Annotated in this window: 48 protein-coding genes; 16 read left to right on the top strand and 32 right to left on the bottom strand. The window is 67.2% G+C overall.

The genetic code is table 11. From position 1 onward, the window contains the following. Nucleotides 1-249: 249 nt before the first annotated feature. From tkt to ABZ942_RS43045, 7 genes are all read left to right on the top strand, one after another. The gene (gene tkt, locus ABZ942_RS43075; protein WP_357392053.1) at nt 250-2,391 is read left to right on the top strand and encodes a transketolase; all 2,142 of its coding nucleotides are present in this window, start codon (nt 250-252) and stop codon (nt 2,389-2,391) included. A 6-nt stretch (nt 2,392-2,397) separates the two neighbouring features. Further along, nucleotides 2,398-3,528 (top strand): transaldolase, encoded by a 1,131-nt coding sequence (tal, locus tag ABZ942_RS43070; RefSeq protein WP_357392052.1) that lies wholly within the window; start codon nt 2,398-2,400, stop codon nt 3,526-3,528. 5 nt (nt 3,529-3,533) lie between these two features. Beyond that, nucleotides 3,534-5,093: a glucose-6-phosphate dehydrogenase gene (gene zwf / locus ABZ942_RS43065; RefSeq protein ID WP_357392051.1), complete on the top strand. Its 1,560-nt coding sequence runs from the start codon at nt 3,534-3,536 to the stop codon at nt 5,091-5,093. Further along, a complete protein-coding gene (gene opcA / locus ABZ942_RS43060; protein ID WP_357392050.1) occupies nt 5,090-5,998 on the top strand; it encodes a glucose-6-phosphate dehydrogenase assembly protein OpcA in 909 nt (302 codons plus the stop codon). The genes zwf and opcA overlap by 4 nt, the downstream gene beginning before the upstream one ends. Further along, on the top strand, nt 5,991-6,740 hold the full coding sequence (gene pgl, locus ABZ942_RS43055) for a 6-phosphogluconolactonase (protein WP_357392049.1): 750 nt from the start codon (nt 5,991-5,993) through the stop codon (nt 6,738-6,740). Before opcA ends, pgl begins: the two co-directional genes overlap by 8 nt. A gap of 618 nt (nt 6,741-7,358) precedes the next feature. Continuing rightward, on the top strand, nt 7,359-9,872 hold the full coding sequence (locus ABZ942_RS43050) for a thiamine pyrophosphate-dependent enzyme (RefSeq protein ID WP_357392048.1): 2,514 nt from the start codon (nt 7,359-7,361) through the stop codon (nt 9,870-9,872). A 2-nt stretch (nt 9,873-9,874) separates the two neighbouring features. Continuing rightward, nucleotides 9,875-10,393, top strand: a complete 519-nt coding sequence (locus ABZ942_RS43045) for a hypothetical protein (RefSeq protein WP_357392047.1) — start codon at nt 9,875-9,877, stop codon at nt 10,391-10,393. 46 nt (nt 10,394-10,439) lie between these two features. Here the strand turns inward: ABZ942_RS43045 and ABZ942_RS43040 are convergent, their stop codons facing one another. From ABZ942_RS43040 to ABZ942_RS43015, 6 genes are read right to left on the bottom strand one after another with little or no spacing between them, the layout of a single operon-like run. Further along, complete coding sequence (locus ABZ942_RS43040; protein WP_357392046.1) at nt 10,440-11,660, bottom strand: cytochrome P450; 1,221 nt, start codon at nt 11,658-11,660, stop codon at nt 10,440-10,442. After that, nucleotides 11,657-12,943, bottom strand: coding sequence for a cytochrome P450 (locus tag ABZ942_RS43035; RefSeq protein ID WP_357392045.1), 1,287 nt, complete (start codon nt 12,941-12,943; stop codon nt 11,657-11,659). The genes ABZ942_RS43040 and ABZ942_RS43035 overlap by 4 nt, the downstream gene beginning before the upstream one ends. Next, complete coding sequence (locus ABZ942_RS43030) at nt 12,940-13,554, bottom strand: ATP/GTP-binding protein (protein ID WP_357392044.1); 615 nt, start codon at nt 13,552-13,554, stop codon at nt 12,940-12,942. Before ABZ942_RS43030 ends, ABZ942_RS43035 begins: the two co-directional genes overlap by 4 nt. After that, nucleotides 13,535-13,906 carry a DUF742 domain-containing protein gene (locus ABZ942_RS43025; protein ID WP_357392043.1) on the bottom strand — a complete coding sequence of 124 codons (372 nt, stop codon included), beginning with the start codon at nt 13,904-13,906 and terminating at the stop codon, nt 13,535-13,537. Before ABZ942_RS43025 ends, ABZ942_RS43030 begins: the two co-directional genes overlap by 20 nt. Next, entirely contained in the window at nt 13,903-14,319 is a 417-nt protein-coding gene (locus tag ABZ942_RS43020; RefSeq protein ID WP_150408408.1) for a roadblock/LC7 domain-containing protein, read from the bottom strand. Before ABZ942_RS43020 ends, ABZ942_RS43025 begins: the two co-directional genes overlap by 4 nt. Beyond that, a complete protein-coding gene (locus ABZ942_RS43015) occupies nt 14,316-15,683 on the bottom strand; it encodes an ATP-binding protein (RefSeq protein WP_357392042.1) in 1,368 nt (455 codons plus the stop codon). The genes ABZ942_RS43020 and ABZ942_RS43015 overlap by 4 nt, the downstream gene beginning before the upstream one ends. 432 nt (nt 15,684-16,115) lie before the next feature. Between ABZ942_RS43015 and ABZ942_RS43010 the strand changes: the two genes are divergently transcribed. Continuing rightward, a complete protein-coding gene (locus ABZ942_RS43010; protein WP_357392041.1) occupies nt 16,116-16,622 on the top strand; it encodes a hypothetical protein in 507 nt (168 codons plus the stop codon). Between the two features lie 75 nt (nt 16,623-16,697). Here the strand turns inward: ABZ942_RS43010 and ABZ942_RS43005 are convergent, their stop codons facing one another. The 3 genes from ABZ942_RS43005 to ABZ942_RS42995 form a co-directional block, all read right to left on the bottom strand. Further along, on the bottom strand, nt 16,698-17,300 hold the full coding sequence (locus tag ABZ942_RS43005) for a hypothetical protein (protein ID WP_357392040.1): 603 nt from the start codon (nt 17,298-17,300) through the stop codon (nt 16,698-16,700). Between the two features lie 62 nt (nt 17,301-17,362). Then, nucleotides 17,363-18,604, bottom strand: coding sequence for an MFS transporter (locus tag ABZ942_RS43000; protein WP_357392039.1), 1,242 nt, complete (start codon nt 18,602-18,604; stop codon nt 17,363-17,365). Nucleotides 18,605-18,777: 173 nt separating this feature from the next. Further along, nucleotides 18,778-19,767 (bottom strand): alpha/beta hydrolase, encoded by a 990-nt coding sequence (locus ABZ942_RS42995; protein WP_357392038.1) that lies wholly within the window; start codon nt 19,765-19,767, stop codon nt 18,778-18,780. A 54-nt stretch (nt 19,768-19,821) separates the two neighbouring features. Here ABZ942_RS42995 and ABZ942_RS42990 point away from each other — a divergent pair, with 54 nt between their 5' ends. After that, nucleotides 19,822-20,670, top strand: coding sequence for an SDR family NAD(P)-dependent oxidoreductase (locus tag ABZ942_RS42990; RefSeq protein ID WP_357392037.1), 849 nt, complete (start codon nt 19,822-19,824; stop codon nt 20,668-20,670). A 1,071-nt stretch (nt 20,671-21,741) separates the two neighbouring features. Here ABZ942_RS42990 and ABZ942_RS42985 read toward each other — a convergent pair. Further along, nucleotides 21,742-22,509, bottom strand: coding sequence for a LysR family transcriptional regulator (locus ABZ942_RS42985; protein ID WP_357392036.1), 768 nt, complete (start codon nt 22,507-22,509; stop codon nt 21,742-21,744). A gap of 69 nt (nt 22,510-22,578) precedes the next feature. Between ABZ942_RS42985 and ABZ942_RS42980 the strand changes: the two genes are divergently transcribed. Then, on the top strand, nt 22,579-23,712 hold the full coding sequence (locus tag ABZ942_RS42980) for a YbfB/YjiJ family MFS transporter (protein WP_357392035.1): 1,134 nt from the start codon (nt 22,579-22,581) through the stop codon (nt 23,710-23,712). On the opposite strand, the gene secG is transcribed toward ABZ942_RS42980, so the two are convergent. From secG to ABZ942_RS42955, 5 genes are all read right to left on the bottom strand, one after another. After that, nucleotides 23,699-23,932 carry a preprotein translocase subunit SecG gene (secG, locus tag ABZ942_RS42975; RefSeq protein ID WP_357392034.1) on the bottom strand — a complete coding sequence of 78 codons (234 nt, stop codon included), beginning with the start codon at nt 23,930-23,932 and terminating at the stop codon, nt 23,699-23,701. The genes ABZ942_RS42980 and secG overlap by 14 nt on opposite strands. A 60-nt stretch (nt 23,933-23,992) precedes the next feature. Then, on the bottom strand, nt 23,993-25,585 hold the full coding sequence (locus ABZ942_RS42970; RefSeq protein ID WP_357392071.1) for an MFS transporter: 1,593 nt from the start codon (nt 25,583-25,585) through the stop codon (nt 23,993-23,995). Nucleotides 25,586-25,983: 398 nt separating this feature from the next. After that, entirely contained in the window at nt 25,984-26,904 is a 921-nt protein-coding gene (locus tag ABZ942_RS42965; protein WP_357392033.1) for a DMT family transporter, read from the bottom strand. An 868-nt stretch (nt 26,905-27,772) separates the two neighbouring features. Further along, nucleotides 27,773-28,303, bottom strand: coding sequence for a hypothetical protein (locus ABZ942_RS42960; RefSeq protein WP_357392032.1), 531 nt, complete (start codon nt 28,301-28,303; stop codon nt 27,773-27,775). 9 nt (nt 28,304-28,312) lie between these two features. After that, the gene (locus ABZ942_RS42955) at nt 28,313-28,942 is read right to left on the bottom strand and encodes a TetR/AcrR family transcriptional regulator (protein WP_357392031.1); all 630 of its coding nucleotides are present in this window, start codon (nt 28,940-28,942) and stop codon (nt 28,313-28,315) included. A gap of 168 nt (nt 28,943-29,110) precedes the next feature. Here ABZ942_RS42955 and ABZ942_RS42950 point away from each other — a divergent pair, with 168 nt between their 5' ends. After that, nucleotides 29,111-30,529, top strand: coding sequence for a lipase family protein (locus ABZ942_RS42950; protein ID WP_357392030.1), 1,419 nt, complete (start codon nt 29,111-29,113; stop codon nt 30,527-30,529). A gap of 48 nt (nt 30,530-30,577) precedes the next feature. Continuing rightward, nucleotides 30,578-31,360 carry an META domain-containing protein gene (locus ABZ942_RS42945; RefSeq protein WP_357392029.1) on the top strand — a complete coding sequence of 261 codons (783 nt, stop codon included), beginning with the start codon at nt 30,578-30,580 and terminating at the stop codon, nt 31,358-31,360. Here ABZ942_RS42945 and ABZ942_RS42940 read toward each other — a convergent pair whose 3' ends face one another. From ABZ942_RS42940 to ABZ942_RS42895, 10 genes are all read right to left on the bottom strand, one after another. Then, complete coding sequence (locus tag ABZ942_RS42940) at nt 31,361-31,843, bottom strand: NUDIX hydrolase (RefSeq protein ID WP_357392028.1); 483 nt, start codon at nt 31,841-31,843, stop codon at nt 31,361-31,363. A gap of 80 nt (nt 31,844-31,923) precedes the next feature. Beyond that, nucleotides 31,924-32,709: a triose-phosphate isomerase gene (gene tpiA / locus ABZ942_RS42935; RefSeq protein ID WP_357392070.1), complete on the bottom strand. Its 786-nt coding sequence runs from the start codon at nt 32,707-32,709 to the stop codon at nt 31,924-31,926. 26 nt (nt 32,710-32,735) lie between these two features. Then, a complete protein-coding gene (locus ABZ942_RS42930; RefSeq protein ID WP_357392027.1) occupies nt 32,736-33,950 on the bottom strand; it encodes a phosphoglycerate kinase in 1,215 nt (404 codons plus the stop codon). 4 nt (nt 33,951-33,954) lie between these two features. After that, a complete protein-coding gene (gene gap, locus ABZ942_RS42925; protein WP_357392026.1) occupies nt 33,955-34,974 on the bottom strand; it encodes a type I glyceraldehyde-3-phosphate dehydrogenase in 1,020 nt (339 codons plus the stop codon). 409 nt (nt 34,975-35,383) lie between these two features. Further along, on the bottom strand, nt 35,384-36,367 hold the full coding sequence (gene whiA / locus ABZ942_RS42920) for a DNA-binding protein WhiA (protein ID WP_040736336.1): 984 nt from the start codon (nt 36,365-36,367) through the stop codon (nt 35,384-35,386). Next, a complete protein-coding gene (gene yvcK, locus ABZ942_RS42915; protein ID WP_357392025.1) occupies nt 36,358-37,404 on the bottom strand; it encodes a uridine diphosphate-N-acetylglucosamine-binding protein YvcK in 1,047 nt (348 codons plus the stop codon). The genes whiA and yvcK overlap by 10 nt, the downstream gene beginning before the upstream one ends. Next, the gene (gene rapZ / locus ABZ942_RS42910; RefSeq protein WP_357392024.1) at nt 37,401-38,381 is read right to left on the bottom strand and encodes an RNase adapter RapZ; all 981 of its coding nucleotides are present in this window, start codon (nt 38,379-38,381) and stop codon (nt 37,401-37,403) included. The genes yvcK and rapZ overlap by 4 nt, the downstream gene beginning before the upstream one ends. Nucleotides 38,382-38,660: 279 nt before the next feature. Next, nucleotides 38,661-40,667 carry an excinuclease ABC subunit UvrC gene (uvrC, locus tag ABZ942_RS42905; RefSeq protein ID WP_357392023.1) on the bottom strand — a complete coding sequence of 669 codons (2,007 nt, stop codon included), beginning with the start codon at nt 40,665-40,667 and terminating at the stop codon, nt 38,661-38,663. 129 nt (nt 40,668-40,796) lie between these two features. Further along, the gene (locus ABZ942_RS42900; protein ID WP_357392022.1) at nt 40,797-41,228 is read right to left on the bottom strand and encodes a hypothetical protein; all 432 of its coding nucleotides are present in this window, start codon (nt 41,226-41,228) and stop codon (nt 40,797-40,799) included. A 154-nt stretch (nt 41,229-41,382) separates the two neighbouring features. Further along, a complete protein-coding gene (locus ABZ942_RS42895; RefSeq protein WP_357392021.1) occupies nt 41,383-42,072 on the bottom strand; it encodes an HAD-IA family hydrolase in 690 nt (229 codons plus the stop codon). 235 nt (nt 42,073-42,307) lie between these two features. On the opposite strand from ABZ942_RS42895, the gene ABZ942_RS42890 reads away from it, so the two are divergent. Further along, nucleotides 42,308-44,272 (top strand): gamma-glutamyltransferase family protein, encoded by a 1,965-nt coding sequence (locus ABZ942_RS42890; protein WP_357392020.1) that lies wholly within the window; start codon nt 42,308-42,310, stop codon nt 44,270-44,272. 8 nt (nt 44,273-44,280) lie between these two features. Here ABZ942_RS42890 and ABZ942_RS42885 read toward each other — a convergent pair whose 3' ends face one another. From ABZ942_RS42885 to ABZ942_RS42865, 5 genes are all read right to left on the bottom strand, one after another. Next, entirely contained in the window at nt 44,281-44,820 is a 540-nt protein-coding gene (locus ABZ942_RS42885) for a GNAT family N-acetyltransferase (protein WP_357392019.1), read from the bottom strand. A gap of 77 nt (nt 44,821-44,897) precedes the next feature. Further along, on the bottom strand, nt 44,898-45,401 hold the full coding sequence (locus ABZ942_RS42880) for a PH domain-containing protein (RefSeq protein WP_357392018.1): 504 nt from the start codon (nt 45,399-45,401) through the stop codon (nt 44,898-44,900). A 127-nt stretch (nt 45,402-45,528) separates the two neighbouring features. Beyond that, entirely contained in the window at nt 45,529-46,008 is a 480-nt protein-coding gene (gene ribH / locus ABZ942_RS42875) for a 6,7-dimethyl-8-ribityllumazine synthase (RefSeq protein WP_357392017.1), read from the bottom strand. Nucleotides 46,009-46,029: 21 nt separating this feature from the next. Next, a complete protein-coding gene (locus ABZ942_RS42870) occupies nt 46,030-47,274 on the bottom strand; it encodes a bifunctional 3,4-dihydroxy-2-butanone-4-phosphate synthase/GTP cyclohydrolase II (RefSeq protein WP_357392016.1) in 1,245 nt (414 codons plus the stop codon). 76 nt (nt 47,275-47,350) lie between these two features. After that, a complete protein-coding gene (locus tag ABZ942_RS42865) occupies nt 47,351-47,974 on the bottom strand; it encodes a riboflavin synthase (RefSeq protein WP_357392015.1) in 624 nt (207 codons plus the stop codon). 589 nt (nt 47,975-48,563) lie between these two features. On the opposite strand from ABZ942_RS42865, the gene ABZ942_RS42860 reads away from it, so the two are divergent. Continuing rightward, nucleotides 48,564-49,034 carry a hypothetical protein gene (locus ABZ942_RS42860; protein ID WP_357392014.1) on the top strand — a complete coding sequence of 157 codons (471 nt, stop codon included), beginning with the start codon at nt 48,564-48,566 and terminating at the stop codon, nt 49,032-49,034. 13 nt (nt 49,035-49,047) lie between these two features. Here ABZ942_RS42860 and rpe read toward each other — a convergent pair whose 3' ends face one another. Further along, entirely contained in the window at nt 49,048-49,704 is a 657-nt protein-coding gene (rpe, locus tag ABZ942_RS42855) for a ribulose-phosphate 3-epimerase (RefSeq protein ID WP_357392069.1), read from the bottom strand. Between the two features lie 96 nt (nt 49,705-49,800). On the opposite strand from rpe, the gene ABZ942_RS42850 reads away from it, so the two are divergent. Then, the gene (locus ABZ942_RS42850; protein ID WP_357392013.1) at nt 49,801-50,223 is read left to right on the top strand and encodes an anti-sigma factor; all 423 of its coding nucleotides are present in this window, start codon (nt 49,801-49,803) and stop codon (nt 50,221-50,223) included. Then, nucleotides 50,223-51,128 (top strand): RNA polymerase sigma factor SigF, encoded by a 906-nt coding sequence (locus tag ABZ942_RS42845; protein WP_357392012.1) that lies wholly within the window; start codon nt 50,223-50,225, stop codon nt 51,126-51,128. Before ABZ942_RS42850 ends, ABZ942_RS42845 begins: the two co-directional genes overlap by 1 nt. A gap of 5 nt (nt 51,129-51,133) precedes the next feature. On the opposite strand, the gene ABZ942_RS42840 is transcribed toward ABZ942_RS42845, so the two are convergent. After that, nucleotides 51,134-51,484, bottom strand: coding sequence for an MmcQ/YjbR family DNA-binding protein (locus ABZ942_RS42840; RefSeq protein WP_357392011.1), 351 nt, complete (start codon nt 51,482-51,484; stop codon nt 51,134-51,136). Between the last annotated feature and the right edge of the window lie 453 nt (nt 51,485-51,937).

Here is a 51,937-nt window from a genome sequence, read left to right as displayed (position 1 = left end):
GTCGGCTCAGGGCGCTCGTCCCGGCCGGCCGCGGCGGCCGCCCCCCCCGACCGCTCGGACGCGCGACACCCAGGGGCCGCGAACACGCCGCGCCCGCGCGGCAAATAAACACAGGGTTCCCCTCGTGCCGCTCATCGGGCACATCTAGGGTGGTTGGGTACACACCCGGTATGCACGCGCCGCTGCCGTGCGTTCATCGCCGCCAGTATTGCCGCCGTCGACGAAACCAATGTCAGGAGAACCTCGGTCGTGTCAGTCACAGACGACATCCGCGCCCTCACTCAGCCGAATCACCCGGACGACTGGACGGATCTGGACACCAAGGCCGTCGACACCATCCGAGTGCTCGCCGCGGACGCGGTGCAGAACGCCGGAAACGGGCACCCTGGCACCGCGATGAGCCTGGCGCCGCTGGCGTACTCCCTGTATCAGCGCACCATGCGGATCGACCCGAGCGACCCGAGCTGGGTCGGCCGGGACCGCTTCGTGCTGTCCTGCGGTCACTCCAGCATCACTCAGTACATCCAGCTGTACCTGGCCGGTTTCGGCCTGGAACTGGATGATCTGAAGAACCTGCGCAAGTGGGGCTCGCTCACCCCGGGCCACCCCGAGTTCCGGCACACCGACGGCGTCGAGATCACCACCGGCCCGCTGGGTCAGGGCCTGGCCTCCGCGGTCGGCATGGCGATGGCGGCCCGCCGCGAGCGCGGCCTGTTCGATCCGAACGCCGCGGCAGGCGCCAGCCCGTTCGACCACTTCATCTACGTGATCGCCTCCGACGGTGACATGGAGGAGGGCGTCACCTCCGAGGCGTCCTCGCTCGCGGGCACCCAGCAGCTCGGCAACCTCGTGCTGATCTACGACGACAACAAGATCTCCATCGAGGACGACACCACCATCGCGTTCACCGAGGATGTCGCCAAGCGCTACGAGGCGTACGGCTGGCACGTCCAGGTGGTCGAGGGTGGCGAAGATGTCGTCGCCATCGAGTCGGCGCTGGCCGCGGCCAAGGCGGAGACCGGCAAGCCGTCGATCATCGTGCTGCGCACCATCATCGGCTACCCGGCGCCCACCAAGATGAACACCGGCGCTGCGCACGGCGCCGCACTGGGTGCCGACGAGGTGGCCGCCACCAAGAAGGTCCTCGGCTTCGATCCGGAGCAGAGCTTCGAGGTCGACGCCGCGGTCATCGAGCACACCCGCAAGGCCGTCGAGCGCGGCAAGCAGGCGCACGCCGCCTGGCAGCAGCAGTTCGACGCGTGGGCGCAGGCCAACCCGGACAACAAGGCCCTCTTCGACCGGCTCGCCAAGCGCGACCTGCCCAAGGGCTGGGCCGAGAGCCTGCCGACCTACGACCCGGATCCGAAGGGTGTCGCCACCCGCAAGGCCTCCGGCAAGGTGCTCGCCGCGCTTGCCCCGGTGCTGCCGGAACTGTGGGGCGGCTCGGCCGACCTCGCGGAGTCCAACAACACCACCATGTCCGGCGAGAGCAGCTTTGGCCCCGAGTCGATCTCCACCGGCATGTGGAAGGCCAACCCGTACGGCCGCACCCTGCACTTCGGGGTGCGTGAGCACGCCATGGGCGCGATCCTCAACGGCATCGCGCTGCACGGCCCGACCCGCCCGTACGGCGGCACCTTCCTGGTGTTCAGCGACTACATGCGTCCCGCGGTGCGCCTGGCCGCGCTGATGCGCGTGCCCGCCATCTACGTGTGGACGCACGACTCCATCGGCCTCGGCGAGGACGGCCCGACGCACCAGCCGATCGAGCACCTCGCCGCGCTGCGCGCCATCCCCGGCCTCAACGTCGTCCGCCCGGGCGACGCCAACGAGACCACCTACGCGTGGCGCACCATCCTGGAGCGCGACAGCAGCGAGCACACCTCGCACTTCTCGGTCTCCGAACTGCCGCACCAGGACGGCCCGTCCGCGCTCGCGCTGACCCGCCAGGATCTGCCGATCCAGGAGGGCACCAGCTACGAGGGTGTCGCCAAGGGCGGCTACATCCTCGCCGAATCATCCACCGGCACTGCGCAGGTGATCCTCATCGCTACCGGTTCGGAGCTGCAGCTCGCCGTCGATGCCCGGACTACGCTGGAGGCGCAGGGCATCGGTACCCGAGTGGTTTCGATGCCGTGTGTGGAGTGGTTCGACGCGCAGGACAAGGCGTACCGGGACGAGGTGCTCCCGCCCGCGATCCGCGCTCGGGTCGCCGTCGAGGCAGGTATCTCGATGCCATGGCACCGGTTCGTCGGTGACGCGGGCGAGACCGTCTCGATCGAGCACTTCGGTGCTTCCGCCGATCACAAGACCCTGTTCCGCGAGTTCGGATTCACCGCCGACAACGTCGTTGCCGCTGCGCAGCGCACACTCGAGAACGTGAAGGGATAAGCGCTCATGGCACAGAACGCGAACACCGCCGCCCTCTCCGCGGCAGGCGTATCCGTATGGCTCGACGACCTGTCCAGGGATCGGATCCAGTCCGGCAACCTGGCCGAGCTGATCGAGACCCGCAGCGTCGTCGGGGTCACCACCAACCCGACGATCTTCCAGGGTGCACTGAGCAAGGGCCACGCCTACGACGGACAGCTGAAAGAGCTTGCCGCCCAGGGCGCGGACGCCGATGCCGCGATCCGCACCATCACCACCGACGACGTGCGCTCGGCCTGTGACGTCTTCGCCGGCGCGTTCGAGGCGTCCAACGGCGTCGACGGCCGCGTCTCCATCGAGGTCGATCCCCGCCTGGCGTTCGACGCGGACAAGACCGTCGCGCAGGCCATCGACCTGTGGAAGACGGTCGACCGGCCGAACCTGTTCATCAAGATCCCGGCCACCGAGGCGGGCCTGCCCGCGATCACCCGGGTGATCGCCGAGGGCATCAGCGTGAACGTCACGCTGATCTTCTCCGTCAAGCGCTACCGCGCGGTGATGGGCGCCTACCTCGACGGGCTGCGCGGCGCCAAGACCGCGGGCCACGACCTCGGCAAGATCCATTCGGTCGCTTCGTTCTTCGTGTCCCGGGTGGACACCGAGATCGACAAGCGGCTCGAGGCGATCGGTTCCGACGAGGCGCTCGCGCTGCGCGGGCTGGCCGGAATCGCCAACGCGCGCTTGGCTTATGCCGAGTACCAGGACGTGTTCGACGGTGGCGCGCACACCTCGACCTACAACCACCTCGCTGCCGCGGGCGCGAATCGGCAACGGCCGCTGTGGGCTTCGACCGGTGTGAAGAACCCGGAGTACTCCGACGTCATGTATGTCACCGAGCTGGTCGGCCCGAACACGGTGAACACGCTGCCGGAGAAGACTTTGGAGGCGGTCGCCGACCACGCCGAGATCCGCGGCGACACGCTCAGCGGTACCGGCACGGCCTCACAGGAGGTATTCGACAAGCTCGCCGCCGTCGGCATCGACCTCGACGACGTGTTCGAGGTGCTGGAGCGCGAAGGCGTGGACAAGTTCGAAAAGTCTTGGGCGGAACTGCTTTCCGCCACAACCGAAGAGCTGTCCGCAGCAGGGAAAAACTGACGACGATGGCCGGCCCCAAAACCCCGACCTGGCAGAACCCGCTGCGCGACGAGCGGGACAAGCGGGTACCGCGCATCGCGGGCCCGTGCAGCGTGGTGATCTTCGGTGTCACCGGTGACCTGTCCCGGAAGAAATTGATGCCGGCCATCTACGACCTCGCGAACCGGGGGCTGCTGCCCCCGGGTTTCGCGCTGGTCGGCTTCGCCCGACGTGATTACGCGGACGAGGACTTCGCCAAGGTAGTGCTCGACTCGGTGAAGACGCACGCCCGCACCCCCTTCCGCCAGGAGGTCTGGGACCACCTGGCCGAGGGCATCCGCTTCGTGCAGGGCAGTTTCGACGACGACACGGCCTTCGCCAGCCTCGCCGACACCTTGGCGAAGCTGGACAAGGACCGCGGCACCGGCGGCAATCACGCGTTCTACCTGTCGATTCCGCCGAACATGTTCCCGGTGGTGCTCAACCAGCTCTCCGAGCACGGACTCGCCCAGCCGACCGCCACCGACGCCGCGGGCCGTAAGCCGTGGCGGCGGGTGGTGATCGAGAAGCCGTTCGGGCACGATCTGGAAAGCGCCCAGGAGCTCAACGCGCTGGTCAACGGCGTGTTCCCGGAGGAGACGGTCTTCCGCATCGACCACTACCTCGGCAAAGAGACGGTGCAGAACATCCTGGCGCTGCGTTTCGCCAACCAGCTCTACGACCCGATCTGGAACGCCAACTACGTCGACCATGTGCAGATCACCATGGCCGAGGACATCGGATTGGGCGGGCGCGCAGGCTATTACGACGGCATCGGCGCGGCCCGCGACGTGATCCAGAACCACCTGCTGCAGCTGCTCGCGCTCACCGCGATGGAGGAGCCGATCAGCTTCCAGCCCAAGCAGCTGCAGGCCGAGAAGATCAAGGTGCTTTCGGCCACGAAACTCGTTGAGCCGCTGGACGAGACGACCGCACGCGGGCAGTACGCGGATGGCTGGCAGGGCGGCGAGCAAGTGGTCGGCCTGCTGAACGAAGAGGGCTTCGACCCGGAATCGCGCACCGAGACCTACGCCGCGATCACCCTCGAGGTCGACACGCGCCGCTGGGCCGGCGTGCCGTTCTACCTGCGCACCGGAAAACGGTTGGGGCGCAGGGTCACCGAGATCGCGGTGATCTTCAAGCGGGCGCCGCATCTGCCGTTCGACCAGACGATGACCGAGGACCTCGGCCAGAACGCGCTGGTGATCCGGGTGCAGCCGGACGAGGGCATCACCACCCGGTTCGGCTCGAAGGTGCCGGGGTCGAGCATGGAAGTGCGCGACGTCAACATGGATTTCAGCTACGGCGAGGCGTTCACCGAGTCCTCCCCCGAGGCCTACGAACGGCTCATCCTCGACGTGCTGCTCGGAGTTCCGTCGCTGTTCCCGGTGAACGCGGAGGTCGAATTGTCCTGGGGCATCCTGGATCCGGTGCTGGAGCGCTGGGCCGAAGAAGGTAAACCCGAACCGTACGAGGCGGGCACCTGGGGTCCGTCGTCGGCCGACGAGATGCTCGCCCGCACCGGGCGCGAATGGCGGCGGCCGTGATCATCGACATTCCCAACACCACCACCGGCGAGGTCACCAAGCGGATCGTGCAGCTGCGCGAGAGCAACGGCGTGATCACCATGATGCGGGTGCTCACCCTGGTGGTGTGCACGCTGGACAGCTCCGAGGCCGAGGACGCCATCGACGCCGCCAACGACGCCAGCCGCGAACACCCTTGCCGGGTGGTCGTTTTGGCGCGCGGCGATCGAGACGCCGAGACCCGGCTGGACGCCCAGATCCGGGTCGGCGGTGATGCGGGCGCGGCCGAGGTGATCGTGCTGCGGCTGCAGGGTGAGCTGATCAATCACGAAAGCAGCGTCGTCATCCCGTTCCTGCTGCCGGACACCCCCGTGGTGGCCTGGTGGCCGCGGGGCGCCCCGGAGTTCCCGTCCAAGGATTCGGTGGGGCGCTTGGCGACTCGGCGCATCACCGACGCCACCTTCGCCGCCGACCCGCAGGCCGCGATCAAGAAGCGGCTCGCCTCCTACGCGACCGGCGACACCGATCTGGCCTGGAGCCGAATCACCTACTGGCGCGCGCTGCTGGCCGCCGCGCTGGACGAACCGCCGTTCGAGCCGGTGGACTCGGTGCTGGTGTCCGGGCTGCGCGACGAACCGGCGCTGGACACCCTGGCCGGTTGGCTCGCCATCCGCCTCGGCTGCCCGGTGATCCGCCGTTCCGGCGCGCTGCGGGTGGAGATCCACCGCCCGTCGGTGTCGGTCACCATCGAACGCCCGCAGACCGGGCGCACTGCGACACTGACCCGCACCGGCGATCCGGATCAACGAATCGCCCTGGCGCGCCGGGAAACTCGCGACTGCCTGGCCGAGGAACTGCGCAGGCTGGACGCCGATGAGATCTACGCCGAGGCGCTCGCCGGAATCGAGAAGGTGACCTATGAGTGAGTCCGCCAGCGACACCGTCGAAGTCCACATCGATACCGAATCGCTGGTCGCTGCCGCGGCGGCCCGGTTCGTCGAAGTTGTCGTCGCCGCCCAAGCCGCGCGCGGCACCGCCTCGGTCGTGCTGACCGGCGGCGGCACCGGCATCGGACTGCTCGAACTGGTCCGCAAGTCCCCCGGCGACATCGACTGGTCCAACGTCGACTTCTTCTGGGGCGACGAACGTTTCGTGCCCGCCGGTGATGCGGAACGCAACGACCTCCAGGCCCGCCAGGCCCTGCTCGACCACGTCCCGGTGGACCCGGCCCGGGTACACCCGGTCGCGGCCTCCGATGGCGAATATCCCGACCCGATCGAGGCCGCCGCCGAATACTCCACGGCCGTACACGCCTACCTCGCCGAACACGGCTCCTTCGACCTGCACCTGCTCGGCATGGGCGGCGAAGGCCACATCAACTCGCTGTTCCCGCACACCGACGCGGTCCGCGAGGAACACGAACTCGTTGTCGCCGTAACCAATTCCCCCAAGCCCCCACCGGTCCGCGTCACCCTCACCATCCCCGCCATCCGCCGCACCCGCCACGTAGTGCTGGTCGTCGGCGGCGCGGCCAAGGCCGACGCGGTCGCCGAAGCCATCTCCGGCGCAGACCCCGTCGACATCCCCTCCGCGGGCGCAGTCGGCCTCGAATCCACCACCTGGCTGCTCGACCAAGACGCCGCGTCAGCCCTGCAACTCCCGGACTGACCGCCGGTTCGGGCAGGCGCTCGCGCCCATCGCATAGGGACGATCCGCCTCTCCTCGAGACCGGCACTCAGCCGAAAGTCACTACCGGCACCCACAACTGGTGCGGGTCGCAACTGAGTGCGGCTGTTGCCAACTGCGGCGGGCATCCGTGCAGGGGCCGCCGCGTCCCGCTCGACGCAACCCTCCAGGTTGCCGCCCACCGAACGGGACGCGGCGGCGGAAAATATCAAGTCAGCCTGCCTCCACATCCCACTCGACACACCAACCCCAGGCTGCCGCCCACCGAACGGGACACGGTGGCGGAAAACATCGAGTGGGCCCACCACTATGTCCCATTCGGTGCACCAGCCTCGGGTTGCCGGTCGCCGAACGGGACATGGCGGTGGACATCGAGTGGTGCTGTCACCATGTCCCATTCGGCGACTGCCTGAGTTACCGTCCGGCGGACTGGTCACAGCGGAGACCGACATTGTGGCCGGGTCTGGTGCCTCCAGCGGCTGCCGCCAACACCGCGAAGCTGTTCGGCATTCAGCCCTGCGCGCCGACCATTCGCATGCGATGAGCTCGTTACACGGGAATTAGTCCGGCGAGACCGTCGATGACGCGCAAAATCATCGGATGACCGATAAGCTGGCGCGAATGAGCGAGCGGGACGCGAACCCCGGATCCAGCCCGGGCAAGGTTCTTGATGATCGATTTCGGGCGGCGGTCGGTGCGCTGACGCCGGGGCGTGCGGCAGTGGACGACATAGCACCCGGGATCACCGGCGAGGTCTTGCTGGAGTTGTTCGAGTCGCAGGCGACGAGCAGGCAGCTGGATCTGGCGGCTCGGCAGTTGGGGGCGAGTAAGCGCGGGTATTACAGCATCGGGTCGTCGGGGCACGAGGGGAATGCGGCGCTCGGGCTGGCGCTGCGGGTGACCGATCCGGCGCTGCTGCACTACCGGTCCGGCGCGTTCTTCGTGCAGCGCACCCGGCAGGTGCCGGGCCTCGACCCGATCCGCGACGTGCTGCTCGGCATCGTCGCCGCGGCGGCGGATCCGATCTCCGGTGGGCGGCACAAGGTGTTCGGCAGCAAGCCCGCCGCCATCATCCCGCAGACCTCGACCATCGCCTCCCACCTCCCCCGCGCGGTCGGTCTGGCGTTCGCGATCGATCGTGCCGCGCGACTGGGCATTTCGAGTGAGTGGCCGTCGGATGCGGTGGTGCTGTGCAGTTTCGGCGACGCCTCGGCCAACCACTCCACCGCGGCGGGCGCGATCAACGCGGCGATTCACACTGCCCGCCAAGGCGTTCCGCTGCCCATCCTGTTCCTCTGCGAGGACAACGGCATCGGCATCAGTGTCCCCACCCCGACGGACTGGATTCAACAGGCCTACGGCTCCCGCGCGGGCTTGGAGTATTTCGGTGCCGACGGCTGCGATCCAGTTGACGCACTGACCACTTCGACCGCGGCCGCCGCCTGGGTCCGCGAACACCGCAAACCCGCGTTCCTGCACCTGCGCACAGTCCGCCTGATGGGCCACGCCGGTTCCGACGTCGAAGCCGCCTACCGCCGCCCCGCCGACATCGCCGCCGACCTCCTCCGCGACCCGGTCACCGCCACCGCCCGCCTGCTCGTCGCCACCGGCACAGCCACCCCCACCGAGGTCCTCGCCCGCTACGACGACATCGCCCACCGCGTCACCACTATGGCCGAAACCGTCTGGCGCGAACCGAAATTGACGTCCTCAGCCGCGGTGCTGGCACCACTCGCTCCCTCCCACCCTGCGCTGATACGCGCGGACGTGCTTCGAGGCGACACAAAACTGGGCGACTCGGCGGCGCCCACGGCCGGACGGCCTACGGTCGAAGCCCTGTCCAACACCGCGGCACCCACGACCGGACGCCCTCCGGTCGAAGCGCTGTCAGGCACGGCTGTGTCACCGCATAGGTCGACAACCGGCGCGACCGGCACCGCAATTGCACAGAATGCCACGCAACCGGGCAGCCTCGGAGCGTCGACTGACCCGTCAGAAAGTACTGCGCCCCAGGCGGATGCATTGCACACCGATGCCGCACGCGACACCCCCGTGCCGCAGACTATGGAACAACGCGCCATGAATCATGGTGTGGCGACGCCGGATCCGATGACGCTCGGCCAGGCGATCAACCGCACCCTGGCAACCCTGCTGACCCGCGACCCCGACGTGCTCGTTTTCGGTGAGGACGTCGGCCGCAAGGGCGGCGTGTACGGCGTAACCAAGGGTCTGCAGAAGCAGTTCGGCAAGCGTCGCGTGTTCGACACCCTGCTCGATGAGCAGAGCGTGCTCGGGACCGCGCTCGGCACAGCACTCGCCGGTTTCATTCCGATCCCCGAAATCCAGTACCTGGCCTACGTACACAACGCCGCCGACCAGCTGCGCGGCGAGGCCGCCACCTTGTCCTTCTTTTCCGCTGGGCAGTACCACAATCCGATGGTGGTCCGCATCGCCGGCTACGCCTACCAAAAGGGTTTCGGCGGCCACTTCCACAATGACAACTCCATCGCCGCCCTCCGCGACATCCCCGGCGTCATCGTCGCGTCTCCCGCCCGCGCCGACGACGCCGCCGCGCTTCTGCGCACCTGCGTCTCCGCCGCCCGAGTAGACGGCCGCGTCTGCGTCTATCTAGAGCCCATCGCCCTCTACCACACCCGCGACCTGCACGAACCAGGCGACAACGCCTGGCTCGCAGCACCTTCCGACACCACCCACGCCGAAATCGGCCGCGCCCGCGTCTACGGCGACGGTACCGACCTCACCATCGTCACCTTCGCCAACGGCGTCCCCATGAGCCTGCGGGTTGCCCGCCGCCTGGCCGACCGAGGCGTCCGAACCCGAGTCCTCGACCTCCGCTGGCTCTCCCCCCTCCCCTTGGACGACCTCCTCCAACACGCCCGAGCCACCGGCCGAGTCCTGATCGCCGACGAAACCCGCCACAGCGGCGGCGTCTCCGAATCAGTCTGCGCTGCCCTCATCGACGCAGGTTTCGAAGGCCGCATCTCCCGAGTAACCAGCGAAGACACCTTCATCCCGCTGGGCCCCGCCGCCGACACCGTCCTCCTCGACGAAGCAAAGATCGAAACCGCCGCCGGAAAACTGCTGGCGGAGTGAACATGTCAGGCCACCACGAGGACACTGTCCCTGAAGAACACCTGCGATACCGGCAATACCAGCAAGCCTTGGCTGCCGTAACCGACGCGGACGAACCGGAACTCGTGGCCACCGTCCTACGCGACCCCGATCAGGCCATGGCCCAGTCAGCCGTGTCGGAGCACCTGAATACCCGTGCGGCGCAACTAATTCAACTCGGCGCCCGCCAATTCGATCAATGGGCTGTCGATATCACCGACCAGGTCGCCGACCACGACTTCCTGATCCGCCGCCTAAAGGAATGGACCCTCCTGAAGTCGATCACCCTGAACCACCCCTGGACCCCCGAGGACCTCCTCGCCACCACCAACTGGTTCCAACGCAAGGCCGCCGACACCGTAACCTCCCGCGCCGCCCTCACCCTCCTAGCCGCCCAAGCCCGAACCCAACGAGTCCGCACCACCGCCAACCTCCGACTACACCCTCGCACGCCTCGCAATCCGCACCCTGACTCGGGATCTGCACTCGGAATAGGGCCCTAATCTCAGTGCGGATCCCGAGTCAGAGTGCGGATCCTGTGCGCGTTCGTCAGCCCAGGTGGACGGGGAAGGCGGCCAAGTCGTTTTGGGTGAGGACTGGGAGGTTGCGGATTTCCTCGTCGGGCACCGCGAGGCGGAGGGTGGGGAAGCGTTCGAACAGGGCTGGTAGGGCGATGCCGGCTTCCAGGCGGGACAGGGCGGCGCCGGGGCAGATGTGCGGGCCGTGGCCGAAGGTCAAGTGGCGGTTGGCGGTTGAGCGGGTGATGTCGAAGTCGTCGGAGTTCTCGCCGTGTACCGCAGTGTCGCGGCCGATGGCGCGGTAGGACATGACAACGCCCTCGCCCTTTTCGATCACGGTGTCGCCGATGGTGATGTCCTCGGTGGCGAAGCGCATCAGGAGGTGGCTGACGGGGCTGTCCCAGCGCAGCGTTTCCTCGACGACCTGCTTCCACTCGATATCGCCGGAACGGACCTTGTCCAGCTGTTCGGGCCGGGCCAGCAGGGCGCGCACGGCGTTGAGGATGAGGCCGACGGTGGTCTCGTGACCGGCGGCGACCAGCGCCTTCAGGTTGCCGACCACTTCCTCTTCGGTCAGCGGCTCACCGCCGTCGGCGGCCAGGATGAGGGCGCTGGTGAGGTCGTCGGTGGGGTTGGCGGTCTTCTTACGCACCAAATCGGTGTAGTAGACATCCATTTCATCGATCACCCGCAACCGCTCGTCCTGCGGTGTGACCAGCGAGAAGAAGGCTTTGTACCAGGTGAGCAGCATCGGATGATCGGCGCGATCCACACCCATCAGCTCACCGACGACACGCATCGGCAGCGGGTACGCGAAGACCTCTTTGAGATCAACGACCGCATCGCCGCTGCTCGAGGCGCTGAGATCGTCCAGCAGCTCGGCGGTCAGCCGCTCGACGACGGGCCGGATATCCGCTAGTCGGCGCGGCGACAACGCCTGCGTCGTCTTGATCCGCAGCCGCCGATGCTCGGCACCGTCCACGGTGAACATGGACCGACCGGCGTCGATCATGCCGATCAGCGGCCACTGCCGCGTCACCACACCGGAGTTCCACAGCGACCAGCCGCTGATGTCCTTGATCAGCCGAGGATCGACGAGCAGCTGCCTGGCCACGGCATGCTCGGTGATCGTCCAGGCCGGCACGCCGAGCAGTTCGATCCGCGCGACCGGACCATTCGCGCGCAGATAGCTGGTCTCGCCAGCGAGGTCACCGACCATCGGATCGATGGCGAATGGACATGTTTGGGTCACTGGGTACCTCCGACTGCACGAACTGGGGTGAAACGAACCGGCAAAGACGTCATGCCGCGCAGGAACGCCGACGGGCGGCGCACCAGATTCTGCGCGGGAACCATGAGATCGATATCGGGCAGCCGATCGAGGAGCACCTCGATGCTGGTCCGCGCGATGATCTCGGCCAGTTGCTGTGCCGGGAACGGGCACCGGTACTCGCCATAGCTGAACGCGAAGTGCGCACTGTTACCCGTGTGCGCGGGCTCGACACCGTCGACCAGGTGTTGGCGCACATGCGGATCCGCGTTGGCGGCGGCCAGGCCGAGCAGCAGCATGTCCCCCGCCCGAATCACCTTGTCCGCCAACCGGGTATCGCGCGCCGCCCAGCGCCCGGCGAGGATCTGGGTGGGCGTGTCCTCCCACAGCACCTCGTTCATCGCCTCGCCGACGCTGCGCCGCCCGCCGCCGAGCGCCGCGGCGAACCGATCGTCGGTGAGCATGAGCCGCACCGAGTTTCCGATCCAGTCGGCGGTCGGCAGATGCCCCGCGGCGGTGACCGCCATCAGGTCCTGCACGTACTCTTCGTCGCTGAACGGACCGGGATGCGCCAGCATCCGCGACACCAGGTCGTTGCCCGGTCGCGCCTTCTTCGAGGCGAGCACCTGCTGCATCTGCTCGTAGTACCGCCCGTACGCGGCTTGCGCGTCGGCACCACCGTCGGCGAGCGCCTTCATGCTCCACGCCAGGCGCGGGCCGTCCTCGTCGGGGAAGCCGAGCGCCCAGGCGAGCGCGAGCACCGGCATCGCCACCGCGAACTCCGCGACCAGATCCGCCTCGCCCCGGCCGCAGAACCCGTCGATCAGCCGGTCGGCCAATTCCTCACAGGTGCGGCGCAATTCGAACGGATCGACCGACTCCAGCGCGGGCTCGACCATCGCCACATGCCTGCGATGCTCGGCACCGGCGGTGAAGTAGATCGACGGCCGCGGCTGCCCGACCATCGGGAGCAGCGGCCAGTCCTCGGGAATGTTCGGCCACTGGTTCCACAGGCTGACGTCACGCGGGAACAGCTCCGGATCACTGGTGACCTGATGCAGCTCGCGATAGCCGATGACCAGCCAGGCCGGAACATTGCCCGGCAGCTCGACCGAGACGACGGGGCCGTGCTCGCGGCGCATCTCCCGGTAGAGATGCTGCGGATCGGTGTGGAAACGCGGGCCGCTCAGCGGTACCGCGCCGGTCTCCGGATGGACCGGGCAGCCGCCGGTGGCAGCCGATGATGCTGCGCTCGAGATGGTCATGACGCGGTCTCCGCTCGCGGTGCATCGGCATAGATGTGCTCGACCAGGCTGATCAGCACGCTCTTACAGGATTCGCGCGACCTGGCGTCGCAGTCGACCAGCGGCACCTGCGGATCCAGGTCAAGGGCGTCGCGGACTTCGCCGAGTCGGGAGGGCCCGCCGAAGTTGTTGCACGCCACCACGAATCGGGTGTGCTGGGCTTCGAGGCGGTCGATGGCGTACCAGGAGTCGGCGATCCGGCGCTGGTCGACCAGCACGATCGCGCCGAGCGCACCGGAGAACAGCCGGTCCCAGAGGAAGAAGAAGCGTTCCTGCCCCGGCGCGCCGAACAGGTAGAGCACGTTTTCGGCGTCGATGCTGATCCGCCCGAAATCGAAGGCGACCGTCGTCGTCGACTTGCCCGGCGCGCCGCTCGGATCGTCGATGCCGATGCCCGCGTTGGTCATCGTCGCCTCGGTGTCGAGCGGGCGGATCTCGCTGACCGCGCGGACCATGGTGGTCTTGCCGACCCCGAAACCGCCGACGATGACGATCTTCAGTCCCTGGCGGGTTGCGCTGTTCAGCGGTGCGTCAGCACGGGCGGGCCGAGCGTCAAAGGTTGCGGAGTCCAACGAGCACCTTCTCGAGGGTGGTGGAGTCGGGCACCGAATTCCACGGCGCGTCAGGGTAAGCGGGGCCGTTGCTGGGGTGCCGGACGGTGATCTTGCCTGCGTGCAACAGGTCCGACAGCAGGATGGTGGCGATGCCGACCGGGATGCGCAGCTCGGCGGCGATCTCGACGACCGCGGTGGGCGCGCGGCACATGTCCAGGATCGCGACGTGCTCGGACTGCATGCCCTGGGTCGGATCGCATTCGCTGACCACCAGGGTGACCAGGTCGAAGCTGTCGGAGTCCGGTTTGCTGCGTCCCCCCGTCAGTGTGTAGAGCCGGTCGGGATCGTCGTCGCGCCCTGGCCTGTTCACGACACGCTCGCTCCCCCGACTCGTGGCTTGGACGCGAGATGATGGCCTAGCTGCTCGACCAGCTCCCGCATGTTGTGCCCGACCAGGCCGGCGTCCGCGTCCTCGGCGGCAACCACCGCGATGTGCGCAGCCAGACCGGCCTCGACGATGAACAGGATGCCGCCGTAGAACTCCGTCATCGACTGGCGCACACCGCCTCTGCCGTCACCGAATTCGACGGAGGCGCCGTGCGACAGGCTCTGGATGCCCGCGGCGATGGCGGACAACTGGTCGGCCTTGTCCATGCTGAGTTCCGGGGTGTGGCAGATCTTGAGGCCGTCGCCGGAGAGTAGTAGCGCGTGGCGGGTGCGCGGGGTGCGGGCGAGCAGTTGCTCCAGCAGCCAACTGAGTTGCGACGGAACAGACGTTGTCATCGATCATTCTCCACGGCAACGGTAGGGGACGGGGAAGGTGTTGCGGCAGCGGAGTTGTCGGTGTCACGACCGGCCAACGCACGCTGGAACGCACCGAAGGCCGCCGGTGTCGACGCGGGCGGGGTCGCCGCGGGCGCGTCGAGCGAGGGTAGAGACAGGCCGGCGGGATGGACCGCAGCCAAGGTGCTGCCGCGGCGCCGTTTCGGCAGGCCCATGCTGGTGTGCTCGGCGGCGGGCTCGGGCAGCGCCGCGGGTTCCGGCAGCGCCTGTTCGGCGGCCAGGGGTGTCGGCGCGACGGGCTGCGGTGCGATGGCGACCCGCGAGGTCGCGCTGGGCAACGTCGCGGTCGGTATCGCCGGATTGGTGGCGAGTGCGGCCGGTTGTGAACGGTCAACGCGCGCAGTGAGATCCCGCGGCACCACCACGACCACCGCGGTGCCGCCGATGGCGGAGGGCCGGTAGGACACGGTGAGACCGTGCTTGCGGGCGAGGTGTCCGACGACCGCGAGACCGAGCCGCGTGCCGCTCAGCGACGACAGGTCCGACGAGCGCTGGCCGCGCCCGTCCTGGGCGTTCGACACGGTCTGTTCGGCGCGGCGCAGCGCCGATTCGCTCATCACCAGGCCGCTGTCCTCGATGGTGAGCACCACGCCCGCGGGCACCTCGGCGGCGTAAACGTGCACCTCGGTGGTGGGCGGGGAGAAATTACAGGCGTTGTCGAGCAGTTCGGCCAGCGTGTGCATCACGCCTTCGGCCGCGTGACCGGCGATGGCGATCTCGGCGATAGCGCGCAACCGGACCCGCTGATAGCCCGCGACCCGGCCCATCGCGCCACGCAGGATCGACTCCATGGCAATGGGTTTGGCCCAGCGCCGCCCGGATCGGGCGCCGCTGAGTACAGCGATGCTGTCGGCGAGGCGGCCGGCCTGCGCGGTGCGATGGTCCAGGTGCAGCAGGTCGGCGAGCACCTTGGGATCGGCGTGCCGATGCTCCATTTCGCGCAGTTCGGCGAGCATGCTGGTGGTCATCGCCTGCATGCGGCCCGCCGCGCCGGCGAACGCGGCCATCGCCGCGGACCGGCGGCTGTCGCTGCTCTTCGCTTCCCACGCGTGCACGCCGGCGGCCTCGCTCGCGGCCGCCATCCTGGCCGTGGCCTCGACGGTGATCGCCGCCGCGGACTCCCGGGCCCGCCGGGCGGCACCGCGATAGTGCACGGCCGCAGTTGCGGTGGCGCACAACGCGATAGCGGCTGTCACCGCGCCCGCAGTCAGTGGGATGCGGAAGTCGGTCGGCGCGTAGTACACCGCGATCACCACGACGACCGAGGTGATCGCGGCGCAGGTGAGCAGGGCTAACAAAGGCATGCGCAGACGTCGAAAGAGTGGTTCCCGACGCTCGCCTTCCGGCGCATTCAATGACTGTGACAAGTTCCGTACTTTCGCACTCACGTTCACGACGAAGGCATGCTCTACGAGTCCCGACCCCTCCTGCGCGGTTCGGGCTGCACCAAATGTACAGACCACCAACCGGTTCCGCATCTCGGCGAACGCATCTAATATGCGGTATTAGCAAGATGCACAATAGTTGTATTGTATTGCGCTACTTTATTTTTCAACGATGGTTGCGAACCGGCTTGCTACCGATCGGTAGTTCTCCGATCATCGCTTCGTCATACAGCGGTCACACTGCCGCCGTCCACCGTCCTCGTCGAGGCAACGTCGAATCCCGTGTTGGCACGCCGGACCCGTATCCCCACGATTCGGATTCGACCAGGGAATACTGGATACACAGTTGCGATGACGACCAGCGGCGGAGGGCACGGGATGACGATGATGTCCATGCTCGGCGAGGTTCGGCCGGAGCACGATCGCGCGGCGGACGGCGAACTCGTGCTCCTGCACTATCTGCGATCGTTTCGTAAGCCGGTGCTCGAGGTCTGGTCGGCGGCGACCGATCGCGGGCAGTTGGCGCGGTGGCTCGGCGCGGTGTCGGGCGGCAGCGGGAATCTCACGATCGAACCGATGGATGGTCCGGTGTCGCGTCCCGTTGCGGTTCGGGTCGGGCACTGCCAGGCGCCGCACGAGTTGATTGTGCACATCGACGGCTGTCTGCTGGAGATCCGGATGACTCAGGTCGGCGTGGTCACCAATGTCGAGCTGGTCCGTCGTCATGTCAGCGCCGCCGACGCGCGCGAAATCGGCCCGCGCTGGCAGTACCTGCTGGATCGTCTCACCGCCTACCTGGACTACCAACCGCTGCCGCAGTGGGCCGACTACCCGAAGCGGGAAGACGAATACCGCTGAGCTCCACCTTCTCCTGGGTCGCACTCGGCCGCTGCCGAGTGCGGATCCCGAGAACGGTGCGGATCTCCGCGGTCCTCAGACGAAGAAGCCCGCGATCCCCCAGCCCGGCCTGGCCTGGGCCTCGCGAATCCACTCCATGCACGATTCGATCGCGGCGAGTACCTCGTGGTCGATCTCCTCGCGTTGCTTCGGCGTGGTCGATTCCCATTGCACCAGCGCCTCCGCGCATTGCTCCGGAGCCCATTCGCCGTAGCCGGGTAGCTCCTCCGGCTCCGGGAGGGCGGCGGGTAGCGCGTGGTAGACGAAGTCGGCGAGGCTGATCGCCTTGATGCCGAGCTCGGCGAGCCCCTCGTCGACCTGTTCCAGCCAACTGCCGCGGAACGGCGAGAAGTAGCGGTTGTCCAGGAATCGGCCATAGAACTGGCAGATCGTTTGATACGCGTACGCGTATTGGAAGCCGTAGCCCTGATCGAACGGCCCACCGTCGATGACCGCGCGCACGGCGTCGTACCGCGCCGGGGCGCCGTGGGCGATCTCTTCGGCGAACCAGTCGTCGGCATGCGCCAATTGCGCTTTGAACCGGCCGCCGATCATCCGCCGGAGCTTGTCGTCCCGCGACCCGATCGCGGCCCTGACCCTATCTAACTCGACGACGTAAACGCTCAGGCTGTAACTCATGATCGAACATTAGCGACACCCACCGACATGAACGCCGCACCAGCCGAGGGCCTTTGGCACCGTCACGCCGAACAGTCTGTGACCACACTCGGCAGTGGAGCCAGGTTCCGGTCGCGAACAAAGAGTGCGAACCCCAACCCCGTTGCGATCGCAGTTGCGCTGCCGGACAACAGGAATGCCCGACTGACACCGAAATCGGCGATGGCCATCCCCGCCACGGCCGCGCCGAGCCCGGCTCCCCCATTGCATGCCACGTTGACCAGAATGGCACTGTGGGTCTTGGCGGCAGCTCCCTCGGCAAGGGCGTCGGCCAGCAGGTATACCGTCATGACCGCGGGACCGATCGCAGCACCCGCCAAGACCAGCAGCGCAATCGCGAGGCCTAGTCCGTGCGCCGTGGCAACCAGCGCGGCAACCGATCCCAGCAGCAGTGCGAGAACGATCAGCCGCGCCGAGGCACTCACGTGCCAGTCCCGACGACCGTAGAGCAATGCGGCGACCGCGCTGCCCAACGCCAGAATGGCGAGCAGCCCACCCGCGAGCGAGGCGCGACCGGCCTCGGTCGCCAAGGCTGGTACCGCCACTTCCATCGCACCGATCGTGAACCCGACCCCCGCGAACACCACCAGCAACCACCGAATTCGCCTGGCCACCATCACGAGCTTCCCGCCGCCGGCGGTGGCCCCAGCGGATTCCAGACGCCCCTTCTCCGCCGCTGAAGCCATCAGCAACCCGCCCAGGACACACACCGAACCAGCGACCAGCACCGCAACGCCAGGCCCCGCCAACGCCACCGCGCCCGATGCCACCAAGGGCCCGACGACGAGCGTCGATTCCTCCATTACCGAGTCCAACCCGAAGGCACGAGCAACCCACTGCCGCGGCAGTTTCCGTGACCACCCGACGCGCATCAACGCACCGAATGGTGGTGCACTGCAACCCGATAACGTCACCAGCGCGGCCAACACCCAGGACCGGTCGCTATGCGCGGCCGGTACCAGTGCCACCAACGCGGATCCGCTGACCAGTGACAACACCAGCAGCGCCGCACTGTGCCCGACCCGAACAGAAATCCAGGACCGAACCGGTCCCGCCACCACCATGCTGATCGCGTACCCCGCCATCGTGAGACCCGCGACCGAGAACGATCCCGTGGCCTGCTGAATGAACAGCACCACCGCGACCGGGATCATCCCCACCGACATTCGGCCGACGAACGCACCCGCGAACAGCAACGGAATACCACGCGGCCGCAACAGATCCAGATAACCGGGGGAACTCTCGCCGGTCGCCGACTGACTCACGATTCCGCCCTCCCCGACGAACCTGATCGAACCCCACTACAGCGATCATCATCGATCGTCCAGGTGGCCACAAACGATTTTCGGTTTCGACAGCGGTGAGTTACGGCCTGCGAACACCGCCAACAGTCAGGCCGGACAACACCTTTGGCGGCAGCTGCGAGGGCCGGCCAGTGCTAGGCGGGCACGTCGGACGGGTTGGTGACGAGTTCGCGCAGGTGGGCGGTGATCAGGTTGTTGACCTCGTCCGCACGTTCCAGCTGGACCAGGTGACCCGCGTCAGCGATCTTGGTTACTTCGCGCAGGTCGGGGACCGAGTTGCGCAGGGTTGTCAGTGGGTCGCGGCCGCTGAAGCCTTCCATGTCCGGGTCGTGGTCGCCGTACATGAAGTAGGCGGGAACGGTGACCGAGGCGTCGGCGTAGTCGCCGGTGAGTTCCCAGTTGCGGTCGAGGGCCCGGTACCAGTTCAGGCCGCCGGTGAAGCCGGTGCGTTCGAAATCCTGGGCCAGGGTGTCGAATTCGCTTCGGGAGAGCCAGCGCCACGGCAGGGCAGGCGCTTCCGGGAGGACATCGAGGTATCCGGTGCCCTCAGCGGGGAACTGCCAGGTGTCGAGGTAGTGGTAGTCGGCGCTGAGTGAGTAATACACCCGGGCCAGGAATTCCCTTGTGCGAGCAGCAAGTTCGGCGTCGGCCACACCAGGCGTCTGAAAGTAGTGCAGATGCAGGAAGTGTCGCGCAGCGGCCTTCGCCCAGAGCTGGGACGGCGAGCGGGGCGGTCGGGGCGCGAAGGGGTTGTTCAGGACGATGACGCCGCGCACTCGTTCCGGCGCGCGTAATGCCAACTCCCACACCAGGGCCGCGCCGAAATCCAAGCCGACGAACACCGCCTGTTCGGCTCCGATGTCATCGAGCAGGGCGAGCAGGTCACCGATCACCGCTTGATTGGTGTAGGACTCGACGTCGGTCGGCACATCGGTCTGCCCGTAACCGCGCAGGTCCGGCGCGATGGCGCGATATCCGGCGGCCGCGACCGACTCCAACTGGTTGTGCCAGATGAACCAGGTGTGCGGGAAACCATGGCAGAAGATCACCGGATACCCCTCGCCTTGCTCGGCGACGTGCATTCGGACGCCGTTGGTCGTCACGAACCGATGCGTCAACTCCACTGCGGCCTCCAAAACCTAGAACGTGTTCTCGTTTCACGGTAGTGTCCTGGAGTCGTGAGCGGAATACCTAACCCACTGACCGGCAAGATCGCGGTGGTCACCGGCGCGAGTCGCGGCATCGGCAAGGGCATCGCCTTGGAGCTCGGTGCGGCGGGTGCGACGGTGTATGTCACCGGGCGCTCGGACACGCCCGGACGACTGCCCGGCACGGTTGGCGAGACCGCTGCCGCGATCGATGCGGCGGGCGGCGTCGGCGTTCCGTTCGTCTGCGATCACCGCGACGACGAGGCGGTGCAGCGCCTGTTCCAGCAGATCCGCGCCGACCACGGATGCCTAGACGTACTGGTGAACAACGTCTACAACTCCCCCGCCGCGGCGCGCTGGCTCGGCAAACCGTTCTGGGAGGTCCCACCGAAAGCCTGGGACGAGACCTTCGACATCGGCGTCCGATCCCATTACGTGGCAAGCGTTTTCGCCGCACCGCTGCTGATCGAGTCGGACGGCTTGATCGTCAACATCTCCTCACCCGGCGCACAGCGCTACATGCACAACGCGGTCTACGGCGTCGCGAAGACCGCACTGGACCGCCTCACCGCAGACATGGCCCACAACCTCGCCGACACCAAAGTCACCGTGGTCTCGCTATGGCCAGGAATCGTTGACACCGAACTCCTGCAACTGGTTCCGGCCGACGCCCAGGGCCACCGCCTCGTCACCCTGCCGGGCGAAGGCACCTTCGACCTCGCCCAGGCGGAATCCCCCCACTTCCCCGGCCGCGCGGTCGTCGCCCTCGCAACCGCCCCTGACCGCCACTCCCGCACCGGATCCGCCTGCCGCGTAGCCGACCTCGCCGATACCTACGGCTTCACCGACCTAGACGGCCGCATCCCCCGCACCGACTAACCCCACCCCACCGCGTCCACACCACCAACGACAAGGAAGCCCCTCCCGCGCACAAGTCGTGCAGCCGCGCACGAAATTGCCAACAATACCGTGCGCGGCTGCACAGTTCACGCGCGGCGACCACCGCAGATCACTCGACGGCCCCACCGATGACGACTCGCGCTTATCCAAAGCGTTTGGGACGCAACCACAGGCAGATGACCACGCTGGAACCGTCACCACCCACCTCTCCTTCCTCCAAAGCGCTTGGAACGCAACCACAGCCAGATGACCACCTCGGGAACACGACATTGCGCACCTGACCGATAACTAAAGCCGGGTACGGCAGGCGACGCGCCCAGCACTGCTTCACAGGAAAACGTGGACAGGTCTTCAGCTTTCTCTGAACTGTCCACCTCTGGAGTCCTAAGCAGCACTTGCCCGGATAGGTCCACCTTCACGGGGTCTCTGGGTGTACTGGTTCGGGTTCGTGTGCTGAGAGATCCTCCGGTGGTGTGCTGTCTCAGAAGTTTTCGACTGGTTCATCGGATGACCGGAGCAGTGCTGGGCGCGTGAGGTGGGGTCCCCGACCTTAGTTATCGGTCAGGTGCGCGGTGTCACGTTGCGGAGGTGGTCACCTGGCTGTGGTGCTGTTCTCGAGCGCCTTCAAAGGCGGCAAATATGTCGTGTGGACGTTTCCGGGCCCGCCGGGGCTCCGATGCGCACTCCTTGTTCCGGCCGAGCACCCTTTCTTCAACCCTCACACCAGGTGTAGCGGGTGCTCGGGTCACAGAAACGATGTTCGGCTGACCGAGGGGGCGCGGGGTGCACGATCAACGACACCCGGGCTGGTGCTATCGGCGAAATCCGCACTCCCACTCGGGATCTGCACTCGGAACAGGGCCATAAAGCCAGTGCGGATCCCGAGAGAGAGAGAGAGAGAGCAGATCTCGCTGGCATGCGGTTTAGGCGATGCCGAGGAAGCGTTGACTGTGCAGGCGGGGTTGGTGTGCCATGCGAGGTGGACGTGGGGTGGCGGGGCGTCCGGGATGTCCAAGTAGACAACTCCGGGGTGGGGTGCGCGGGTGCGGGCTACGGCGGGGGCGCCACCGTAGCCCGGTTTGCCGCGACCAGTTCGATCCACTCCTCGAAGTTCTGGCAGGTGATGATCGGGCGGTTCGGGTCGCGATGATCCCCGGATTCGGCGTGGGTGGTGCCGGATACCGCGTTCACCACGAGCGGATAGCCGGCGAGATCGGCCCAGCGCAGATCGGTTGCGGTTGCGAGCGGCGAGTTTACGGCGACGGCGAGTATGCGCTGTTCGGTGGCGATCATTCGCGATTCGAGATGGCCGGGCAGCTGGGTCTCGCCGCGGTATATGGCGACATCGATGGACCTGGCCTCGAGCGCGGCCAGCGGATCGTCGATACGTCGTAGTGTGATGCGCCCGCCGAGTGCCTCGTAGCGGCGGCGGGTCGGGGCCAGCCAGGTGGCGGGCGGCAGCCAGGCGAAGCCCATCTCGATGGCGGCGCGGGATGGGAGCTGAGCGATGATCGTGTCGACGTCGGCAAGGATTCGCCTGGCATGCGCCAGTAGTTCGGCACCCTCCTCGGTCAGTTCGAAGCGCCGGGAGGTGCGTTCGATGAGCCGGCACTCGATGTGCCGCTCCAACTGCTGGATCGTCCTGGTCAGCACGGGTTGGCTCAGGTGGAGTCGGACGGCGGCCCGCGTGTAGTTCGCCTCCTCGCACAGTGCGACGTACGCACGGAGATGCCGTAGCTCGATGTTCGCCGATCCGCCTGCGCTCCGACCGCCCGCAGCAGACGAAATCGCCCCGTCCGGCAACGCGCGCTCGTCCATGCTTCCAGCGCATACATGGTGCGCAGAAAGCATTTCACAGACGAAAGACCAGAACGTACGGTCACTGTAGTGACCGCAACCCTCGCTCCCGCACCGCGCCACAGCCTCGCACCCGCCTTCGCCGCCGCCGCAGGATTGGCCGCCGCGATGGGTGTCGGCCGGTTCGTCTACACGCCGCTGCTGCCGATCATGGTGGACGCGCACCAGATCACCACCAATGACGGCGCGGTGATCGCGACCGCCAACTACGCCGGCTATCTACTCGGCGCCATCCTGCTCACCCGCTGGCCGGAACTGAACAGCCGCAACACCTTCCGCATCTCCGCCGCCCTGCTGATCATCAGCGAGCTGCTGATGGCCGTGCCCGCGCCGATGATTTTCCCTGCGGCACTGCGCCTTATCGCCGGCGTCACCAGCGCTGTCATCTTCGTCGCGTGCGCCGGGGTGGCCGCCAGACACGGCAGCAGTCGGGACGCGGCCGGAATCGCCATCAGCGGAGTCGGTTTCGGCATCGCGCTCACCGGGTTGCTGGTGCTGGCGGTGCGACCGTTCCTGGGTTGGCAGAGCATGTGGCTGGTCTCGGCCGCGCTGACCGTACTGTTGCTGCTGCCCGCGTTGCGGCTCGATATCCAGCCCGGTCGCCGCGCGGGCAAGGCCACCATCCGATCGAAGGGTGCGTGGCGGGCGCTGCTGGTGTCCTATTTCCTGGAGGGCCTCGGGTACATCGTGATCGGCACGTTCCTGGTGGCAGCGGTCAGCGATCAACGCGGACAAGTAGTCGGCGCGTGGATCTGGGTGGTGGTCGGCGCGGCCGCGGTGCCGGCCACCGTGCTGTGGGGCGTTGCCGCGCGTCGCTGGAGTCCGGCGGTCGCGATGCCGATCGCGCTACTGGCGCAGTGCGTTTCGGCGGTGCTGCCCGCCGTGTCGACCGCGGTGTGGCCTGCCCTGCTGTCGGCGGCGCTGTTCGGCGCGACCTTCGTCGGCATCGTCATGCTGGCGATTCGGATCGGCGGTGAACTGTCGGACGGCAACGCGGCGGCACCACTGACCGCCGTTTATGGTGCGGGGCAGATGCTCGGTCCGTTGGTGGTGGCGCCGGTGCTCGGCGACAGCTATCCGGCCGCGTTCGTCATCGCCGCCATTGTGCTGGCGGGCGCGACGATCGCGGCCGGTGTGGTGACGCGCCTGATCAGGCGAACTTGATCTCCAGGCCGATGCCGACGATGGCGATGAGCCAGACCAGGCCGGTGAAAACAGTGATTCGGTCGAGGTTTTTCTCCACAACGGTCGAGCCAGAGAGGCTGGACTGCACACCGCCGCCGAACAGGCTGGACAGACCTCCACCCTTGGCGCGGTGCAGCAGCACCAGCAGCACCAGCAGCACGCTGGCGATGATCAGGAGGATATCGAGGAACATCCGCATGCCGGACAGTGTATGCGGACGATCCGATCCCACCGAATCAGGCACTCGGCAAGGGCGATCCTAAGCAGGCAAGATCGCGACCAAGTGGGTGATCTGGTCGTCCCCAATGGTGAATTTGTACGCCTCCTGCTCGCGGATCTGATCCTGCGCGGTGAGCCTGACCTGGTGCTGATGCATGTGCTCGGCCCAGGAGCGGACCACGAACGCCTCGACGTAGCGATCCAGCACGCCGATGTCGCGATACAGCCGCCACTCCATCGCACCGGTGCGCTGCCTGGACCGGCCGACGAACACCATCGCGGACATGAACTCGTCCAGATTCTCCGGCGGCACGTCGTAGGTGCGCAGCACCATGACCGGTCCGTCGGCCGGATCGGGTTCGACGACGACCTGCGGTTCCGGCCAGAACGCCGCAGGCGTCTGATCCACGTTCTCCGCGTTGTGGCTGATCGGCAGCCACACCGTGCTCACCGCACAGAGCCCGAGCAGCACCGCCGCGGTCAGCAGCGCGAACACCGGCCCGGCCGCGCCGGCCACCACACCCCACACCAGCGAGCCGATCGCCTGCCCGCCCATGAACACCAGCAGATACACCGAGAGCCCGCGCGCACGCACCCACGCGGGCAGCAGCAACTGCATGGTCGAGTTCATCGTGGACATGGCGAGCAGCCAGGCGAAACCGGCGAAGACCAGCAGCACCAACACCAGCGGCACCACGTGCAGCACCGCGGTCCCCGCCGAGGCGATCCCGAACAGCACGGCGGCCGTGCTCAGCCGCTGCGTGGGCGTCATCAGGGTGCGCAGCCGCCCCAGGCCGATGGCGCCGAGCACCGCGCCGATGCCGAGCGCGGCCAGCATCAGCCCGTAGCCGGACGAACCGAGCCCGAGCTCGTCGCGCGCGATCACCGGCAGCAGCGCCCACACCGCGCTCGCCGGTGCGATGAACAGGATCGAGCGCAGCAGCACCCGCCGGATCGCGGGTGCCGCCTTGATGAACCGGGTCCCGGCCTGCAGCGCCGCCAACGGACGTTCGCTCGGCAGCTGTCGATCCGTCGCGGGCCTGCGCCACAGCGCGAGCACCGCGACGATGCCGCCGAACGACACCGCGTTGAGCACGAACACGAACGTCGGCCCGGACAGCGAGACCAGCACACCCGCGATCGCGGGTCCCACCGCGCGCCCGATATTGATGCTCATGCTGCCGAGCGCCGCCGCCGACGGAATCTGTTCGCGCGGCACCAGTTCCGGCTGAATCGCCTGCCAGGCGGGCCCGGTGAGAGCCTGCCCGCAGCCGATCAGGAACAGCAGAATGAGCAGCACCGACGGGGTGGTGTGCCCGGTCGCCGTCGATACCGCGAGCACCGCGGCCAGCACCGCCATCGTCGACTGGGCGCCCAGCAACAGCCTGCGCCGATCGACCAGGTCGGCGATCACGCCAGACGGAATGGCGAGCAGCATCACCGGCAGCGTGATCGCGGTCTGCACGAACGACACCAGCACGGCCGCATTCGGCTCGTCGACCAACACCCACTGCGCGCCGACCGTCTGCATCCAGGTACCGAGATTCGACACCAGCTGCGCGATCCACAACGCGCGGTACACCCTCGACCTCAACGGAGCCCAGGTCGAGACAGCGGTGTTAGGCGCGGTGATCACTCACCGAAGCTTAGCGATCCGAACGGCAGGGCCGCCGCGCCGGTAGCGACGGCACGCCGTCGCGGTTGGCCCACGCCTGGTCACCGTGCCGGGGACGATCCGCGGCCACCAGCGCGGCGGAATCCGGCAACTCAGCCGGGTGCGTGGCACGTAACGCACTGTTGAACCGCCGGTTCCGAGCCAGCCGATATCACGGTCCGCCGTTGCCCGCCGGACACCGACGCAGAAGCTGTGCACTGGTGTGCCAGCACCACCCGCGGCCACCTGACGTGGCCACAAAATCGCTGCTGCGGATATCGTCGATTCGCCTTACGGTGATCGACACCATGAGGGTCGGCATGATGCCGCGAGCTGATATCCGGTTCTGCATACGGCAGGCGTGAATCGGTTGCGGTTCAGTCCATCCGGTCCGTTGTGTCGCTGATACTCGGACGACTACTAGTGAGAACCAGTGCCACGGTGAGGAGGGCGGCACCGAGCATGCCGAGTGGAGTCAGTCGTTCGCCGAGGACGATGGCGGCGAGGATGGCGCCGGTGAGGGGTTCGAGTAGCGCGAGGATCGCGGCGGTGCCGGGCCCGGCGTCGGGTAGGCCGCGGAAGTACAGGGTGTAGGCGATTGCTGTCGGCACCAATCCGAGGGCCGCGAGCAGGGCGAGGCTGCCGGGGTTCGGCTCGAAGGTGATTCCGGTGGTGATCGCAAGGGGTGCGAGTAGCACTGCGCCGCCGGTGAATCCGAGGCCGGTCGTGGTCATCGGGTCGAGACCGGATACCGGCCGGGCGCTGATCACCGTGACAGTTGCGAACGCTGCTGCGGCCGCGACGGCGAGAGCAGCACCGGCAAGTAGTCCGGCGGATCCCACGTCTTCGGACGGCACGCCGACCAGCAGCGCCAAACCGGACAGGGCGAGCCCGATCGTCGCGGCCCGCCTGCGGTCCATGGCACGGCGGCCGGTGAGCTGTTCCAGCACTGCAACCACCACCGGCGACGCACCGATGGTGATCAGCGTGGCGACGCTGACCGACGATGCCGCTACTGCACCGAAGTAGCACGCTTGGAAGGTAGCGGCCAGAACAGCGACCGCGCCGATTCTGCGCCAGGCCAACAGATTTCGTGGCCACGGCCGCCGCGTTGCGGCAAGTAACGCGACAAGCAGCAACCCGCCGACGGCAAGTCGGCAGGTGGCCACCGCAATCGGTGACAACCCGGTGACACGCCCGAGCAGAGTGCCGAGCAATCCGCCGGTGCCCCAGAGCATTCCGGCACCGACAAGGTAGACCAGCCCGGAACGGCCGGTCGTGGACAGAGATATGGACATGAAGGTTTCGCGCTCCTGCGACAGAGAGGGATGGGTCGCGGAAGCGAGGTGCACAACGAATGCCGAACAGACGCACAAGCCCGTGCGGTCCGCCCTCAGACCGCGCGCCGCCGCAGCGAACGCGCAGGTATGAGGATCGGACGCAAACCCGGCACGGCCCGCCAAACCAGGCATCGCCGCAACGAACACGCAAGTACGCGAAACGAACGCCGACCGGCAGGCCCCGCAACCATGCGTCGCCGCAACGAATCCGCAGGCACGCGGAACGAACGCCGACCGGCAGCCCCCGCAAACCATGCGTCGCCGCAACTAATCCGCAAGTACGCGAAACGAACGCCGACCGGCAGCCCCCGCAAACCACGCGTCGCCGCAACTAATCCGCAAGTACGCGAAACGAACGCCGACCGGCGTGGCCCGCCGGACCGCGCACGCCACAGCGATTGCGCAGATACGTGGAAGAGCACCGCCGAACTCGGCATGCTCAGACCGCGAATCACGCAACGAACGCGCAATACGGGCGCCACCTGGCACGGTCGGTCAGACCGCGCATGGCTGGGCTAATGCGGAAGTACGCCTACACCTCGCTCAGGAGGCAGGCGGCGGGGTGATCGGAAAACATCGGTGCACGCGGCCGATCCTAACGCGTGGCGCCACGGCTTGTCGCATGCATTACCGCGAGCGCGCGTAGCGCCGGATCTTCCCCAGTCCTGCCCGCGTTCTCGGCATGCGCACACGACAGCCACGACGACTTGACGTACGAGGTGTCCTCTTTACGTAGGTTGCAGCGTGCGTCAAGAGGATGCAACGTTCGCCAAGTGACACCGCACTGACTCGCTCGACTCGGGGCCAGAGACTGCACGGCGTCCGGCTATTGCCGCTCCGGTGCGCGGAGCGACGGATCTGCCGCGATCCTGGCTGCGGTCTGGGCGTCCGGTGGGTAGGGGCGTGCTCGCACGGTCCACTCGGGGCGCAGCTCGGGGATTGTCACCTGCTGTTCGTCCCAGTCGGAATGCAGCCGACCGGTCCAGTCCATCTCGGCCATGCCGTAGGGGTCGCCGAGGGTGTCGGCGAGGTGGTCGTTCCATGCCGAGTACGACGTGGTCAGCGTGTATGCCTCCGGCACACGAAGTTTCAGCAACCACCTACCGTGCGCCCATTCATGGTCGCCGAGAAGCGCATTCGCGGTACGCCGCACGGAAGCACCGCGAAGTCCGCGGCCCGGCCAGCACCATACCGGCGGCGCGTCTCCGCAATCGATACCGCGCCTTGCCATTTCGGCGGTCATCACCCGAAACGCAGGCCGAAGATTCGACGAAACGAGATCCCAGCTCGCGCGGTAGCGACCGCCGGCCCGCAACGCGGCGACCACCTCGGGCGCCTGCAGCGTCCACAACCTCACCTGCTCGACCTATTCGTCGACCGAATCGGCGTAAACCCGCATCATGTCCGCGACCAGCGTCAGCACGGCGTCATCGAGTTCGGGGCGCTGGTACACCCCGCGAACAACCGCCTGTCCCGAAAACACATGCAGCGCCATGAAGAACAGCGGTTCGCGCAACCGCTGCGGATACTGATCCAACACTCCGGTGCGGTCGACCGCGGCGACGATCTCGTCGTAATAGTTCTCGACCGTCGGCGCGATCCGGACCCGCAGTTCGGCGTCCGAGCGAGCCGCGAGGTAGATCTCGCGCAGCGCGTGCGTGACGCTGTCGGACTGAGCCTCCTGCAGGAAGCGCAACGCGGTGTCGAGCGGATTCGCGTGTTCACCGAGGTGTTCCATCACCACGGTGAACGCGGCGAGCTGCCGCGTGACGATCTCCTCGGCGGTCCGCACGATCAGGTCGAGCCTGCTGTCGAACTGCCGGAACATCGCCCCGACGGACAGGCCGGCCCGACCACAGATCTCCTGCACGGTCGTGCGCTGATAACCGACCTCGCCGATAGCGGCGACCGTCGCATCGATCAACTTGGCGACGGTGGCGGCGCGGCGTTCCTGCTGCGTCCGGCGTGGACGCGGTGTTTCGGCGCTCCCGGTCATGACTGCCCATCCTGCCTGGTCCCGCTCGAACCGGCCGTCATCGGGTCAGCGTGATCGTTGACACAGCGACAGCGTGGACCCTACAGTCGACCGCCAGTTAGGAAATAATTGCTCTCTTTTCTCTCGAGAGCTGGCTCACAACGTTGCGTAGAGGTCGAGGAGTTCCGAATGAAGAAGGGCACTGCCGCGGGCACCAAACGGATGCTCGCGCAAACTTGCCTAGCTCTGACCGCAGGGTTGACCGTCGCGGTATGTCCGGTGCTGATCGGCCCGGCGCACGCGGATCCGGTGCCGGTGGCACCGCCGCTGCCGTTCCCGCTACCGCCCGCGCCGCCGTTTCTTGATCAAGGTTTCTACAACCCCGATCCGGCCGAGGTCGCTGCCGCACAACCCGGGGAGATCCTGGCGGCCCGACAGGTCAATCTCGCGAACTTCTTCCTGATCCCACTGAACGTGCGAGCCTGGCAGTTGTCCTATCGCAGCAGCAACACCCGCGGCGAGCCGATCCCCGCGGTGGCCACCGTGATCGTGCCGTACCGGCCGTTCCCCACGCCGGACCGGAGCCTGGTCGCCTTCCAGTTCGCCGAGGACTCGCTCTCGCAGAACTGCGCGGCATCGTATGTGCTGCAGATGGGTTCGCTGCCCAACCCGACCAACCCGGTGATCTCCGCGGAATTCATCGAGGTGCAGGCCATGCTGCAACTCGGCCATGCCGTCGTGGTGCCGGACCATCAGGGACCGAACGCGGCGTACGCGGCCGGACCGCTCGGCGGCCGGATCACCCTGGACGGGATCAGGGCCGTCGAGAACTTCGAACCGGCCGGACTGCCCGGCACCGCGACCCGGACCGCGCTGTGGGGCTACTCGGGCGGCGCCATTCCGACCGCACACGCCGCCGAACTGCAGGCCGAGTACGCGCCGGAGCTGAACCTGGTCGGCTCCGCGGTGGGCGGCCTGATGGCGGATATCGGCATGGCCATCGACTACAACAACGCCACGTCGACCTTCGGCGGCGCGGTGCTCGGTGGATTGTTCGGTGTAGCAAACGAATACCCCGAGCTCAACCAGTTCATCGAGCGGTACATGAACCCGCTCGGCAAGGGGCTCCGAGTGGTCCATCAGGGACAGTGTGTCGCCCTGCAGTTCGCGGCGTTCCCGTTCGTGAACATCAAGGGCCTGTTCGATTATCCCGGCGACCCGATGCGCGCACCCGAATTGCAGCCCATGCTCCGGGAATTGAGCCTCGGGCACCGCGGCACGCCCCAGTTCCCGCTGTACATCTACGAGGCGCCGCTGGACGAGGCGATGCCGGTGAACGCGGTCAACAAGCTCTATGACACCTACTGCAAGGATCCGAACGCGACCGTCGCCTACACCCGCGAGCTGATCAGTGAGCACGGCATCGCCGCGGTATCCGGGGCAGGCTCGGCCGCGATGTGGCTGAACGATCGGCTCAACGGCGTGCCCGCCGCGCCGGGCTGCAGCAATCGCGACGTGCCGTTGCAGATCCTCGATCCCGGCGCGTTCGCCACGTTCGCCAACGCCGTCGGCCAGACCCTCGCCTCCGCCCTCGGCATGCCGGTCTGACCTGCCGGAGACCGGGCCGGACCGCACGCCATCGGTAGCATCGCCGTCATGTCGGCTACTTTCGTGCGGTTCGGCTCGGTCGCCCTGTTGGGTCTCCTCGCGGTCACTGCCTGCTCCAGCGGCGACACGAACACGAACACGACCGCGCCGGGCTTGGCGGGCCGCACCTTCCTCTCCACCGCGGTCGACGGCGCGCCGATTCCCGGCGGCGGCCCACTGACCCTTTCCTTCAAAGACGACCGGATCGCCGCCGACGCGGGCTGCAATTCGTTCTCGGGCGCGGTCGCACTGGACAACAACAAGCTGCACGTGACCGGCCTGGCCGGCACTCTCATGGCCTGCGCGGGCGACCACGCGGGTGCCGACGAATGGCTCAACGGGCTGCTGACTTCCGATCCCACCTGGCAGCTCGACGACACCAAGCTGACCTTGAAGAACGACAAATTGACGGTGACCATGCAGGACAAGAAGGTGGCCAACCCCGACCGCCCGATCAAGGGCCGCACCTGGATCGTCACCGCCCTCATCACCCCCGACGCCCAAATCCGTTCCCAGACAATCGATGAGGTGAAACCAACCCTCACCATCGCCGACGACGGCGCCGTCTCCGGCACCGCGGGCTGCAACCGAATGACCGGCCACGCAACAGGCCCCGACATCGACCTCACCTTCCAGATAGCCACCACCAAGATGCTGTGCTCCCCCGAGGTAATGGAGGTCGAGCAAGCAGTCCTGAAAGCCTTGGACGGCAAGACAACCGCCACAGTAGACGCCGACACCCTCACCCTCCGCAACCTCAACGGCAACGGCCTCACCCTGCGCGCCGAGTAATCAGCGCACGACGAACCCGTCCTCCAGATAGGCCGTAATGCCCTCGGCCCGAGCGCGGTTCGCTGCCGCCACCCGCTTGTCCAGCACCGCAGGCAGCAGCGCCGCGGCCGCGGCTGCGTCACACCAGGCCCAGCTCCGAAGCTCTTGCGCGGGAAGCGCTATCGCCTCGGCCTGTTCGGCGCTCAGCACGCCGCCGTCGAAGACCAGCATCACCCCATCGGTCGGATAGCGGCCCGACGGAACCCAATCCAGCACCAGCAGCCGCCCGATGGACACCGTCAAACCCAACTCCTCGCCGACCTCTCGGACGACTGCGGCGTATGGCGATTCATCGGCTTCCACAACGCCGCCCGGCAGCTCCCAATGGTCCTTATAGGTCGGCTCGACCAGCAACACGTGTTCCGCCGCATCGACGAACAGCGCACCGGCCGCCATCGGCTTACGCGGCAGTGCCGCAAGGTATTCGGCTCGCTCGGTCGGCATGGGCCACAGCGTATCCGCCCCGTGACACAGCAGAGCCGGGCAGCGCTGGTGCGGTGCCCGGCTCTGGTGGGTGAAAACTGTTACGGCAGTGGGCCGCCTGCGGCGATCGCGGACAGGGTGGCGAACTCGTCACCCTTGAGCGAGGCACCGCCGACCAGTGCGCCGTCGATGTCGGTTTGGCCGACGAGCTCGCCGACGTTCTTGGCGTTGACCGAGCCGCCGTACAGCACGCGGACACCCGCGGCGATCTCCGGGGAGGCCAGCTCGGCCAGTTCCGCACGGATCGCGCCGCAGACTTCCTGCGCGTCGGCGGGGGTGGCGACCTTGCCGGTGCCGATGGCCCAGACCGGCTCGTAGGCGATGACGACCTTCGAGATCTCCTCCGCCGTCAGGCCTTTCAGCGAACCACGCAGCTGCTCGAGGTTGTACTCGACATGCGTCTTCGCCTCGCGGACGTTCAGGCCCTCACCGATGCAGACGATCGGCGTGATCCCGTACTTCAGCGCCTGCTTCGCCTTGGCGAGCACGGTGGCGTCGTCCTCGTGGTGGTACTGCCGCCGCTCGGAATGGCCGACCGCCACGAAGGTGCAGCCGAGCTTGGCCAGCATGGCACCGCTGATCTCACCGGTGTAGGCACCTGAGTCGTGCGCCGAAATATCTTGCGCCCCATAGGTGAGCAGCAGCTTGTCGCCCTCCACCAGCGTCTGCACGCTGCGCAGGTCGGTGAACGGCGGCAGCACCGAGACATCGACCTTGGCGAAGTACTTCTCCGGCAACGCGAACGCGATCTTCTGCACCAGCGCGATCGCCTCGAGGTGGTTGAGGTTGAGCTTCCAGTTGCCCGCGATGAGCGGCTTCCTGGCCAGAGACTTTGTCACAGTCGTAGCACTCCTCAATCTTCCAGCACTGCGATGCCCGGAAGTTCCTTGCCCTCCAGGTATTCCAGCGACGCGCCGCCGCCGGTGGAGATGTGCGAGAAACCGTCGTCGGGCAGCCCGAGCGCACGCACGGCCGCGGCGGAGTCGCCACCGCCGACGACGGTGAACGCGCCCTTACCGGTCGCGGTGACGATGGCCTCGGCCACGCCCTTGGTACCGGCCGCGAAGCTCTCGAACTCGAACACGCCCATCGGGCCGTTCCAGAACACCGTCTTCGCCTCGGTCAGCAGCGCGGCGAACCGACTGGTCGACTCGGGGCCGATGTCCAGACCCATCCAGCCGTCCGGAATCTCATGCGCCGGAACGACCTTCGAGTCCGCGTCGGCCGCGAACTTGTTCGCCACCACGATGTCGCGCGGCAGGTGGATGACGTCGGCGTACCGGTCGAGCAGGTCCTTGCAGGTGTCGATCATCTCTTCCTGCAGCAGCGAGGTGCCCACCGAAAGACCCTGTGCGGCAAGGAAGGTGAAGCACATGCCGCCGCCGATGACCAGCGTGTCCACCTTCGGCGCGAGCGCCTCGATGACCGCGAGCTTGTCGGAGACCTTGGACCCGCCGAGCACGACCGCGTACGGCCGCTCGGTGTCCGTGGTCAGCTTGGCGAGCACCTCGACCTCGGCGGCGACCAGCTTGCCCGCGTAATGCGGCAGCAGCTTGGCCACGTCGTACACCGACGCCTGCTTGCGGTGCACCACACCGAAACCGTCGGACACGAACGCACCGTCGTCACCGACCAGCTCGACCAGCGCGGCCGCGAGCTTGCCCCGCTCCGCGTCGTCCTTGCTGGTTTCACGCGGGTCGAAGCGGATGTTCTCCAGCAGGAGCACATCGCCGTCGGTCAGCCCCTCGGAGCGCGCGAGCGCGTCCCCGCCGACCACGTCACCGGCGAGCTGGACATTGCGGCCCAGTTCCTCGGCGAGCTTCGCGGCCACCGGAGCCAGCGAAAGCTTCGGATCCCGCTCGCCTTTCGGCCGACCGAGGTGCGCGGTGACGACCACCTTGGCGCCGGCCTCGACCAGCGCCTTCAGCGTGGGCACCGACGCGATGATCCGACCGGGATCGGTGATCTGGCCGCTGTCGTCGAGGGGGACGTTCAGGTCGGAGCGCACCAGCACGCCCCGACCTTCGACACCCTCGTTGAGCAGGTCGTCGAGAGTTTTGACTGTCATGGCCTCAGAGCGACTTGCCGACGAGGCCGATGAGGTCGGCGAGACGGTTCGAGTAGCCCCACTCGTTGTCGTACCAGCCGACGACCTTCACCTGATCGTCGATGACCTTGGTCAGCGGCGCGTCGTAGATGCAGGAGTGCGGGTCGGTGACGATGTCGCTCGACACGATCGGGTCCACGTTGTACTTGAGGTAGCCCTTGAGCGCGCCCGCGGCGGCGGCCTGGTACGCGGCGTTGATCTCCTCGATCGAGGCCGACTTGCCCAGCTTGACCGTGAGGTCGGTGACCGAGCCCGTCGGGACCGGCACGCGCAGCGCGTAGCCGTCCAGCTTGCCCTGCAGCTCGGGGAGCACCAGGCCGATGGCCTTCGCGGCGCCGGTGCCGGTGGGCACGATGTTCAGCGCGGCGGCGCGGGCGCGACGCAGGTCGGCGTGCGGCGCGTCCTGCAGGTTCTGGTCCTGCGTGTATGCGTGGATGGTGGTCATCAGGCCACGCTCGATGCCGAAGGCATCGTGCAGCACCTTGGCCAGCGGGCCGAGGCAGTTGGTGGTGCACGAGGCGTTGGAGATGATGTTCTGGCTGCCGTCGTACTTGTCGTCGTTGACGCCCATGACCACGGTCAGGTCCTCACCCTTGGCGGGTGCGGAGATGATGACCTTCTTGGCGCCGGACGCGAGGTGGCCCTTGGCCTTCGTCGCGTCGGTGAAGATGCCGGTCGACTCCACGACCACGTCGACACCCAGGTCGCCCCACGGCAGTGCCGACGGGCCCTCCTTGATGGCCAGCGCCTTGAGCCGCTGGTCACCGACCACGATGGTGTCGTCGCCGTCGAGCGAGACGTCCTGCGGCAAGCGGCCGAGGATCGAGTCGTACTTGAGCAGGGTCGCGAGGGTCGCGTTGTCGGTGAGGTCGTTGACCGCGACGATCTCGATGTCGGTGGTGCCCAGCGCCTTCTGCGCCTCCACCGCCCGGAAGAAGTTACGTCCGATACGACCGAAGCCGTTGATGCCTACCCGGACAGTCACGTTATCGCTCCTCAGCTTTCAAGCGGATCATTCCGATGTCTTGTAACAGTAGTGCCCGCCTGTTACCGCACTGACATGCACCTGGACACACCACCACGGTAACCAGCGAAATCAATCACCGACCGGTCTGTTTCCTCACAGTACGGTCCGCCTACCTGCGACGCAGCACTGTCAATCACCCTGGCATTCCAATGCGGCACTCCCCCGGTGGTGACATACGTCCCCTTTGCCCGCATCCGCACCACCCGCGAGAATCCGCACTGGCTCTCGGGATCGGCACTCGAAATAGGGCTCTGAAGCCAGTGCGGATCCCGAGAGTCGGTGCGGGATCTGGAGCGCTCTCAGCGCGAAACCCGAACAGACCTCCGGCCGGGTGCCCATGAAGGCAACCGGCCGGGTGACGACTTGGTCAGGCTTCGTCGAGCAGTTCCGCGGTGACGGCCGACTCGGTATCGGGGATACCGAGCTCCTTGGCGCGGCGGTCCGCCATCGACAACAGGCGCCGAATCCGGCCCGCCACAGCGTCTTTCGTCATCGGCGGGTCGGCGAGCTGGCCGAGTTCCTCCAGTGACGCCTGACGATGCTGCACGCGCAGCTTGCCCGCGGCGGCGAGATGGTCGGGCACGTCGTCACTGAGGATCTCCAGCGCGCGCTCCACCCTGGCGGCCGCGGCGACCGCGGCCCTGGCCGAACGGCGCAGGTTGGCGTCGTCGAAGTTGGCCAGCCGGTTGGCGGTAGCCCGCACCTCGCGGCGCAGCCTGCGCTCCTCCCAGACGATCCGGGTGCCGTGCGCCCCCATCCTGGTGAGCAGCGCGCCGATCGCCTCGCCGTCGCGCACCACGACCCGGTCGGTGCCGCGCACCTCCCGCGCCTTCGCGGTGATGCCCAGCCTGCGGGCCGCACCGACGAGCGCGAGCGCCGCCTCCGGACCCGGGCAGCTGACCTCCAGCGCGGAGGAGCGACCGGGCTCGGTGAGCGAGCCGTGCGCGAGAAACGCTCCGCGCCAAGCGGCTTCGGCGTCCGCGATGCTGCCGCCGACCACCTGGGCCGGCAGCCCGCGCACCGGGCGACCGCGCACATCGAGCAGCCCGGTCTGCCGGGCCAGCGCCTCGCCCTCCTTGGACACCCGCACCACGTAGCGGGAGGTCTTACGCAGACCACCCGCGCCGAGCACGTGCACGTCGGAGCCGTAGCCGTATAGCTCGAAGATCTCCCGGCGCAGCCTGCGTGCGATGGAACCCATGTCCACCTCGGCTTCGACGATCACCCGGCCACCGACGATGTGCAGGCCGCCCGCAAAGCGCAGCAGCGCGGACAGTTCCGCCTTGCGGGAACTGACTTGCGACACCGTGAGCCTGCTCAGCTCGTCTTTCACATCGGCTGTCATCGCCACGAGACGCGCTCCTTTCCACCCAACCCGGAACGCACATCCTGACCCATGTGCCGTCCCTCGACTCGAAGCCCTGCCATTTGCGGCCGAGGTTGCCGGATCAGTTGATCCAGTGCGGCGGCAAGCTTTCCGGGGTGATGCCGGTCCGTCCCCGCCTCGGCGACATCGGAGAAGGTTACCCGTGCGCGCAACTGTTCGGCAGCTCTCGCCACATGTTCTCTTTCGCGACCCTCGGGCACCGAGCCCGAATCGACCAAGACTTCGTCGACCACGAATTCCGGTGCGTGCTGGGACAATACATGCAGGTGCCGTTCGGCGGAGAAACCCGCCGTTTCGCCGGGCTCGGCGGCGAGGTTCAGCACGAGAACTTTTCTGGCTCGGGTGTACACCAGCGCCTCTCGTAGTTCGGGGACGAGCACATGGGGGATGACGCTGGTGAACCAGGATCCTGGTCCGAGAACGACCACATCGGCGTGTTCGATGGCCGAGGTGGCTTCCTGACTGGCCGGCGGGTCCGACGGGATCAACCGCACCCGCCGCACCTTGCCGGGGGTGGTCGCGATGGCGACCTGACCACGAATGCAACGGCTGACGCGCGGATCCGCTTCCAGCCCAGCCACATCCGCTTCGATGTCGAGCGCGATGGGCGACATGGGCAGCACCCGTCCGGTGATGCGCAACATCTTCGCGAGCTCATCCAACGCGGCGACCGGGTCGCCGAGCACCTCGGCCAGGCCCGCGAGAATGAGGTTGCCGACCGAGTGACCGGCCAGCGCGCCGGTGCCGCCGAAGCGATGTTGCACGGTCTGCGTCCAGATGCCGTCGGATTCCTCGGCCAGCGCGGCCAGCGCCATCCGCAGGTCACCGGGCGGCAGCACGCCTAGTTCGGCGCGTAGGCGACCGGACGAGCCGCCGTCGTCCGCGACGGTGACGACCGCACAGATCTTTCTGGTCAACCGCCGGATGGCGGTCAACGTCGCGTAGAGGCCGTGCCCGCCACCCAGCGCGACAATGCTGGGATCCGATTCCCAACCCGTCATTCTCGCCCCAGATCCCGATGCACGACCCGCACCACGTCGGCGGATCCCTCGGGCACGTCGGCGCCCTCGCTCATCAGTTCGCCAAGAGCCTCGGCGATCGCCACGCTGCGGTGCTTGCCTCCGGTGCAGCCCACTGCCACCGTCATGTATCGCTTCCCCTCTTGGCGGTAACCGTTCATCGTCAGGTCGACCAGGTGGTGGCAGGTACGCAGGTAATCATCGGCGCCGGGGCGCGACAGCACGTACTCGCTCACCACTGATTCCTGACCAGTGTGTTCCCGCAATTCCGGTATCCAATGTGGATTAGGTAGAAAACGCACATCCAACACCATGTCGGCGTCCAGTGGAACCCCACGCTTGAAGCCGAAGGATTGCACGGTCAGCTGCAACGCGCTCGGCGCGCCGCCGCCGAAGGCCTCCTCCAGCTTGCGGTGCAGCTGGTGGATGGACAGTTCGGTGGTGTCGATGACCAGGTCCGCCGCGGTTTTCACGGCCGAGAGCCGGATCCGTTCCGCGGCGATGCCCGCCGAGAGTGTGCCATCTTTGCTCTCGCCCTGCAGCGGGTGCCTGCGGCGGGCGAAGCCGAAGCGCCGGATCAGCACGTCATCGGAGGCTTCGAGGAACAGCACCCTGGTCCCGATGCCGAGCTTGCGCAATTGATCGGTCACCACGGAGAGGTCGCCGGTGAAAAACCTGCTGCGCACGTCCATCACCAGGGCGAGGCTGCGGATCGGCGGCTCGGCGGACGCACCGAGTTCGACCATCCGGCCGATCAGCTCCGGCGGCAGATTGTCCGCCACGTACCAGCCGAGATCCTCCAGCACGCGGGCGGCGGTACCGCGGCCCGCGCCGGATAGCCCGGTCACGATGACGACCTCGACCTGCGGGTTCGCCGCTGCGACAGCGCTCGAGGGGCTGGTCCGCCCCTCGGTCTGTCGCGGATTTCCCGCAGTGTTGTTCGATTCGACGCGTGTCATGTCCTACCGGATCCGTCACACGACTGCACCTCGCTGGCGCTCGGCTCCGCCGTGTGCCGTGGCACGCTGTGTCGTCGGTTCACTCGCTCCGCTCGCTCTCTGGGTACCTCTCGAATCATCCCGCACTGGCCCCGGTATCGGGCGCAGACATGCGCAATTACCTTCTGTGGTGCACGTGGACGCTGATTCCTGGCTCGCTGACGCTCACTCACAAACCTGTGATGGAACGGTACCGAGGATATAGGTGGATGGCAGGGAAGCCGATGATTCCGAAGTTTCTCAGCCTCCTTGCAACGCAGCGAGTACCGCTTTCGCGGTGGCCAGCCCGATGCCGGGGACCTCGGTGATCTCCTCCACCGTGGCCTGCTTCAGTTTGGCGACGGAACCGAAATGGGTTACCAGCGCGGTTCGGCGCGCCGCCCCCAGCCCAGGCACCGAGTCCAACGCGGACGCGGTCATCCGGCGCGAGCGTTTGCTGCGGTGGAAGGTGATCGCGAATCGGTGCGCCTCGTCGCGGACCCGTTGCAGCAGGAACAGAGCCTCGCTGTTGCGCGGCATGATCACCGGGTCGCTCTCGCCGGGCACCCACACCTCCTCGAGGCGTTTGGCCAGGCCGATCACCGCCACATCGGTGATGCCGAGTTCATCGAGCACCTCGGCGGCGGCCGCGACCTGGGGTGCGCCGCCGTCCACGACATAGAGGTTGGGCGGGTAGGCGAACTTGCGCGGACGACCGGTGTCCGGATCGATGCCGGGGCGGGAGAGGAGTTCCGTTGTGTCGTCAGCGTTTTCGGCCTCGAGGTCTTCGCCGGCCATCAGGTCGCGCTCCTTTTGCAGCTTGTAGAAGCGCCGCCTGGTCACCTCCCTGATGCTGCCGACGTCGTCGGAACGGCCGTCGCCCGCAGCCTCCTTGATGGTGTAGTGCCGGTACTCGGATTTGCGGGCCAGGCCGTCCTCGAACACCACCAGCGAGGCGACGACGTCGGTGCCCTGCACATGGCTGATGTCCACACATTCGATCCGCAGCGGAGCGCTATCGAGTTCGAGTGCGTCTTGAATGGCTTGGAGCGCAGCCGATCTCGAGGTCAGGTCGCCCGCGCGCTTGAGCTTGTGCTGCTGCAGCGCCTCCATCGCGTTGCGCTGCACGGTCTCGGCGAGGGCCTTCTTGTCGCCGCGCTGCGGCACCCGCAGGTGCACGGCCGAGCCGCGCAGGTTCGACAGCCACTCCTGGAGCTGGTCGGCGTCGGCGGGGAGCTCGGGGACGAGCACCTCGCGCGGCACCACGGTGGCGGGCTGCTCGGCCTCGCCGAGTTCGGCCACCGCGACCTGTTCGCCGTAGAACTGGGTGAGGAACTGCTCGACCAGCACCGCCAGCTCGCTGCCCGCCTCCGGCGCGTCGATGGCGTCGCCGGATTTGTCGACCACCCAGCCGCGCTGGCCGCGCACCCGGCCGTCACGGACGTGGAAGATCTGCACCGCCGCCTCCAACTCGTCGGTGGCGAAGGCGATCACATCCGCGTCGGTGCCGGTGCCGAGCACGACGGCCTGCTTCTCCAGCGCGCGGCGCAGCGCCTGCACGTCGTCGCGCAAGCGCGCGGCGTTCTCGAAGTCCAGGTCCTCGGCGGCCTCCTGCATCCGGCGCTCGAGCTGGCGCACCATGCGGTCGGTGCGGCCGGCCAGGAAGTCGCAGAAGTCCTCCACGATCTGGCGGTGCTCGGCGGCGCTGACCCGGCCGATGCACGGCGCCGAGCACTTGTCGATGTAGCCGAGCAGGCAGGGGCGGCCGATCTGGTTGTGCCGCTTGAACACTCCGTTGGAGCAGGTGCGCGCGGGGAACACGCGCAGCAGCAGGTCCAGGGTCTCCCTGATCGCCCAGGCGTGCGCGTAGGGGCCGAAGTAGCGCACGCCTTTCTTGCGCGCGCCGCGGTAGACGAACAGGCGCGGGAACTCCTCGTTCAACGTCACCGCGAGCACCGGATACGACTTGTCGTCGCGGTACCGCACATTGAATCGCGGGTCGAATTCCTTGATCCAGTTGTATTCGAGCTGCAGCGCCTCCACCTCGGTGGAGACGACCGTCCACTCGACGCTCGCCGCCGTGGTGACCATCTGCCGGGTGCGCGGATGCAGCGAAGCCACGTCGGCGAAGTACGAGTTCAGCCTGCTGCGCAGGCTTTTTGCCTTGCCGACGTAGATGACCTGCCGATGTGCGTCCCGAAACTTGTACACCCCGGGTTCGACGGGAATCGTGCCCGGCTTGGGCCGGTACGTCGCTGGATCTGCCACCCATCAAGCCTATCGAGGACGTCCGACAGGTCCGGCACAGCGCCGGGTTCCGCGTGCCGGTCCGGACGGTCGCGCGGTGATCCGCCGAAACATCCTGCGCGACATGACCGTTTCAGTTGCGCGCGCGACTCACGATTCGTCGATGTCGAACCAGGCCTTGGCGTCGGCGCGGGTCAGTTGGTAGACGACGGCCGTCGAGGCGCCGAGCGAATAGCACACAGCCACGATCCACTGCTCGAACGGCACGTCGATGGGATGGGTTCGCCAGCCGACCACGGCCTGCGCGACCGCCAAGATGATCGCCAGCACCCGCACGCCGCTCGCGCCGCGGGTGAAACCCCACACGACCAGGGCGAGCAACCAGCTGAACAGGAACTGAATCGCCGCGCCACCTGCGGCTTCGGCCCCGAGCGTCAGGCCCATCAGCACCGCGTAGGCGAGGCCGAATCCGGCCAGACCGAAGGCGGCTTCCCTGGCTTCCCGCGCGGGCTCGGGCATCACGCTCAGGGCCCATAATCGCTCGGCGACGGCCAGATCATCGTCCGAAAACTCCGCGCCCACGGCGCTCCCCCACTTCCGATCCACACTCTCGGCCCGAGTCAACGGGCGCGCGGGCAGAACGGTAGATCACCGGGGAGAGTCGGACAACTCGGGCGGAATTACCGTGACCCAAAAATGATCCGGCCGTGATCGGCCCGGGTCCGGGTGAGCATTGCTAGAGCGAAAGTCCGTGACTGCGTAGGGCATCGCGCAGGGCGGACGGGCGCTCCTGGGTCGGCACCGCGTTTACCAGGGCGAATCGACAACCGATGGCGGTCGCGCCGCCGTCTGCCTCGGCGCTGTCGCCGATCATCAGGGTCGCCTCGGGTTCGACGCCGAGTTTGTCGAGGGTCGAGGCGAAGATGCGCGGGTCGGGTTTCACCGCGCCGATCTCGAAGGAGAGGGCGAAGGCGTCGATGTAGCGGTCCCAGTTCCGGGTGGTGAAGGCGGGGCGGATGTCGAAGGCGATGTTGCTGACCACCGCAACCTGAATGCCTTGGGCCGCAAGCAGAGCGAGGACCCCTTCGACGTCGGGGTAGGGCGTCCAGGTCAAGGGATTGATCAGTCGCTCGTAGAGGACGGCCGCTTGGTCATCGGTGGGTACGCCCGATTTGCGCAGGACCTCCGTATAGGCCTGCCGATGCAGCTTCGGATCCAGATCGCGGTTGTCCCAGGCGTACTGGCCGTCGGTGCCGAACTGGACCAGTTGCTCGACCGGCGCCGTCATTCTGCGCAGGATCTCGGTCTTCTCGTGCACGTCGAAGGCCCGGCCGTCGGCGCCGACCATATGGTCCACCCACGAATCGTCGTCCTCGAGTCGAAACAAGGTCCCGGAATAGTCGAATAGCACCGCCTCTATGGTCACGCGGCCAGCCTACCGATCGATTCGCGGTGCGCGACGTCGTCGCAGGCCACGGCCCTGCAGGTAGCGACAGACCGGCCGGTTCCGGACGACAAGTGGTAGCGCGCAATCGAGTTCATCCCGACAGATGGGAAACTTCGGCACCAGTTGCTGCGACGAATTCTCCCGACGTCGATCGACGGACCGTTGGTACGACAAACTCTCCCGCGGTGTCAGTGCCGAGCGTTAGAGTCCCCCCATGAGGCGCGCGCGAGGAACGTGGACGGGTGTGGCGGCGGCGTTGCTGCTCGCCCTCGGGACGGTAACGGCTTGTTCGTCCGACGAGGGCAAGGCGGCCGGTGTCTGCGACACGGTGCCGAACGGAACGCCGGTGGCCGCGACGCCGGCCGGTGCCACGGGCGGTAAGACGCCGGACATCAGCACCAATCCGGAGATCGCCACCGGATACCGGTCGGGGATGACGCCGGTGCACACGAAGACGTTCGCGGTGGCGACGGCGAACCCGGTGTCGACGAAGGCCGCGTGCGCCGTCCTGCGGGACGGCGGCACCGCCGCGGATGCGCTGATCGCCGCGCAGGCGGTGCTCGGGCTGGTGGAACCGCAGGCCTCGGGCCTCGGCGGCGGCTCGTTCATGATGTATTACGACGCGGCCAGCAAAACCGTCGACGCCTACGACGGACGTGAGGTCGCGCCCGCCGCGGCCACCGAGAACTACCTGCGCTGGGTCGATGACGTCGACCGGAGCCAGCCGAAGCCGAACGCGCGAGCCAGCGGTCGATCCATCGGCGTGCCCGGCGTTTTGCGGATGCTGGAGATGGCGCACCGCGATCACGGCAAGACCGGCTGGCGCGAACTGTTCGATCCCGCCATCCAGCTCGCCGATCACGGCTTCCCGATCAGCGCCCGCTTCACCCAGCAGATCGCGGATTCGGCCAAGGATCTCGCCCTGGATGATGCCGCGAAGGCATACTTCCTGAATCCTGACGGCACCGCCAAGGCCGCCGACACAACGCTGACCAACCCTGCGATGGCGAAGACGTTGAGCGCCATCGCCTCCGACGGTGCGCAGGCTTTCTACACCGGTGCGATCGCGAAGGACATCGTCGACGCAGCCACCACCACCTCCGGCGGCCGCACCCCCAGCCTGATCACAACCGCCGACCTGGCGAACTACCAGGCGAAGAAGCGCACCGCGCTCTGCACCAGCTACCGCACGCACGAAATCTGCGGCATGCCGAGCCCGTCGTCCGGCGGCATCACCGTCGCCTCGACCCTCGGCATCCTGGAGAACTTCGACCTCGCCCCCCTGCCGCCGGACAACCTCGGATCCGGTGTCGACGCCCGCAACGGCGGCAAGCCGAAGGCCGACGCGGTGCACCTCATCTCGGAGGCCGAGCGCCTCGCCTACGCCGACCGCAACAAGTACGTGGCCGACACCGATTTCATTCCGCTGCCCGGCAATTCACCACAGACCCTGCTGAACAAGGACTATCTGAAGCAGCGCGCCGCGCTGATCGACCGCGGCCACAGCATGGGCACCGCCCAGCCCGGCGACTTCGGTCCCGTTCCGCTCGGCGTCGGCCCGCAGCCGCCCGAACACGGCACCAGCCACATCTCCGTGGTGGACAAGTACGGCAACGCCGCCGCAATGACCACCACGGTGGAATCCGCGTTCGGCTCGTTCCACATCGTCGACGGCTTCGTGCTGAACAACCAGCTCACCGACTTCTCCGCCGACCCGGTCGGCACCGACGGCGTCCCCGTGGCCAACCGCGTCCAGCCCAACAAGCGCCCACGCAGCTCGATGGCCCCCACCCTGGTCTTCGACAAGGCCCCCGACGGCACCCGCGGCCCCCTCAGCTACGTCACCGGCTCCCCCGGCGGCTCGGTGATCATCCAGTTCGTCGTGAAAACCTTGATCGGCATGCTCGATTGGGGGCTCGACCCGCAACAAGCCGTCTCCTCCCTCTCCTTCGGCGCGGGCAACGCCCCGGAAACCGGCCTCGGCGGCGAACACCCGAGCATCATCACCGCCGACAACGGCAACAACGACCCGTTGGTCACCCGCCTCCGCGAACTAGGCCACAAGGTCTCGATAGCCCCGCAATCCAGCGGCCTGAGCGCACTCCAACACGACGGCCAGGGCTGGGTCGGCGGCGCCGACCCCCGCCGCGAGGGCGCGGTCCTCGGCGACGACCGCTGAGGCTCGGGTCAGCGGGACAGGAGCATCGGGTAGACGACGGGGCCGTGGTCGATGGTCAGTTCGCCCTGTTGGACGAAGCCGAAGCGTTCGTAGAACGGCAGGGTCGTGCGGGAATTGCAGACCACAAAGCAGGGTTCGACGGAGCTGGCGAGGCGTTGTTCAAGCAAGGACGAGGCGAAACCCTGGCGTTGGGAATCCGGGCGGGTGCCGACTGCGGCGAGGTATAGGTGTGGCACGTCGGGGCGGGCGTCTTCCATTTGGCGCGACGCCGCGAGCGCTCGCGGTAGGTGACCTTTCAGCGCTCGTAACAGGCTGAACGGCTTGGCGATCGAGGAGACGATCCCGGCGGGTTCCCACAGCGCGACGCTGACGATGTTCCCGTCGTAGTCACATGCGGAGTCGACCATGCCGGTCTCGGCCCGCGACGCGATGCGCGAATCCCAGAAGCCCGGCAACGCGTGCTCCCGCATCGCCGGCCGCGGCCAGAGATAGGTCATCAGCGGATCCTCGGCGAAGGCCGCCGCAAGGACGAACGCACCGGTCTGCATAAGTGCAGGTTAACGGGCCACCCAGCCCATACCCCGGCATGAACCGCCGACACGCGACCCGTGTCGGAGTCCGCAGGTCACTCCTGGTCGGCGGTGTACTTCGCGCCGAGCTCGCGGAGCTTGTCCATCGCCTGCGCGGCGTGTTCCTTGTCGTTGGAGCGGATGGCGAGCATCGGGACGTAGTCGTCGTTGACGAGTTCCAGGCGCGCCCACGCTTTTTTGTCGGGGAAGGTGACGCCCCGCACGGTGTTCCAGGGGAAGTCGCTGTCGCCCAGGACGTTTCGGACCGAGACGCCGCTGGCGCCGACACGGACGCGCGGGCGAGTGAGCAGCAGGACGGCGGCGGCGATGAGCAGGCCGATGCCGATCATCGCGAGCTGGTCGGCCACGCGGAAGTTGACGCCGGTGGACCCGGTCCGCAACCAAATGCCACCGGCCAGGAAGGCGATGGCGATCACGGCGGCGACGATCCGGGCAGTGCGCACCGCCCGGCGCGGCCGTACCTCGAGCTCCCACTCGGGCAGATCACCCTGTCCCACAACGGGTTCGGCGTTTCGCCGGAAGATCCGTACGACCGGCATCAGATACCCGCCCCCCGCACGCGTCCGCCTGACAACGCGACATAAGGCACAACCGGGCCCCACAACACACGAAAGAACGGACCTTGCTCAGCCATGCCCACTGACAGACTCTGCTCGATCACGCCCACTACGCGGACTGCCGCAGCGAGCGCAACGTGAGCGCGGCATCGAGCGCCGCGGCACACGCCTGCTCGCCCTTGTTCTCCGCGGAACCAGGAAGCCCGGCACGGTCCAGCGCCTGCTCCTCGTCGTTCGTGGTGAGCACCCCGTTCGCCACGGGCGTTCCCGCATCCAACGAGACTCGGGTGAGCCCCGCGGTCACCGCATCACAGACATACTCGAAATGCGGTGTGCCACCACGGATCACCACGCCGAGCGCGACCACCGCGTCGTGCGAGCGAGCCAGCTCCTGCGCCACCACCGGCAGCTCCATCGCGCCAGCGCACCGCACCACCGTGACGTGCACGACGCCGGCGTCCTTGGCCACCTGCTCGGCGTTCGCCACCAGGGTGTCGCAGATCGTGGTGTGCCAGCGCGACGCGACGATACCGAGTTTCAGGTCCTTGGCATCCGCGAGCGCGAAAGTCGGTACGCCGGTACCGCTCATCGATGTCTGCCTCTCCGTGAATTAGCGGGCGGTCTCGCCCAGATCGATGTCGTCGAGCCCGATCAGGTCGTGGCCCATCCGGTCGCGCTTGGTCCGCAGGTATCGCAGGTTTTCGGCGTTGGCGCGCAACGGCATCGGCACCCGGTCGGTGATGGTCAGCCCGTAGCCGTCCAGGCCGACGCGCTTGGCCGGATTGTTGGTGAGCAGCCGCATCGTGCGAATCCCGAGATCGACCAGGATCTGCGCGCCGGTGCCGTAGTCCCGCGCGTCGGCGGGTAGCCCGAGCTCCAGGTTCGCGTCGACCGTGTCGTGGCCGGAGTCCTGCAGCTGGTAGGCCTGCAGCTTGTGCATCAGCCCGATGCCGCGGCCCTCGTGCCCGCGCATGTAGAGCACCACGCCGCGGCCTTCCTCGGCCACCATTTCCAGCGCGGCGTCCAGCTGCGGACCGCAGTCGCAGCGCAGCGAGCCGAACACGTCACCGGTGAGGCACTCCGAATGCACCCGGACCAGTACATCGTCGCCGTCGGTGATATCGCCGCGCACCAGCGCGACATGCTCGACCTCGTCGTAGATGCTCTGATAACCGACGGCCATGAATTCGCCGTGCGCCGTGGGGATCCGCGCCTCGGCGACCCGGATGACGTGCTTCTCGTGCCTGCGCCGCCAGGCGATCATGTCGGCGATGGAGATCATCGCGAGGTTGTGCTCGTCGGCGAAGACGCGCAGTTCCTCGGTGCGGGCCATGTGGCCCTCGTCCTTCTGGCTGACGATCTCGCAGATCACGCCCGCCGGCCGCAGCCCGGCCATCCGGGACAGGTCGACCGCGGCCTCGGTGTGGCCGGGGCGGCGCAGCACGCCGCCGTCCTTCGCGCGCAGTGGGACCACGTGGCCGGGCCGGGTGAAGTCGTCGGCCTTCGCCTCGTCGGAGGCGAGCAGCCGCATGGTGGTGGCACGGTCGGCACCCGAGATACCCGTGGTGACACCCTCGCGGGCGTCGACCGACACGGTGTAGGCGGTGCCGTGCTTGTCCTGGTTCATCGCGTACATCGGCGGCAGGCCGAGCCGGTCGCAGTCGTCACCCGTCAGCGGCACGCAGATATAACCGGAGGTGTAGCGAATCATGAAGGCCACCAGCTCGGGGGTGGCCTTCTCGGCCGCGAAGATGAGGTCGCCCTCGTTCTCGCGGTCCTCGTCGTCGACGACGACAACCGCCTTACCGGCGGCGATGTCGGCGACTGCGCGCTCGATGGTGTCGAACCTGGTCACGTCTGTTGTGCTCCATCTCGAAATAGGTCCGCCCCTACACTACGGCCTGACTCGCGGATGTTGACCGCCCGGCCGTTCACCCGCGCTGCTGCAGTCGTTCGACGTACTTGGCGATGACGTCCACCTCCAGATTGACCGTGGTCCCGACCGTGGCAAAGCCCAGGTTGGTCATGGCGAGCGTGGTGGGGATGAGCGAGACCTCGAACCAGTCCTTGCTGTCGGCTTCGGCGGGCTCGTCGGCGGCGCCGAGACCCGAGACGGTGAGCGAGATGCCGTCGACGGTGATCGAGCCCTTCTCCACCACGTAGCGGGCGATCGCGTCGGGCAGCGAGATGCGCACGACCTCCCAGTTCTCCGAGGGGGTGCGCGAGAGCACGGTGCCGGTGCCGTCGACGTGGCCCTGCACGAGGTGTCCGCCGAGACGGCTGTTCAGCGCGGCGGCGCGTTCCAGGTTGACCTTCGATCCGGTGTCCAGCTTGCCGATGCTGGATCGGTTCAGCGTCTCCTGCATCACGTCGACGGTGAACGAATCGCCGCCGATCACCTCGACGACGGTCAGGCACACGCCGTTCACCGCGATCGAATCACCATGTCCGGCATCGGAGGTCACCAGTCCACCCCGGATCGTCAGCCGGGCGGCGTCGGCCAGCCGCTCGGCGGCGACGATCTCGCCCAGTTCCTCGACGATGCCTGTGAACATGCCTGACTCCCTGTCGCGTCGTTGTCCCCGGTTGCGGAACAGCCCGGCCGCGGCGGGTATTCCCGCCGGTCGATGCCGCTGGCCCCCAGCTTAACGACGGCTCGTCGTAGCCGACAGCACGGTTCCGCGTCGGGGACACCATCGGACCTCATCCCGGCAACCGCCAAGGGAATCAAACCGCCTGCCGGGCCACACCCGCCTGACCAAACGGCCAATAACGAATTAAGGCAGAATTACGTTTGCACATGCGGATATAACGCACAATTCATGTCGGCGATAATTGTTTGGTCGCATTATTGATACCGCAAAGTTGCGTTTTGCAGACCTCTAGCAAACCCGCGAATCTTGGGCATACCCACTTGCAACACACTTTTAACGTTCGCTTGCGCCGTGACAGAAATAGCAGCAATATTGTTATGTAGCTGATTCCTACCGTTCAACTTCCGATTCGAGCAGTTCGATGCGGAACCGTTCGACCTGGTGACGCTGGTGCAGACCCAGGAAGTTCGACCCAGGGATTGTCCACCACTCGAGGAAGTCAGATAACCACAGTGGGTCAAATCAAGTTCGACACAGTTGGGGGCGCGCAGTGACCACCTTTCTCGATTCGACGCTGGAAGTTCGCTGCGTGCAGTACCGGCGCGAATTGCACCTGCCCGCCTCGATCGATCCCACCTCGCGTCGCATTCTGCTGCATATCGGCGCCCATTACGGCGCCATCACCATGCCTGCCGATCTCGGCGAGCGGGTGCGGCAACGGCTCGAGCAGGCCGCCATCGCGGGACCGATCGTCGATCATCCGCGCGCCAAGCGCTGGACCTTCCTGACCGGTCCGTACCGCCCGGACACCCTGAGCGCCGCGGTCTCCGCCGAGCTGTTCCGGATGTACGCCACGGTCGCCTGCACCGGCAGCCAGGTCGTGCTGCCGTCGCCGGACGACGAGCACACCGGCTATCGCACCTGGATCCGCCCGCCCGAATCGGCGACCACCCGGCCGCCGCTCGACACGGTGATCGAGGCGACCCGCGCCATCGGCACCCGCAAAGTCCGCGCGCTGTAAGCGTTTTCGCGGATCAGACCGTGCGTAACGCGGCGGCCTGCCTGCGCAGCTTCTCGACGGCGGCACCGGGATCGGCCGTGTTGTACACTGCGGACCCGGCGACGAAGCAGTCGATGCCCGCCGCCGCGGCGGCCTCGATCGTGTCGGTGTTGATGCCACCGTCGATCTCCACCAGCAGGCGCAGCTCGCCCGCGTCGACCAGCCTGCGCACCGTGCGCGCCTTGTCCAGCACCTCGGCGATGAACGACTGACCGCCGAAACCGGGCTCGACGCTCATCACCAGCAGCGTGTCGAACGAACGCAGAATCTCCAGGTACGGCTCGATCGGGGTGTTCGGTTTCACCGAGAGACCGGCCTTGGCGCCCGCCGCGCGAATATCGCGGGCCACCGCGACCGGATCGTCGGTCGCCTCGGCGTGGAAGGTCACATTGTGCGCGCCCGCCTCGGCGTACGGCGGCGCCCAGCGGCCCGGGTCGTCGATCATCAGGTGGCAGTCGAGGGGGATGTCGGTCGCCTTCAGCAGGCTCTCGACCACCGGGAGCCCGAGCGTCAGGTTCGGCACGAAGTGCGCGTCCATCACATCGACGTGTAGCCAGTCGGCGCCGGCGACCGCTCGTGCCTCGTCCGCGAGGTGCGCGAAGTCGGCGGACAGGATGGAGGGGGCGATCATCGGGACGGCCGGACGCGCGTAAGTCGGGGTGGACACAACGTCGCAGTCTATCGGTAGTGGGGGTTGCCCAGCGCGGGAGTGGGTAGCCTGATGAGGGTGATCAACATTTCGGCGGAACAGGGGCTGTACAGCACCCCGGTGGAGATTCGGGTGGCCGCATCGGTCACACAGCTGCCCATCGTTCGTGGGCTCGCCGAAACTCTGGTCCTACTAAGCGATTTCACGCTGGACGAGGTGGCCGACATTCGGCTGGCCGTCGACGAGGTCTGCTCGACGCTCATCGCTGTCGCCGGACCCGACACCAGCTTGAACTGTCGATTCACCGTCGGCGAGACCGAATTGCTGGTCCGCGTCAGTGGAATCGCTGCCAAGGCGGGCTTACCGGATCAGCGCAGCTTCGGCTGGCACGTGCTGCGCACGCTCACCGATGAGGTACAGGCGACACAGGATTCGTTCGATTCGACGGTTTCCGGATATCCGACGACGGTCGAGTTCCGTCGGGTCCGGGGGAAAGCGTAGTGGCGGACGAGGACACCGTGTTCGACTCCGATCGCGACGACAACGCCGATACCGTCACCGACGAGGCGGAAAACCCAGGCGACGACACGGAGACCGTCACCACCGAGGACGCCGCCGAGGAAACCGAAACCCTCGAAGCCGTAAAGACCGTCGCCGGCTACGACGACGTCGGGTTGCTGTTCGAACAGCTCGGCGCGGCCAAGCCGGGGACCGCGCGGCACACCGCGATCCGCGCCGAACTGATCAGCCGCTGCATCCCGCTGGCCGATCACATCGCGCGCAAATTCAGTGGGCGCGGTGAGCCGTTCGACGATCTCACCCAGGTCGCGCGGGTCGGGCTGGTGCACGCCGTCGACCGATTCGACGTCGAGCGCGGCTCCAACTTCCTGTCCTTCGCGGTGCCCACCATCATGGGCGAGGTCCGCCGCTACTTCCGCGACAACACCTGGGCCATGCGGGTGCCGCGCCGGGTCAAGGAGACCCATCTGCGCATCGGCGCGGCCATCGACGCACTCTCCCAGCGCCTCGGCCGATCGCCGACCGCGAAGGAGATCGCCGCCGAGCTCGACGTCGACCCGGACGAGGTGACCCAAGCCGTCATCGCGGGCAACGCCTACCAGCCCAGCTCCATCGACGCCGCCACCCTCGGCCGCGACACCGACGCGTCACTGCTCGACACCCTCGGCGAGGAAGAGACCCAATTCGACCGCGTCGAAGAGTACGTCGCGATTCGCCCGCTGCTGGCCGGGCTGCCCGAGCGGGAGCGGCGGATCCTCACCATGCGGTTCTTCGAATCGATGACGCAGACCCAGATCGCCCAGCAGATGGGCATCTCGCAGATGCACGTCTCCCGCATCCTCGCGAAAACCCTTGCACGGCTGCGGGAACAGTCCAGCCGCGAGTAACGGGCTCAATACGTTTGGAACTCACGCTGCCCGCGCACCTTCGGCGGAGCGGTGAGCCACCATGCGTCATCGAGCATTTCGCGCAACCGTTCGCGGTCGATGCGGTCCAGATCGATGAGGATGAACCCGGTTCCGTCGTAATGCGGTGTCGTGTAGAAGGCCGGATCACCGGAGGCCAACAGCGCCTCCTTCTCGACGGGATCGCAAACCAGCGCCAACCCCCCTTCGGCCTCGACCCGCAATCGACCGACCCCCTTCCCACCGACCTTCAAAGCCGGACTACCCCACCACGTCGACTCCTCGACCCCCGGCAGCCCGACCGCAAGCGTGACCACGTCTTCCCACGTCAATGCCATGACCGCCAGTCTGCTCGATGACCACGCGCCCCGGCTTGGACAAATGGAATCAACGAACCGGACGACTGGCCACGGGGAACTGATGCTGGCATCCGCCGAGAAGCCAACAGCACCAATTCCCCCTCGGTCTGGGACCACCACGTCATCACCGTGCACAACTCACAGGACCGCGTACTTCCCATGCTGCTGCGCACGAAATCGCTCACTGATTCGCGCGCGCCCCACGAAAACGTGCGCCACACGGAGTGCTGCCTCGCAGCCGACTCCGACGGGACGTCGGCCAACACCCGCGGAGCGCACGTCCCTTGCCGCCGCGCACGTTTCGTACCGCCGCGCACGTCCCGTACCGCCGCGCACCTCCCGTACCACCGCGCACCTCCCGTACCACCGCGCACCTCCCGTACCACCGCGCACCTCCCGTACCACCGCGCACCTCCCGTACCACCGCGCACC

This window comes from Nocardia sp. NPDC046473, assembly GCF_040645995.1.
In the GTDB taxonomy this organism is placed as follows: domain Bacteria; phylum Actinomycetota; class Actinomycetes; order Mycobacteriales; family Mycobacteriaceae; genus Nocardia.
The sequence above is the reverse complement of the archived record's forward strand: the minus strand, read 5'-3'. Positions and strand labels throughout refer to the sequence as shown.

What these genes read in the sequence shown, in the direction of transcription:
- zwf (WP_357392051.1), top strand. Translation starts at nt 3,534, where the DNA reads ATGGCCGGCCCCAAAACCCCGACCTGGCAGAACCCGCTGCGCGACGAG.
- ABZ942_RS42985 (WP_357392036.1), bottom strand. Translation starts at nt 22,509, where the DNA reads ATGGACGAGCGCGCGTTGCCGGACGGGGCGATTTCGTCTGCTGCGGGC.
- ABZ942_RS43015 (WP_357392042.1), bottom strand. Translation starts at nt 15,683, where the DNA reads ATGCCTTTGTTAGCCCTGCTCACCTGCGCCGCGATCACCTCGGTCGTC.
- secG (WP_357392034.1), bottom strand. Translation starts at nt 23,932, where the DNA reads ATGCGGATGTTCCTCGATATCCTCCTGATCATCGCCAGCGTGCTGCTG.
- ABZ942_RS43045 (WP_357392047.1), top strand. Translation starts at nt 9,875, where the DNA reads ATGTCAGGCCACCACGAGGACACTGTCCCTGAAGAACACCTGCGATAC.
- ABZ942_RS42940 (WP_357392028.1), bottom strand. Translation starts at nt 31,843, where the DNA reads ATGCCGACCGAGCGAGCCGAATACCTTGCGGCACTGCCGCGTAAGCCG.
- ABZ942_RS43035 (WP_357392045.1), bottom strand. Translation starts at nt 12,943, where the DNA reads ATGACCATCTCGAGCGCAGCATCATCGGCTGCCACCGGCGGCTGCCCG.
- yvcK (WP_357392025.1), bottom strand. Translation starts at nt 37,404, where the DNA reads ATGACGGGTTGGGAATCGGATCCCAGCATTGTCGCGCTGGGTGGCGGG.
- ABZ942_RS43010 (WP_357392041.1), top strand. Translation starts at nt 16,116, where the DNA reads ATGACGACCAGCGGCGGAGGGCACGGGATGACGATGATGTCCATGCTC.
- ABZ942_RS43020 (WP_150408408.1), bottom strand. Translation starts at nt 14,319, where the DNA reads ATGACAACGTCTGTTCCGTCGCAACTCAGTTGGCTGCTGGAGCAACTG.
- ABZ942_RS43050 (WP_357392048.1), top strand. Translation starts at nt 7,359, where the DNA reads ATGACCGATAAGCTGGCGCGAATGAGCGAGCGGGACGCGAACCCCGGA.
- ABZ942_RS43005 (WP_357392040.1), bottom strand. Translation starts at nt 17,300, where the DNA reads ATGAGTTACAGCCTGAGCGTTTACGTCGTCGAGTTAGATAGGGTCAGG.
- ABZ942_RS42885 (WP_357392019.1), bottom strand. Translation starts at nt 44,820, where the DNA reads ATGCAGACCGGTGCGTTCGTCCTTGCGGCGGCCTTCGCCGAGGATCCG.
- ABZ942_RS42890 (WP_357392020.1), top strand. Translation starts at nt 42,308, where the DNA reads ATGAGGCGCGCGCGAGGAACGTGGACGGGTGTGGCGGCGGCGTTGCTG.
- ABZ942_RS42880 (WP_357392018.1), bottom strand. Translation starts at nt 45,401, where the DNA reads ATGCCGGTCGTACGGATCTTCCGGCGAAACGCCGAACCCGTTGTGGGA.
- ABZ942_RS42865 (WP_357392015.1), bottom strand. Translation starts at nt 47,974, where the DNA reads ATGTTCACAGGCATCGTCGAGGAACTGGGCGAGATCGTCGCCGCCGAG.
- ABZ942_RS42930 (WP_357392027.1), bottom strand. Translation starts at nt 33,950, where the DNA reads ATGACAGTCAAAACTCTCGACGACCTGCTCAACGAGGGTGTCGAAGGT.
- ribH (WP_357392017.1), bottom strand. Translation starts at nt 46,008, where the DNA reads ATGAGCGGTACCGGCGTACCGACTTTCGCGCTCGCGGATGCCAAGGAC.
- ABZ942_RS42965 (WP_357392033.1), bottom strand. Translation starts at nt 26,904, where the DNA reads ATGTCCATATCTCTGTCCACGACCGGCCGTTCCGGGCTGGTCTACCTT.
- rpe (WP_357392069.1), bottom strand. Translation starts at nt 49,704, where the DNA reads ATGATCGCCCCCTCCATCCTGTCCGCCGACTTCGCGCACCTCGCGGAC.
- tal (WP_357392052.1), top strand. Translation starts at nt 2,398, where the DNA reads ATGGCACAGAACGCGAACACCGCCGCCCTCTCCGCGGCAGGCGTATCC.
- pgl (WP_357392049.1), top strand. Translation starts at nt 5,991, where the DNA reads ATGAGTGAGTCCGCCAGCGACACCGTCGAAGTCCACATCGATACCGAA.
- ABZ942_RS42950 (WP_357392030.1), top strand. Translation starts at nt 29,111, where the DNA reads ATGAAGAAGGGCACTGCCGCGGGCACCAAACGGATGCTCGCGCAAACT.
- ABZ942_RS42945 (WP_357392029.1), top strand. Translation starts at nt 30,578, where the DNA reads ATGTCGGCTACTTTCGTGCGGTTCGGCTCGGTCGCCCTGTTGGGTCTC.
- ABZ942_RS42840 (WP_357392011.1), bottom strand. Translation starts at nt 51,484, where the DNA reads ATGGCATTGACGTGGGAAGACGTGGTCACGCTTGCGGTCGGGCTGCCG.
- ABZ942_RS42955 (WP_357392031.1), bottom strand. Translation starts at nt 28,942, where the DNA reads ATGACCGGGAGCGCCGAAACACCGCGTCCACGCCGGACGCAGCAGGAA.
- rapZ (WP_357392024.1), bottom strand. Translation starts at nt 38,381, where the DNA reads ATGACACGCGTCGAATCGAACAACACTGCGGGAAATCCGCGACAGACC.